This is a genomic window from Nonomuraea sp. NPDC049646 (assembly GCF_044465525.1).
GTDB lineage: Bacteria > Actinomycetota > Actinomycetes > Streptosporangiales > Streptosporangiaceae > Nonomuraea.
In genome coordinates this window covers 111,023-168,544 of record NZ_JBITLU010000022.1, presented here as the reverse complement: position 1 = coordinate 168,544, position 57,522 = coordinate 111,023, and the positions used below count along the sequence as shown (strand labels likewise).

Genomic DNA, 57,522 nt, shown 5'->3' with positions numbered 1-57,522 from the left:
TTGATGCCCCCCGCCCCGATGCCCGCCGCGAAGACCGCGGCCATCTCCCAAGGTGTCATGGCGGGTGACTCTAGTGCGTGGCCCTGGTGCGCTCGCTGGTCAGGTGGGGGTCAGCGGGTGAGGGTGCCCGCCCGGACCAACCAGTCGACCGCCTCGGCGACCGCCTCCAGCGAGGTGTGCCGCGGGCGGTGGCCGAGCAGCCGCCCGGCCTTCTCCATGCTGCAGTGGGGGCTGTGCGCGATGTGGTCATAGGTGACGCGGGCGTGGTGCTCCTGCACGGTCTCCCGCCACTGCTCCCACGGCAGGTACGACAGCCGCGCCTCCCGGCCGGACCAGCCCGCCACCGCCTCGGCGTAGCCGCGCAGCGTCAGCGCCGTCACGGCCACCGAGTGGAAGCTCTCGCCCCTGGCGGCGGCCGGGTTGTTCATGGCGTCCACGAACAGCCGGGCGACGTCGTCGGCGTGGACGTGCTGCACGGTCTCCATGCCCAGGTTGGGCAGCCGCACCTCCTCGCCGTCGGCCAGCGCCTGGAAGACGGCCGGGTCGAGGTTGCCGGCCGGGTTGACCGGGATCCAGCCGGGGCCGGTGATGTGGCCGGGATGGACGATCGTGGCCGGGAAGCCCTCCCGCGCGGCCAGGTCGAGCAGGTACGCCTCGATCGCGGCCTTCTGCCGGCCGTACTCGCCGATCGGGCGTTTCGGGCGGTCTTCGGTCGTCGGGACGCGGGTGCTCGGGCCGTGCACCCAGATCGTGCCGCAGTGCAGGAACTGCCGGACCCGGCCGGCCAGCGCCCCGGCCAGGTGGCGGGCGCTGGCCTCGGTGAAGCAGATGAGGTCGACGACGACGTCGGGCTCCAGCTCGGCGATCCGCCGTCCGAACGTGCCCGCGGCCTCCTCGGCCTCCCGGTCGGCGGCCACGGCGGCGACCCGCTCCCACGCGCCGTGCGGCGTGTACGGCTCCCGCCTGCCCCGGCTCACCGCGACCACGTCGTGGCCCGCGTCCACCAGGCGCGGGACCAGATAGGTGCCGATGTGCCCACTCGCCCCGATCACCACTACGCGCATGCACCCACCCTAGACCGGCTGGTTCCGGCCGCCCGGGCGCCGGGCCCGGGGGGCGAGTCAGGCGGGACGCCCGATCGCCAGGTCCAGGGCGTGGGCCGCGTCCTGGCCCGGCGACGGGCGCCAGGCCACGTGCTGGTCGGGGCGGACCAGGGCCAGCGTGCCGGCCGGGTCCGGCAGGTGCACCTCCCGCAGCGGCACGCCCAGCTCGGCCGCCCGCTCCGTCAGCACCTTGGCCTCCGGCGACGACAGGTCGCCCACCAGGCTGAACCCCGGCCCGAGCCGGTCGTAGAGCGACTCGCCGGGAGCGAGCCACCGGTGCGGCAGCCGCTCGCCACACCCCCCGGCCACCACCGGCGACCCCGCGTACGTGTACCCCAGCACCAGGTCCAGGCTGTGGAACTCGCTGTCCTTGGTCCGCCGCACCGCCTCCGCGACGGCCGGGCGCACCCGCTCGAACTCCGCGTCCGGGCCCATCAGGGCGGGATCGGCCAGTTCGGGCGCGAGCGTGGCCATGTTGGCGGCGGCGGCCTCGATCGTGGCCGCCGCGACCGGCCGGCGTTCGGCCTCGTAGCTGGCCAGCAGGGTCGCGGGGGCCCATCCGTTCAGTACGGCGGCCAGCTTCCAGCCGAGGTTGACCGCGTCCCCGATGCCGGTGTTGAAGCCGTGGCCGCCGTAGGGCGGGTTCTGGTGCGCGGCGTCGCCCGCCAGGAACACCCGCTCGCCGGCGTACCGGTCGGCCAGCAGCATGCGCGCGGTCCACGGGTCGGTGGCCAGGATCTCGACCTCGACGTCGGCCCCGACCAGGTTGCGGACCAGGCGCACCGGATCGGTGCCCTCCGCCGGGACGCCCTGGGCGATGCACCACCACAGGTCCTCCAGGTCGAGCCGGCCGAGCATGCCGGGCTGGGCCGGGTTCAGCACCCAGTAGTGCACGGCGGGGCCGTGGGGCACCCGGCCGGCCAGGCCGGGCGCGCGGAAGACGACGTTGAAGTTGGGCCTGGCGTCCTGGCGGCCCTCGTAGCGGGCGCCGATGGCCGGGCGCGTCACGCTGCGGGCGCCGTCGCAGCCGACGACGTAGGCGGCGCGCACCTGGCGGGTGCCGCCGTCCGCGGCGGCCAGGTCGGCGGTGACGCCGTCGGCGTCCTCGCGCAGGCCGGTCACCCGCCAGCCGGTGAGCAGCGCGTCGCCGACGGCCTCGCGCAGCACCTCCTCGACGATCGGCTGCGGCACCTGCTGGCCCGGCTCGGCGGCCAGGTCGGAGCCGGTCAGGTCGAGGCCGAAGCAGCCGCCGATCCTGGTGATCTCGCGGCCGAGCAGGCCGGTCGTGAACACCGCCTCGTCCGACCAGGAGACCGCGAGCGGCGCGCGGGCGCGCACCGTCTCGGCCAGCCCCCACCTGCGCAGCAGCTCCATCGACCGCGCCGACGTGGTCTTGGCGCGCGGACGCAGCCACGACACGCTCTCGCGCGGCTCGACGACCATGCTGCGCACCCCGTGGTGGGCCAGCTCCACGGCCGTCGCCAGCCCGACGGGCCCGCCTCCGGCGATCAGTACCGGTATGTCGGTCTGGCGCACGCTTGCTCCCATTCGTCATGGTGATCAGCGGCATACTCCAAGCGCCGCGCGTCCCACGTCAAGCTCGGGCCGAAACCGCCGGCCGGATCACCGATCGGGAACGATCTAGAGGACGGCCGCCGGACTTGTTACGGTCGTTCCATGACTGAGTCCTCGGCGGTGCCGCTGCACATGCGGCGGGTGGAGTTCGACCCGACCCCCGAACTGGGCGAGGTGCGCGACCAGGAACGGATCAAGCGCATCGACACCCTCCTCGGCCTGGAGGCATGGGTGGTGACCCGGTACGCCGACGTCCGCGAGGTCCTGGGCGACGCCGACCGGTTCAGGCTCGCCAGGCAGGGCTCGGCCCGCATGCCGGGAGCGCCCGAGCTGACCGAGGAACAGCTCGCCGAGCTGCGCGCGGGCAACCTGCTCGGCCAGGACCCGCCCGAGCACACCCGGCTGCGCAGGATGCTGACGCCCGAGTTCACGATCCGCCGGATGAAGCGGCTGGAGCCCCGCATCAGGGACATCGTGCACGAGCACCTCGACGCCATGGAGGCCGCGGGCTCCCCGGCCGACCTGGTGTCGTCGTTCGCGCTGCCGATCCCGTCGCTGGTGATCTGCGAGCTGCTGGGCGTGCCGTACGAGGACCGCGCCGACTTCCAGCGGCGTTCCGGGCGCATGCTGGACCTGTCGCTGCCGGTCGAGGAGCGGGTGGCGGCCAGCTTCGAGTCGCGGGCGTACATGCGCGACCTGGTCACCCGCATGCGCACCGACCCGGGCGAGGACCTGCTCGGCATGCTCATCCGCGAGCACGGCGACGACCTGACCACCAGCGAGCTCGTCGGCATCGGCAACCTGCTGCTGCTGGCCGGGCACGAGACCACCTCCAACATGCTCTCGCTCGGCACGCTGGCCCTGCTGCGCAACCCCGGGCAGCTCGAACTCCTGCGCAAGGAGCCCGAGCGCATCGACGCGACGGTGGAGGAGCTGCTGCGCTGGCTCAGCATCGTCCACTCCGGCACGGTCAAGATCACGTCCAGGGAGGTCGAGCTGGCCGGGCGGACCATCGGCGCGGGCGAGATGATCCTGTGCTCGCTGCCCGCCGCCAACCGCGACCCCGCCTTCATCGCCGACCCCGACACCCTCGACATCACCCGCGGCGCCCCCGGCCACGTCGCCTTCGGCCACGGCGTCCACCACTGCCTGGGCGCGCCGCTCGCCCGCATGGAGATGAAGATCGCCTTCCCCGCGCTCTTCGAGCGCTTCCCCGGCCTGCGCCCGACGGAGTCCACGCCGGAGTTCCGCTCCTTCAACGTCGTCTACGGCCTGACCGAGCTGGAGGTCGCCTGGTAGCGGCGTACACGCGGATTTTGTCGGCGGCGGCGGATAACGTGCGGGTGTCATGCCAACCGAAGCCAGGCCACACGAGCTGATCGGCAGGGACCACCCCGCCGCGCTGCTGCGCGCCGAGGTCGCGCGGGTGGTCGACAGCCACGGCGGCCTGGTCCTGGTCACCGGCGAGGCCGGCATCGGCAAGACCACGCTCGTCACCAGCGCCGCCGCCGAGGCCAGGCGCAGGGGAGCGCTCGTGGTCGGCGGCGCCTGCTGGGACTCCGGCAGCGCCCCCGGCTACTGGCCCTGGGTCCAGGTCATCCGCGCCCTGCGCCGCTCGGCCGCCCCCCACGAGTGGGCCGAGGCCGAGCAGTCGGCCGGCGGCAGCCTGGCCGCCCTGCTCGGCGAGGCGGCGGCGCTCGCCCAGCCGCACCTGGAGGTCACCGCCGACCCCGACCCCGCCTCCGCGTTCCAGATCTACGACGCGGTCACCACCGCCCTGGTGTCGCTCTCCCAGCACCACCCGCTCGTGATCGTCATCGACGACCTCCACGCGGCCGACCCCGCCTCGCTGCGGCTGCTTGAATTCGCGGCCCGTCAGACCTGGTTCGAGCGCCTGCTCCTGGTCGGCACCTACCGCGACGCCGAGGTCGAGCCGGTCGACCACCCGCTGCGCGACCTGCTGTCGCCGCTCGTCGCCAAGGCCACCACCATCACGCTCACCGGCCTCGACCAGGCCGGGGTGGGCGCCCTCATGGCCCGCACCGCCGGGCTCGACCCGCCCGCCGACCTGGTGGCCGAGGTCCACGTGCGCACGGGCGGAAACCCGTTCTTCGTCGAGCAGACGGCCCGGCTGTGGCGCAGCGGCGGCTCGGCCACGGCCGTGGCGCCCGGGGTCCGCGACGCGCTGCTGCGCCGGCTGTCCCTGCTGCCGCGTCCGGTGTCGGAGCTGCTGCCCGCCGCGGCCGTGCTCGGGCGCGAGTTCCACCGCCAGGTGCTGGCCGCCACCGTGGCCGCCCCCGTCGCGCACGTCGACCGTCTCCTCGATCTCGCCGTGATCGCCAGGCTGGTGGTGACCAAGGGCGGCGGCCGGTTCGCCTTCGCCCACGACCTCGTCCGCGAGACCCTCTACGACGCCGTCGCCGACGTGCGCGACCTGCACGCCGCCGTGGTGCGCGCCCTCGACGGCGCCCCCGACCTGGCCAGCCGCATGCTGCCGAGCGACCTGGCCCGGCACGCCTACCTCGCCGGCGACCGCGTCGACCCCGAGCGCGCGATCGACCTGCTCCAGGCCGCCGCCCGCGCCGCCCGCAGCCGGCTGGCCGGCGAGGAGGAGCTCGGCCACCTGCGTCGCGCCCACGAGCTGAGCGCCGCCGCCGCGCCCCGCCGGCGCGTGCTGGTCTGCCTCGACCTCGGCCGGGAGCTGCACCACCGCGGCGAGCGCGACGCGGGCCGCCGGCTGTTCGAGGAGGCCGCCGCCGTCGCCGCCGAGCTCGGCGACCCCGAGCTGACCGCCCGCGTCGCGCTGGTCTTCCGCTCCCACCACGGCCACGACGACTCCCTCGACCGGCTGCGCCGGGCCCACGCCGCGCTCGTCGGCGAGCCGGCCCCCGACGACCGCCTGGCCCTCGACCTGGTCTTCCACCTCACCGCCCGGGCCCGCAGGGGAGGCGACGACGACGTCCTGGCCTTCAGCCTGTGGGCCCACCACGACATCATCTGGGGCCCCGGCACGGCGGGCGAGCGCGTGGCCCTGACCGGCGAGCTGCTCGACGTCGCCCGGCGCACCTCCGACCGCGAGCTCGAACACCTCGCCGGCGCCCTGCGCTGGGTGGCCATGATCGAGGAGGGCGACCCCCGCTACCTCGACCGGTTCCACGACTACGCGGCCAGGGGCCGCAGCACCGACGACGCCCACCTCAACCTCACCACGTCCGTCGACGCCAGCATCGTGGCCGCGCTCGCCGGCCGCTTCGCCGAGGCCGAGTCGCTGATGACGGGGCTGTCCCTCGACGGCAAGGACCACGACTTCGACGTCATGCTCGACCACCACCGCTGGGCGATCCGCTGGCTCCAGGGCAGGGTGGAGGAGCAGGAAGACGTCCTGCGCAGGCTCAGGGCCGGCCGCCACCCCGACCGCGGCCTGCTGGAGGCGCTGACCGCCCTGCAGGCCGGCGACGTCGGCACCGCGCTGCGCCACCACGCGGCCGGCGCGCGGGTGGGGCGCATGGCCGAGCCGCTGTGGCTGCGTTTCCAGGCGGAGCTGGCCGCCGCCACCCACGACCGGGAGCTGGCCGCCGGGGCGCGGGCCGCGCTGCTGCCGTACCGGGGCAGGTGGGCGGTGTCCTACTACGGCTGGGACATCAGCGGCCCCTACGACCTGTGGATCGCCCTGCTCGACCTGGCCGAGGGGCGGTGGGCGGAGGCGGCCGAGGGGTTCGCGCGGGCGTACCGGTCGGCCGACCGGATGCGGGCCCGCCCGTGGTCGGTGCTGGCCCGTGCCCGCCTGGCCGAGGCCCTCCTGGCCGGCGGCGACACCGACGGGGCCCGTCCCGTGCTGGCGGAGGTCCGGCGCGAGGCGGCCGAGCTCGGCATGCACCACGTCCTCGACACCCTCCCGCCGCCGGGGAGCGCCGCCGCCGAGCCCGCGCCCCCGCAGGCCCCGGCCCGCGCCGACGGCCCCGAGCCGGCCACGGGCGACTTCCGCAAGGACGGCGAGGTCTGGGCCCTCAGGTTCGCCGGGCGGCTGGCCCACATGCCCGACGCCAAGGGCCTGCGCGACCTGCACCACCTGCTCGGCCACCCCGGCGCCGACATCCCCGCCGTCGCTCTGCTGGCCCCGGAGGGCGGCGACGTCGTGCTGGCCGCCCGCGCGATGGGCGGCGACGCCGTCCTCGACGAGGAGGCCAAGGCCGACTACCGCCGCCGCCTGTCCGTCCTCGACGACGAGATCGACCGGGCCGCCGCCCGCGGCGACGACGACCGGGCGGCCGAGTACGACCGCGAGAGGGCGGCCCTGCTGGAGGAGCTCCGCACGGCCGCCGGGCTGGGCGGCCGCTCCCGCCGTCTGGGCGACGAAGCCGAACGGGCCCGCAAGACAGTGACCGCCCGAATCCGCGACACCCTCCGCAAGCTCACCCAGACCCACCCCGAACTCGCCACCCACCTCCGCGCCACCATCTCCACCGGCGCCACCTGCCGCTACCAGCCCACCACGCCCATCACCTGGCGCCTGTAACCGGGCATTCGCAACCGCATCGAGACCTCGGGCCATCGAACCTCTCCCGCGTCAGGCGGATCTCATCCCGCAGACCGCCCCAGCAGAGGAGACGCCTGATGCCGCCGGCCTCCGGAACCACGATCGGACGACGTCCACGGCGGCGTGCCCTCGCCCTGCTCGCACTCACCGCCGCGACCGGATGCCTGCCATTCCCGACCACGCCGAGCCTCGGCGGCCTGACCGGCGTCACGGTCAACGCCGAGGGCAGGCTGACCCTGGTCCTGGCCTGGTGCGGACGGCCGCCGGACGGTGTGGCCGTCTATCACCGGAGCGACGAGAGCCTCGTGGACCAGGCACGCCTCACCGCACCGCCGCTGCCCGGATCCATGGCCTACCTGGACCTGGAGAAGATCTCCCCGGGATGGTCGGTGGCCGAGGGCGACCTGGAGTTCCCGCGGGAGCGGAAGTACATGGCGGCCGGCTACGACGCCAAGAGGAACGCCCGCATGTACGGCGTGGTCTTCACCGGTGAGAGCGGCGAGAAGGTCCGCCCTGGCCAGGTCATCGTCACGGAGTACCGCGAGCCGGAGAAGGACGGCCACGACGTCCTGCTCTCCACCGCCGAGTTCACCGCCCGGGTCCCGCACTACTGCTAGCCCTGGGAGGGCCCGGCGCAGCGCGGATCGGGCGCGCAGGGCAGGGGATGCCTGCTCTGCGCGCCCGATCCGTGCGATGGCGGTTATTTGCGGTTGTAGAGGCGCATGGTCAGGGTGCCGAAGACGGCGATGAGCAGGACGGACGCGATCAGGACCCAGGTCAGCTCGCCCACGTCCGGGGTGCCCGCCATCAGGGAACGGACGGCGGCCACCAGCCGGGTGATCGGGTTGACGTTGACGAAGATCTGCAGCCAGCCGGGCATCGTGGCCGGGTCGACGTACACGTTGCTGAGGAAGGTCAGCGGGAACAGGACGAGCATGCTCATGCCCATCACCGACTTCTCGCTCCGCATGAGCAGGCCGAACATCGTCCACACCCACGAGAAGGCGAAGGAGAAGCCGAGCAGCAGCACGATCCCGGCCAGCACGCCCGTGACGCCCCCCTGCGGACGGAACCCCAGCGCCAGGCCGACGGCGAGGATGACCGTCGAGGCCAGGGTGTAGCGCAGGACGTCGCCGAGCAGGTAGCCCACCATGGTCGAGGGACGCCAGATCGGCAGGGTGCGGAAGCGGTCGAACACCCCCTTCTCGATGTCCTTGTTGACCTCCACCCCGGTGTACATGGTGATCATCACGACGCTGCTCACCATGATGCCGGGCAGCAGGAACTGCAGGTAGTCGGTTGGGGAGCCGGCCAGGGCGCCGCCGAACAGGTACGTGAACATCAGCGTCATCATGAGCGGGAACGCGGTCACGTCGAAGAGCTGCTCGGGCACGTGCTTGATCTTCAGGATGGCCCGCCAGCCGAACGTGACCGACGCCGACCACGCGCTCGGCCGGGGCGGCTTCACCCCGGGGGCCAGGACGGTGCCGAGCACGTCGGCGGCGGGGGAGTAGGTCGTGGCGGTCTCGGTGGTGGCGGTCATGCTGCGGCCTCCTGCGCGGTCGCGGACTCGGTGGTGCCGGTGGCGGGGTGGTCGGTGAGGGCGAGGAAGACCTCGTCCAGGCTGGGCTGGCCGAGGGAGAAGTCGTCGACGACGATCCCGGCCTCGGCCAGGCGGCCGAGCGCGCGCGAGGCCTGCTCGGCGGCGGCGGCCTCGCGGCCGTGGCCGGTGATGCGGGCGGTGAGCGACACGGGGTCGGCGTCCAGGTAGACGGGCGCGTCGAGGATCTGCGACAGCAGCCGCTCGGCTTCGGGACGGGTGGCCGGGTCGCGCAGCCGCACGTGGACCGAGCCGGCGCCGACGGACGACTTGAGCTCACCCGGCGTGCCCTCGGCGATGACCCTGCCGTGGTCGATGACCGCGATGCGGCCGGCCAGGCGGTCGGCCTCCTCCAGGTACTGGGTGGTGAGCAGCACGGTGGTGCCGTGGGCGACGACGATGCGGACGATGTCCCAGACCTGGTTGCGGCTGCGCGGGTCGAGGCCGGTCGTCGGCTCGTCGAGGAAGAGCAGGTCGGGCGTGTTGAGGATGCTGGCGGCGATGTCGATGCGCCGCCGCATGCCGCCCGAGTACGTCTTGACCTGCCGTCCCGCGGCCTCCGTCAGCCCGAACGCCTCCAGCAGCTGCGCCGCCCGCTCCCGGGCGGCCGGCTTGCGGTGGCCGAGCAGGCGGCCGAGCAGGATCAGGTTCTCGGCGCCGGTCATGTCCTCGTCGACGGAGGCGTACTGGCCGGTCAGGCTGACGCGGCTGCGCACGGCGTCGGCCTCGCGCACCACGTCGTGCCCGAACACGGTGGCCTCGCCGCCGTCCGGCCGCAGCAGGGTGGCCAGCATGCGGACGGCGGTGGTCTTGCCCGCGCCGTTGGGGCCGAGCACGCCGTAGACGGTGCCGGCCGGCACCTCCAGGTCGAGGCCGTCCACGGCGCGGTTGTCGCCGAAGACCTTGACCAGGCCGGAGGTCTGTATCGCCAGGTCTCGCATGGGTGTTCCTCTCATGAGCAGTACGGCTGGGCGCGCCGGGCGTCGCGCAACGCCCGGCCCCACCAGGTGAGCTGGTCGAGCATGGTCGCGACCGCACGCGCGCGGTCGTCGGTGTCGTACGGTTCGCCGCTTCCGGCCACGTCGTCCCCGAGCAGGTCGAGGCCCACCCAGTCGCGCATCGTCACGACGTGCAGGGCGGAGAAGACGGTACGGAGCTGCTCGACCGCGTACAGGCCGGAAGATCCCGAGCCGTAGGCGACGAAACCGGCCGGCTTGGCCTGCCATTCGTCGTAGGCGTAGTCGATGGCCTGCTTGAGCGAGGCCGGGAAGCTGCGGTTGTACTCGGGGGTGACGACGGCGAAGGCGTCGGCCTCGCCGACGGCCGCGGTGAAGCGGCGCATCGAGGGGGTCTCGCGCTCCGGGTAGCGGCCGGGGAAGGCGTAGTCGGCCAGGTCGAGGAGGCTGACCGCCAGGTCGGGACGGTCGCGGGCGCGCCCGGCGAACCACTTCGCCACCGTCTCGCCCATCCGCCCGACGCGGGTGCTCGCGATGATCACCGCGAGGCGGAGCGGTGCGGCGCTCCCGCCGGCGGTGTCGTCCCTGCCCGTCATCGTCCACCTCCCTCGGGCCCGTTCCGGGCTCTCACCAAGGAGGCGCGAGACGGCCGCCAGACGGCCGCTAGACGGGATCTAGCGGGCCGTCAGGCGGCCGGTCTGAGCACGTAGCCGACGCCGCGCAGGGTGTGGATCATCGGACGGCGGTCGGCGTCGATCTTGCGGCGCAGGTAGGAGATGTACAGCTCGACGATGTTGCCCTGGCCGGCGAAGTCGTAGGCCCATACCCGGTCGAGGATGTGCGCCTTGCTGAGCGCGCGTCCCGGATGGCGCATGAGCAGCCGCAGCAGCTCGAACTCGGTCGGGGTGAGCCTGACCTGCTGGCCGGCCCGCCGTACCTCGCGGGTCTCCTGGTCCAGGGTGAGGTCGCCGACGGACAGGGCGGCGGACAGTGCGCCGGCCGAGCGGCGCAGCAGGCCGTGCAGCCTGATCACGACCTCGTCCACGCCGAACGGCCGCATCACGTAGTCGTCGGCGCCCGCGCGCAGGCCGAGCGAGGGGTCGGGCAGGGCGTCCGGCGCGGTCAGGAACAGGACCGGCACGCCGGGCAGCGCGGCCCGCAGCCGGGGCAGGAAGCGGCCGCCGCCGCCCCTGACGTCCAGGACGATCGCCCCCGGACGGAACCCGCGCACGGCCCTGACCGCCTCGCCGCCGCCGAGGCTGCGCACGTCCCAGCGGCGCATCGCGCGGGAGAGGGACTGGCCGAGCGGGCGCTCGTCCACGACGAGGACGGCGTACGAGTCGCGCGCGGATCCGGGCGTGACGGTCGAACCGGTCGGGTGCATGCCGGAGACGATGCCGGTCGTGCATGAGGTTTGTCTGAGGACGGCTTGTGACGCGCATGAGGATGCCGACGCGTTGTCCCTGGAACAAGCGGAAGGGCCCGGCCGCCGGCCGAGCCCTTCCCATCCCTTGAAGCGCGATCACCGTTCCTGCCGCTACCCGGAATGTGCGGCTTATCACTCTGAAGAGTCGGTTCTTTCACTAGACCTTGACTGTGGTCGAGGTTTTAGGCTGCCTTTCATGAGCGGAATTCTGGTGACCGGCGCGACCGGCAACGTGGGCAGGCATGTGATCTCCTCCCTGGCGGAGGCCGGGCACGAGGTGCGGGCACTGGTCCGAGACCCGGCCCGGGCGGTGCTCCCGGAGGGCGTCGAGGCCGTACGCGGCGACCTGGCCGACCCCGGCAGCCTTGAGACCGCCCTGCGCGGCGGCGACCGGGTGTACCTGATGTGGCCCGGCATCCCCGTGGATCCCCGGGTGGTGACCACGGTGGCCGGGCGCGCCGGGCAGGTCGTGTACCTGTCGGCGGACGTGCCCGACCTGGCGGACGGCGAGCCCGCCACGAGCTACCACCAGGAGATCGAACGGCTGATCAGGGCGTCCGGGACGCGGTGGACGTTCGTCCGGGCCATCGACTTCGCCACGAACACGCTGGCCTGGGCCGCCCAGATCCGGCAAGGCGTGGTCCGGCTCCCGTACGGAAAGGCCGCCAGATCGCTGATCCACGAGCGGGACATCGCGGACGTCGTCGCCCACGTGCTCACCACCCCCGGCCACGACGGCGCCAAGTACCTGATCACCGGCCCCGAGTCGATCACCCAGGAGGAGCTGGCGCGGACCGTCGGCGAGGAGATCGGCCGCGAGGTGCGCTGGGAGGACCTGCCGCCGGAGGTCGCCCGCGAGCAGCTGACGGCCGCCTGGGGGGATCCGGCGTTCGTCGAGGCCCGGCTCAGGGCGTGGGAGTCGTTCACGCACACCCCGGAACGCGTGACCGGCACGGTACGGGAGCTGCTGGGCCGGCCCGCGCGCACGTTCCGCTCATGGGCCCGCGACCACGCGCCCGACTTCCGCACGCCCTGAGGCCCGCGCCCACGGTGGCGCACGCCGGCGCGCCTAGAGGCGTGGGCGGCCCGAGACGCAAGGCGCGCCTACGCGGTCAGGCTCACCGCCGCGATCGTCTCGCCCATGTCGTCGAGCAGGTCGGCGACCACCGGCCCGGCCTGCAACCGCCAGGCGAGCGCCTGCAGGCCGTGGCCCGGCACCGGCACCTCCCGCCCGCCCAGCCTGACGGTCTCCACCTCGGCCGACAGCCGCAGCAGCCCGTAGGCCACCCACCGCTTCGGCCGGGGGAACCAGCGACCCGCGTTGGTGTCGAGACGCCCGTTCTCGTCGGTCAGCCCGTGCTCCTTGAACACCGAGACGCCCTGCCGGTGGGCCAGCAGGTCGTCGCTGCGCGCGGCGGACATGCTGTCGCCGGCGCGCAGCGCCCAACGACCGCGGCGGAACGACAGCAGCCAGACGTCCACCCAGGACAGGCCGAAGCCGTCCAGGCGGGCGAAGGCGGTCGCCGCGATCCGGTCGCCGACGTACAGGGAGGCAGGGGTGAAGCGGAAGCGTCCGCTCAGGTTGCCGGGAAGGGACCTCGGCAGCCCGTGATCGATGAGTCGCAGGCTCTCGACGGCGGGGTTGTACCCAAAATCATGAGTACGTTCCACAGGCTCACCATACACACGGACGCCCCGGATGAAAGGCACGCTTTGTTCCCAGTTGGTGAATGATGATGCTCATGGACCGAATTGAAGCTTCTGACCGTCGCCGGGCCCTGGTGCTCGGGGGCGGCGGCGTGGCGGGCATCGCCTGGGCGACCGGCGTGCTGGCCGGGCTGGCCGACGAGGGCGTGGACGTACGGGACGCCGACCTGATCGTGGGCACCTCGGCCGGCTCGGCGGTCGGCGCCCAGGCTCGCAGCCGGCTCACCGTCGAGGAGCTGTTCCAGCGGCAGGTCGATCCCGCGCTGCAGGCCAGGGAGATCCCCGCGGTGTTCGACGCGGCCTCCTTCGCGGCCGCCCTCCAGGGCATCCTGGCCGGCGCCCACGACCGGGACGAGCTGCACCGGCGCATCGGCGCCTGGGCGCTGGAGGCCCCCACGGTCGGCGAGGCCGAACGGCGTGCGGCGGTGGCCTCCCGCCTGCCCGAGACCGACTGGCCGCAGCGCCCGCTCGTGCTGGTCGCGCTCGACGCGGCGACCGGTGAGACCCGCCTGTTCGACCGGGCGTCCGGGGTTGACCTGGTGGACGCGGTGACGGCCAGTTGCGCCGTGCCCGGGGTCTGGCCGCCGGTCACCATCGAGGGCCGCCGCTACGTCGACGGCGGCGTGCGGTCCAGCGACAACGCCGACCTGGCGGCGGGCTTCGAACGCGTGCTGGTGGTCTCGCCCCAGCCGCCCGGCGCTCCCGCCTCACCCTGGACGTCGCTCGAACAGGAGGTGGCCCTGCTGCGCAAGGAGGGCTCCGCGGTCGAGGTCGTCAGCCCGGACGAGGGCGCCGTCGCGGCCATGGGCGCCAACCCGCTCGACCCCGCCGTACGGTCACCGGCGGCCCACGCCGGCCGCGAGCAGGGCCGGCGGGTGGCCGCCGTCGTCCACAGCCTGTGGACCTAGCCGGCCGCGGCGCGCTCGGCGAGCGGGCGGCGGCGCAGCGCCGGGTCGGTCAGTGACGCCGGACGCCACGCGCCGTCCGGCTGGTACATGTCACGCCCCGGCGGGACGATCTCGTCGATCCGGTCGAGCGCGGCGTCGTCGAGCGTGAGCGCGGCGCCCTTCAGCAGGTCGTCGAGCTGCGCCATCGTCCGCGGCCCGGTGATCACCGAGGTGACCGCCGGGTGCGCGGCGGCGAAGGCCACGGCGAGCTGGGGGAGCGTGCAGCCGAGGTCGTCCGCGAGCTCGACCAGCTTCTCGACGGCGTCGAGCTTGGCGGCGTTCTCCGGGATCGACGGGTCGAAGCGGTGGGGGGTCAGCGCGGCCCGGCCGGTGGTCAGGTCGATGTCGCCGTTCTTGCGGTAGCGGCCGCTCAGGAAGCCCGACGCGAGCGGGCTCCAGGTCAGGACGCCCATGCCGTACCGGCGGCAGACGGGCAGCAGGTCCTTCTCGACGCCGCGGGCGAACAGCGAGTACGGCGGCTGCTCCGTCCTGAACCGGTGCAGCGCCCGCCGCTCCGAGACCTGGTGAGCCTCGACGATCTCCGCCGCCGGGAACGTCGAGCAGCCGAACGCGCGGATCTTGCCCTGCCGCACGAGGTCGGTCAGCGCCGACAGCGTCTCCTCGATGTCGGTCGTGTGGTCGGGCCGGTGGATCTGGTAGAGATCGATCCAGTCGGTGCCGAGCCGCCGGAGGCTCTGCTCGACCTCCTTCATGATCCACAAGCGCGAGTTCCCGGACCTGTTCGGCCCCTCGCCCATCCGGAAGTGCACCTTGGTGGCCAGCACGACGTCGTCGCGGCGGCCCTTCAGCGCCTTGCCGACGATCTCCTCGGACTCGCCCGCGGAGTACATGTCCGCCGTGTCCACGAAGTTGACGCCCTGGTCGAGGGCGGCGTGGACGATGCGGGCGCAGTCGTCGTGGTCGGGGTTGCCGACGGCGCCGAACATCATCGTCCCGAGGCAGTGGACGCTCACCTCGATGCCGGTGCCGCCGAGTACGCGGTAGCGCATTGTCATAGTCCGCGACTTTAGGTCCTGGAGTCCACTCCACCTCAAGGGCTCGACGGCAGGTGTGACAGGGGCGGCCAGGGGCACCGGAGGCGCATGGGGATGGTGACGGTGTCGTCCTGGCGCGAGCTGGACGACGCGATCAGCGCGGCCGGCCACACCGAAGGCCCGGCCCACGCGCACTCGACGCTGGTCTTCCGTGGCCTGGCGAAGAGCACGTACTCGCACGTGCACAGCCTGGCGCGGCTGGCGGGCGACTACGCCACCCTAGAAACCCACTTGATACGAAATTTCAGAAAATATGCGCACAGGGCCGCCCCTGGCCCTTCTGTCTGGGACTGGCTGGCTCTCGGCCAGCACCACGGCCTGCCCACCCGCCTCCTGGACTGGACGTTCTCCCCACTGGTCGCGCTGCACTTCGCCACCGCGTCCTGGCCCGGCGACGACGCCGTGCTGCTGGCCGTCGACTGCGCGGGCGCGCACCGCCTGCTGCCCAGGCCGCTGCGCGAGGTGCTCGACGGCGAGGGCGCGCTGCTGTTCAGCACCGAGATGCTCGCCGAACGCGCCGCCGGTCTGGCCGGCTTCGACGCGCTCGGCCGCGACCGGCCGTTCGTCGCCTTCTTCGAGCCGCCGTCGCTGGACGAGCGCATGGTCAACCAGTCGTCGGTGCTGTCGGCGATGTCGGGGGCGACGTACCAGCTCGACGACTGGCTGGCCGAGCATCCCGGGCTGTGGCGCGGCTGGTCGATCCCGGCCGGGGTCAAGGTCGAGATCCGGCGGCGGCTCGACCAGGCCGGGATCACCGAGCGGGTGCTGCTGCCCGGCCTCGACGGACTGGCCGAGTGGCTGCGCCGCTACTACTCGCCGGGCAGCGTCGACGTGCCGGCCGGTGGCTCCAGCATGTCCGGGCCCGAGCGCCTCGGCCAGCAGGAGGGCCGCATGAACGACTGACCGCCGGGCCCGCCGCTCACCCGGGCAGCGTGCCGCGCACGGCGTCCTGGCCGGGCAGCGTGCCGCGCACGGCCTCCTCGGTGCGGCCGATCACGGTGCGCCCGTCGTCGGCGGTGATGATCGGCCGCTGGATCAGGATCGGGTGCGCCGACAGCGCGGCGATCCAGCGCTCGCGGGCGTCCAGGTCGCGCGGCCAGGCGTCGAGGCCCAGCTCGGCCGCGACAGGCTCGCCCGTACGGGTGATGTCCCACGGCTCCAGCCCGAGCCGCGCCAGGACGGCGCGCAGCTCGTCCGGCGACGGCGGGTCCTCCAGGTAGCGGCGGACCTTGTAGTCGGCCGACTCGGCGTCGAGGATCGACAGGGCCGAACGGCACTTGGAGCAGCCGGGGTTGATCCAGATTTCCATGACGCCGAGGCTCTCACGCCCGGACGCCCGGCGCGGGTCAGCCGGCCGACGAGTCGAGCCGGGCCTGCAGGCCGTCGAGCACCCGGTCGAGGCCGTAGCGGAAGTCCTCCTCCCGGACGCGCTCCGGGTCGTCGAACCCCTTGGCCTCGTACTCCGCCCGCATCCACGGGTGGTCCTCGAAGGCCTGCTCGGTGATCGGCCGGACGGCGTCGATCCACTCCTGCTCGGTACGGCCGCTGCGGGCCAGCGTCGACAGGTAGGCCGCCTCGCTGATGGCCACGCCGACCACGTACGCCAGCACGGTGTTGACCGCCCGGTCGGCCTCGCCGGGGACGAACCCGGCCGAGTGCGCCAGCGCCAGCAGGTCCTCCGAGCGCCGCATCACGTTGGGCCCCAGGTTGGTGAGCCCGACCTGGCCGAGCACGGACCCCATCCACGGGTGGCGCAGGATCACCGACCGCAGGCTGTGGGCCGACCCGGCGAGCCCGTCGCGCCAGCCGCCCGCCTCCTCGACCGACGGCACCCGCAGCTCGCCGTAGACCTCGTCGACGACCAGCTCGATCAGCTCGTCCTTGTTGGCGACGTGGCGGTAGAGGGAGGTCGCGCCCGCGTCGAGCCGGGTGCCGAGGCTGCGCATGCTCAGCGCCTCCAGCCCCTCCTCGTCGAGCAGCGCGACGGCCTCGGACACGATCCGGCCGAGGCTGAGCGCGGGCCGCTCCCGCTGCCGGCGCTGACGGACCCAGACCGAGGGGACAGGAGGCTGCGATGCTGGCATGACCCGACCCTAGCGCACGCTGTACGCATCAGCGAACACCTGCTTGCGTACATCTCTTTCGTATGCGTACAGTGTGCGCATTCCGAGAGCGACGTACGCAAGTCGAAGGGGAGAGACCCATGAACCGCCGCTGGTGGATCCTGGTGGTGTTGTGCCTCAGCGCATTGGTGCTGGTCGTGGACAACATGGTGCTGACGGTGGCGGTCCCGCCCCTGGCGGCCGACCTGGGCGCCGACGCCCAGGACCTGCAATGGATCCTCGACTCCTACATCCTGGTCTTCGCCGGCCTGCTGCTGACCGCGGGCAGCCTGTCCGACCGCTACGGCCGGCGCCGGGTGATGATCATCGGTCTGGCCCTCTTCGGCGCCGCGTCCCTGCTGGCCGCCTACGCCGCCGATCCGGCGCAGCTCGTGGCGGCCCGCGCCGCGATGGGCGTCGGCGGCGCACTGATCATGCCGAGCACGCTGTCGATCCTGATCACCGTGTTCGACGAGGCCGAGCGCCGCAAGGCGATGGCCGTCTGGAGCGCGGTGGCCATGATCGGCATGATCGGCGGCCCGGTCCTGGGCGGCGCGCTGATCGCCTGGTTCTGGTGGGGCGCGGTGTTCCTGATCAACGTGCCGGTCGCGCTGCTGGCCATCGTCGCCTCACTGCTGCTCATGCCCGAGTCGAAGGGCCCCTGGACGAAGCCCGACCCGCTGGGCGTGATCCTGTCGGCGACCGGCATGTCCGCCCTGGTGTGGACGATCATCGAGCTGCCGCACGGCGTGTCCTGGCCGGCCCTGGCCCTCACCGTGCTCTCCCTGGCCGGCTTCGTGATCTGGGAGCTGCGCACGCCGCATCCGATGGTCCCGCTCGCCCTGTTCCGCGACCGCACGTTCAGCGGCGGCAGCTTCTCCCTGACCCTCGTCCAGATCGGCAACGGCGGGCTGCTGCTGGTGCTCACCCAGTACCTGCAGTACGTGCTCGGCTACACGCCCACCGCGGCCGGGCTGGCGTTCCTGCCGATGGCGGTCGCCTCGCTGCTGTTCAACGGTCTGGGCGCGAGCCTCGGCGCCCGGCTCGGCAACCGTCCCATGATCGTCACCGGGCTGCTCGTCTGCGCCGCCGGGTTCGGCCTGCTCGCCACGGTCTCCGCCGGCAGCGGCATCCTCCTCACCGGCACGGCCCTGTTCGTGATGGGCGCGGGCGGCGGTCTGGCGATGCCCGCGGCCATCGCCGCGCTGATGGGCACCATCCCGCCCGAGCACGCCGGCGTCGGCTCGGCGCTCAACGACACCATCCAGCAGGCGGGCGCGGCGCTCGGCGTGGCCGTCCTCGGCAGCGTCCTGGCCGGGGCCTACACGCGGGGGATGCCGGCGGGCGCGCCCGAGGCGGCCCGGCGCTCGATCGGCGACGCGCTCGCGCTCGGCGACGCCGGTCTGGCCCAGGCGGCCCGCGAGGCGTTCACCTCGGCCATGTCGGCCGCCTTCGGGATCAGCGCGGCCGGGGTGGTCGCCGCCGCCGTCCTGGCGCTGGTCGTGATGCGCGGCGAACGCGAGCCGGCCCAGGAACCGTCCCTCACCGCGACCCACTGAAAGGAAGATCCTCATGAACGACGCCCCCGTCACGCTTCCCGTCACCCGCTCCGCGGGCTGCCCCTTCGACCCGCCCGCGGGCCTGGCGGAGCTGCGCGAGCAGGCGCCCGTCACCCCGCTGGCCTTCCCCGACGGCCACCGCGGCTGGCTGGTGACCGGCCACGCCGAGGTCAGGGCGGTGCTGGCGGACCGGCGGTTCAGCTCCCGCTACGAGTTCCTGCACCACCCGACGGCCGCGATGGGCCCGCTGCCGGCCGCCCCGCCCGGCGACCTCACCGGCCTCGACGCCCCCGAGCACACCCGCTACCGCAGGCTGCTCACCGGCAGGTTCACCGTCCGCAGGATGAACCTGCTCACCGAACGCGTACGCCAGATCACCGCCGACCACCTGGACGCCATGGAACGCCTCGGCCCGCCCGCCGACCTGGTACGCGTCTTCGCCCAGCCCATCCCCGCGCTGATGATCTGCGAGCTGCTGGGCGTCCCGTACGCCGACCGCGACAACTTCCAGCACCACGCCGCCGCGCTGACCGGGGTGGACACCGACGAGCAGGAGCAGTTCGCCGCCTACGGCGAGCTCCAGCGGTACATCGACGGCCTGGTCCAGGCCAAGCGCGACGAACCCGCCGACGACCTGCTCGGCGACCTGACCGCCACCGACCTCACCGACGAGGAGCTGGCCGGCGTCGGCACCTTCCTGCTGGCCGCCGGGCTCGACACCACCGCCAACATGCTCGCGCTCGGCACGTACGCGCTGCTCAGCGACCCCGCCCAGCTCGACGTGCTGCGGGCGGAGCCGGAGCGGGCGCCCCGGGCCGTGGAGGAGCTGCTGCGCCACCTCACCATCGCCCACACCGTCGTACGGGCCGCGCTGGAGGACGTCGAGCTGGCCGGCTGGCTGATCAGGGCCGGCGAGTCGGTCGTCGTGTCCCTGTCGGCCGCCAACCGCGACCCCCGCAGGTACGCCGACCCCGACCGCCTGGACCTGCGCCGCGACGCGACCGGCCACCTGTCCTTCGGCCACGGCATCCACCAGTGTCTCGGCCAGCAGCTCGCCCGGGTGGAGCTGCGCACGGCACTGCCCGCGCTCGTCACCCGCTTCCCCGGCCTGCGCCTGGCCGTCGCGCCCGAGGAGGTGCCGGTGCGCGCCGGCACCGACGTCCACGGGGTGCTCAGTCTCCCGGTGCGGTGGTGACCGCACGGACTATCATCGTGATCATCCTGGCCGGGTACCACTGCGCGTCACCGAGGCGAAAGGACCGCCATGTCCGGGGAGACCAGCAGGCGAGAGCAGACCGAGGTCGTCGTCATCGGAGCCGGTCCGGCCGGGCTGACCCTGGCGAGCCTGCTCCGCCAGGCCGGCGTCGGGTGCGTGGTGCTCGAACGGCAGAGCCGCCCCTACGTCGAGCAGCGCCAGCGCGCGGGCATCCTCGACCACCACGGCGCCCGCGTCTTCGAGGAGTGGGGCCTGGCCGACGCCGTCCTGGCGGGCATGCCGCAGGAGACCAGGTTCGAGTTCCGCGTCGACGGCGAGCGGCGCTTCCTCGACGTCCCCGCGATCACCGAGGGCAGGACGGGCCGGCTCGTGCCGCAGCAGGTGCTCGTCGGCAGGCTGCTGGCACGGCTCCTTGAATCCGGCGGCGACCTGCGGTTCGAGGCGGCCGAGGTGACCCCGCGCGGCGTGGACGGGCCCGCGCCGGCGGTCACCTACCGCGACGCGGGCGGCGTCACCCACGAGATCGCCTGCTCCTACGTCGCCGGCTGCGACGGCCATCACGGCGTCAGCCGGGCCGGCGTGCCCGCGCACGCCCTCACCACCTACTCCCACGACTACGGCATCGGCTGGCTGACGGTGCTCGCCGACGTCCCGCCGCCGGGCTACCCGCTCATGGCGATCACGGCCCACGGGTTCGCCGCCCACTTCCCGCGCGGCCCGCGGGCCAGCCGCTTCTACCTCCAGTGCACCCCCGACGCCACCGCCGCCGACTGGCCCGACGAGCGGATCTGGGCCCAGTTGCGGCTGCGCCTGGCCGACGACGGCCTGCCCGACGGCCCGATCGGGGAGAAGGCGTTCGTCGAGATGCGCAGCCACGTCGTCGACCCGATGCGCTACGGCCGGCTCTTCCTGGTCGGCGACGCGGCCCACATCATCACGCCCATGGGCGGCAAGGGCATGAACCTGGCGGTGGCCGACGCCGACGTGCTGGCCCGCGCGCTGCGCGCCGCCCTGCGCGAGGGCGACGAGGAGCCGCTGGCCGCCTACTCCGCCACCTGCCTGGAACGGGTGTGGCGGCACCAGGAGTTCTCCCGCTGGATGACGGAGATGACCCACGAGGCCGGCGACGAGACGCTGGCCGGGCCGTTCCGCCGCCGGCTGGCCAGGGCGCGGCTCGACCGGCTGTTCACCTCGGGCCCGGCGGCCCGCGCCTTCGGCGACATGATGGCGGGCGGCTGAAGTTGACTTGAACCGCGGTTCAAGTACGACGATCGTCCCCATGAGGATTCATCACCTGAACTGCGGATCCGTACGGACGATCGAAGCCACCTACGACGGCCCGCCCGCCACCCCCGCCGTGAACCACTGCCTGCTGGTGGAGACCCCGGCCGACGGGCTCGTGCTGGTCGAGACCGGGCTCGGGCTCGGCGACGTGCGCGACCCGGCCGGCACGCTGGGCGCCGACTGGGTGGCCATGGCCGAGCCCGCACTGGACGAGGAGGAGACCGCCGTACGCCAGGTCGCCCGGCTCGGCTACCGCCCGGACGACGTGCGCCACGTCATCGTCACCCACCTCGACGTCGACCACTGCGGCGGGCTGCCCGACTTCCCCGGCGCGCGGGTGCACCTGCTGGCCGCCGAGCTGGAGGCGGCGCTGGCCGAGGCCCCGAGCTACCGCTACCGCCCGGCCCACTGGGCGCACGGCCCCGACTGGGTCACCTACACCCCGGAGGCGAACGACGACTGGTTCGGCTTCGCCTCGATCAAGCTCGACGGCCTGCCCGAGGACATCAGGCTGGTCCCCCTCGGCGGGCACACCGCCGGGCACACCGGCGTCGCCGTCCGCGACGGGGACCGCTGGCTCCTGCACTGCGGCGACGCCTACTACTACCACCGCGAGCTCCGGCAGGACCCGCATCCGCACCCGCTGATGGACGTCGTGCAGACCCGCTCCGAGGTCCATCACGACCTGCGGCTCGGCACCCAGGCCCGGCTGCGGGAGCTGGTGCGGGACCACGGCGACCAGGTGAGCGTCTTCTCGGCCCACGACCCGTGGGAGCTGGCCGCCGCGGTGGCCGGTTGATCAGACGCGGTCGGCCGCGATGAGCAGGTACTGGAAGCTGCCGTTCTTGTAGGCGTCGAGGAAGGACTGCTCGATGCCCGTGGCCAGGTGGGTGCGGGCGCGCAGCTCCCAGTACGGGATCGTGGCCGCCGTCAGGTCGACGACGCTGACCGGGACCAGCCGGTTGGCCGCCATCTGCTCGAAGTACGTGCTGCGGGGGTGGATGTCGCAGATGTAGTGGGCGTTGATCTGGCTGACCGCCCGGGACGGCAGGCCGTAGGCGTCGTTGTAGCAGCCGGTGACGCAGACGTACCGGCCGCCCCGGCGCAGCAGCCGGGCGTGCTCGGCGAACAGCAGGGACAGCTCGACGTACATGGTGCTCTCGTTGTTCCAGCTCGCCTGGAACGATCCAGTCTCGAAGCCGGTCTCCAGCATGTTGCGGAAGTGGAAGCGCACCTTGTCGTCGACGCCGCGCTTCTTGGCCTGGTCGTTGGCGAAGGCGACCTGCGACTCGGAGATGGACACGCCGTCGACCTCGCAGCCGTACCGCATGTTGACCAGGAGGCTGCTGCCGCCGCGGCCGGAGCCGGCGTCGAGCACCCGGTGGTGGGGTTCGAGCGGGCCGAGATGGCTGATCAGCAGGTCGGCCTGGGCGGTCTCCAGGCGGTGGAGCTCCTTGACGATGCGGTCCTCGCGGGTGTCCTCGGGGCCGTCGAGTACCGTCCAGTTCACCTCGCCGATGCCGTAGTGGTGGTGGTACAGGCCGTCGACGTCGCCCAGGCGCAGGTTGACCGGGTTCTTCTCGGCGTTCCAGTAGCTGGCGACGGAGTGCTGGTAGTGGCTCGTGAGGACGGGGGACTGGGTGTTGACGGTCACCTGGGAAGAGCTCCTTTCCGGCCGGGGGCGGCCGGTCGTCATGAGTGGTAGCGGCTGCTGCTGCCGTGCCATTCGAGGCAACCGGCCATCCAGCCCTGGGCGCCGCGCAGGAATCGCTGCAGTTCCACGGACGGAACGGCGGCGAGCTCGCGCTGGCTGGTCTCGAAGCCTTTGACGAAGTCGTTGTGCAGCGCGACGGCGCGTTCGGTGGCCTCGCGCGCGGAGCACTTCTCCTCACCCGCGATGAGCAGGACGACGTTGGAGTCGGGCAGCTCGTCGGCCGCCTCCCGCGCGACCGAGTGGAGGTCGTTGACGATGACGCTGGCCGTGCCGGCCTGCATGAGCGCGGTGTGGAAGCGCCGGTCGTAGAACAGGTTGGCGGGCAGCTCGTAGGCGGCGACGACGTCGATGAGGGTCATGGAGGTGTAGAAGCTGTCGTGCTGCCGGGCCGCGAGGTAGCGCCAGACGGGCGGCGGGGTCTCCAGGTAGCGCCAGGCGGCGTAGGCGGTCCAGCTCACGTACATCTGGAAGGTGGTGTTGCAGGCCCGCATGACCTGCGACGGGGTGCCGTGGCGGGACAGGTGGCCGGTGGCCGAGCGCAGGGCGACCAGCACGGGGTCGGCCTCGATCGCCGCTTCGAGCTGCTCGGTGTACACGCCGGCGGGCGGGGGCGGGTCCATGGCCGACATGACGAGCGCCAGGCGCGGCGGCAGCTCCGTCGGGCTCGCGCCGAGGTCGGTCTCGTCGGCGTAGTAGTCGTCGGCCGCCCACCAGGCGGTGTTCAGCTGCGCCGCGATCAGCAGCAGGTCGGGGTCGTCGCTGTCGGGGTGGGCGAGCATCGCCAGCCGGCCGAACCCGGTGGCGGCGAACTCGTCCATCCGCCCGGCGTGCAGGCCCACCTTCTCGGCCCACGCCACGAGCCGCCGGTCGACCTCCGCGCCGAGCGCCGGGTCGTCGCGGACCGTCTCGGGGCAGTAGAGCGGCGGGTAGGAGCCGTCGCCCCACTCCCGCTCGACGTAGGGGACGGGCGCCGGGAGCTGCCGCGGCGCGGGGACCGGCGCGGGGATCGATGCGGGGGGTGGAAGGTGGAGCGCGGAGGTTCCGAGGCCGGTGGGGCCGGTCGGGAGCCGCGGGACCGCGGCGTGCTGGGGCATGGCGCGCCTTCCCTGAGGAGGAGCAGGACATTACCGAAAGTAGTTATTCAGCTACTAAAAGTAGAGTAGCCAATCGGTAATGAGAGCCTTACCCTCCGGGAGGCGCACTCTGCCGGTCAGGGCCTTGCGTGCAGGCTTTCGAAGTCTTCGAGGCTCTTGCGGTAGAAGGCCAGGTCGTCCTCCAGCTTCGCCCGGGTCAGGCGCTGCGGCTCGCTCTCGCGCACGGTCCTGCCCAGGTCGCTCCAGAAGGCGTCGGGCGGCAGCTCGGCGGCCCCCGGCGGGAAGAACTTCAGCGCCTCGGCCAAGGCGTCGGCGGCGAAGCGCCAGCCGGTCGCCACGGCGTCGTACTGCTCGGGGGAGGCCGGGCCGGCGGCGTAGAACAGGCCCTCCTCCAGGGCGCGGCTCGCGTACGTGGTGGCGATCAGCACCCACTGGCCGGGGTCGAGCAGCTCCGACAGGCCGGTGCCGAACGTCGCGCCGGTCTCCCTGGCCCCGCGCTCGGCCTCGACGGGGACCTCGACCTCCACGTCGCCGAGCCGCACCCGCAGGCTCTCGGCGTCCTGGGTGACGGTGGCGCCGCGCGAGGCGCCCGGCGTGCCGGAGTGGGCCACCAGGTCGATGTAGACGTACGCCTCGACGAGCGAGCGGCCCAGACCCTGCTCAGGCATACTCACCCGCCAGCGACTGGTAGGTGTCGCGGACGACCAGCAGCCGGTCGAGCTGGAACCTGCCGGGCTCGGCCGCCCGCACCCCCTGCCCGCGTTCGGACCAGAACCCGTCGTCGGGAACCGCGTCCGCGCCCGCCGGCACGAACTTGACGACCTCCTCCACCGCCGCGGCGGCGATCCTCAGCGTGCGCAGGGCCTCGGCCCGGTCGGCCACCGGCACGTCGCTCGCCGTCAGGTCGGCCACCCACAACCACTCGCCCGCGTCGAGCAGCTCCGACGGCTCGGGGCCGCCGAACGTCGGGAACCCGGCGGGCATCACCGGACGCTCCGGCAGCCCGAACACGAACTCGCGCGGCGTGCCGCACTCCTCGCACGAGCCGAAGTAGCGGTTGACCAGCTCGCCCTCGACGTCGACCAGCCCGTTGCGCCAGGTCGTGTCGGTGGACCCGCAGGCGCAGGGGTTGAGGTCGAGGTAGAGATGCGCCTCGTCCCTCGTCCGCGCCACCGCGAAAGTCATAGCCGTCCTCTCCTCGGGGTTCTCATGATGCCCGACGTCCCGCCTGTCACACCGCCACCGCCTCGGGATCCGGCGTCACCGGCGGGGTGTCGTTCAGCCGGAGGCCGCACACGCACGGGCCGTCGTCCGGGCACACGCACTCCGCCTCGGGCCGGTGCCAGCCGGTCGCGTTCGCCAGCACGCGGATCCGGTCCAGCAGGGCGGGCAGGTCGCGGGGGCGGCGGCCGTCCGCCAGGGTGGCCAGCTCGGTGGCCACCTGCGGCGGGAGCAGCCGCAGGATCTCCGGGCGGGCCTCGGTGACCAGGTCGAACAGCACGCCGAGGCGGCCCGGACGCTGCCTGGTGTTGGCCACGCGGGCCTGGCGCACGGCCTCGTGCAGCTCGGCCAGCTCCTGGCTGTCGGCGGGCGGCAGGCCCAGCGCGCGGGCGACGGCGGCGGCGGCCGTCCCTGCGGCGGCCCGCTCGTTCGCGCCGACCGTGCGGGCCGGGTCCACGTCGAAGGTCAGCACGCCGGGGTCGGGCTCGCCGGATCCGGGCCGCCGGACGTCCACGGTGATGGGCGCCCGGCCGGGCAGCACGATGTCGAGCAGGCCGGGGCCGTGGATCACGGCGCGCCCGCCCATGAGGGCGGCGGCCCGTGCGACGGCTCCGGCGGCGGCCGTCTCGGGGAGCGTCGCGTGGCCGCGGATCGCCGTGACGTGCGCGGGCGTGAGGTCGCCCGAGCGGGACAGCTCCGCCAGCCTGGACGGCGCGCCCTGGTGGTCGCCGGTCAGCCCCAGCCGCCGGGCCTCCTCCTGGAGCGCCGCCCGTTCGGCGCGCGAGCGGGTCGGGCCCGCCTCGGCGACCGCCCGCGCCAGCCCGCGCAGCCGGGCCAGCGCCGCCGCCTCGGCCGGTCCGGGCCGCCCGCCCTCGGCGGGACGGTTCTGCGCCGGACGGCCGGTGGCCGGGTCGCCCGCGAGCGTGGCGGCATGGGCCGCGACGTGCTCGGCCACGGCCGTCGCGGCCCGGGAGCCGGCGTCGGCGGGCACCCGCAGCGTCAGGTGGCCGGGAGCGCTCGACTCGACGGTCACCCCGGTCGCGCCGGGCGCGGCCTCGGCCAGCGTCAGCGTGAACTCGCCGCCGGGGGCGGTCACCGTGAACGTGTCCGCCGGCCCCGCGTGCGGGGTCGCGCCGTTGACGGCGCCCGGCGTGATGGCGGGCACGCCGGCGATCTCGGCCAGCTTGCCCAGGCCGGGCGGCGAGGTGTCCAGGCCGGTTGCTGAGCCGCCGCTGAGCAGGCGGGCGATCCGGCTCTGCGGCTCGGCGGCGACCGGCGCGCGCGGCCCGGTGCCCCACGGCGGGGCCGGCGGGGTGTGGCCGCGCCGGCGGATGTCCTCGGCGACGGCGTCGATCGCCGCCGCCAGGCGCTCGCGCCGGGCCGGGTCGGTGGTGGCGTGCCACTTGTCGGACAGGTGGGCGTGCTCGTCCATGCGGGGGAGCAGGCACAGGTCGGTGCCCTCGGTCTGCTCGCCCTGCGGCGACGTCCTGAGCACGCCCTGCGGCATGCCGGCGGCCGCCGCGGTCGCCGTCTGGACGACGTGCGAGAGGTCGTGGACCAGGACCGACGACACCAGGTCCGGGTGCACGCGCCCCCAGATCCGCAGCAGGTGCGGCTCCTCGGCGGTGCCCGCGCGCGGCACGGTGACCGCGTTCAGGCCCTCGCCCGGCTCCCCGACCTCCACGCGGACGTGCTGGTCAGGCGCGCCGGGCACCTGGACGGTCAGGACGTCGCCCCCGGTCCAGCCCACGTGGGCGGCGGCGCCGCCGAGGTCGACGGCGGACAGGGGCTGGCCGCGCAGCTCGTCCAGGCTCAGGTCGGGAACCCCTTCGGGGCGGGCCGACCTGCTGAACGGCGTGTTCTCGATCGCGGGGGACGGCATCCCGGCGGCCGGCGTCACGCCCTGCGCCACGCTGCCGCCCACCGGGTTCGTGTGCTCGGCGGCAGCGGCGGGGGCGGGGGCGGGGGCGGGCCAGGCGGGCGGCGGGGCGGGCGCGGGGAGGGCGTCGAGGGCGGCGAGCGCGGCCTGGACCTGCTCGGTGAATGTGCCCTCCGTGCTCGGGTTCATGTAGACGTCGCGCAGGTTCAGCCCGGCGCCGGCGGCCGCGTCCAGCAGGTCGGGCGCCAGGCCCGCGAACGCGTCGGCGTAGCCGCCGTCGGCCGTCTCGCTGTACACGGAGCCGTCCGGCAGGACGCGGTAGCGGTGCAGGCCGTCGGCCTCCCGGACCGCCACCCTGGCCACCTCGCCGCGGTCGCGGGCGGCCAGGCGGGCCTCCTGGAGGGTCTGGATCGGGTTCTGGTTGTCGGAGGCGGGCACGAAGGTGAACGTCGCGGGCGGCGGGCCGCCGGGGCGCGGCGGCCCGAGCCGTACGCCCGCCGCCATGCGCTCGCGCAGCTCCTCGATCTCCTCCCCGAACATGACCACGTCCACCTCGCCGGTCGATGCGCCCGGCAGGTGCACGGGGTCGCCGACCGGGTGCTCGTTGCCGTCGCGCAGCCGCGCCATGTACTGGAAGTCGAGGTCGTAGTCCACCCGCAGACGTACGGTGTAGAGCTTGCCCTTCTCGAACATGCTGCGCTCGCGGCGCGCCCCGTGGTGGTCGCTGACGTTCTCGGACGTCTGCTCGCCGCCCTTGACGCCGCCGTTCACCCCGGTCGACTTGTCCGACCCCTTGACGCCCCAGCCCACCGGGGTCGTGTGCCCGCGGGAGACGGTCACGTTCTGGGCGTCGGCCTGCCGGTCGACCTGCCCCTTCTCCCCGTCGTACGGCCCGGCCACGATCGTCAGGTCGGACGTGCGGGCGTGGACGGTGACCGTCGCGCCCTGGTCCTTGAACTTCTGCCTGGACACCGGGACGAGCGGCTCGCCGGCGGGGTCCGTCATCCGTTCGAACGCGGTCAGCAGCGCCGACGGCGCCAGCCGCCTGATCAGCTCGGGACGGCGTTCCTGGACCGCCGCCGCGCCCAGCATCTTGGTGAGCTGGGCGGTGACGACCTCGTACAGGCTGGGCTTGGCCGGGTCCTCCCGCAACGCCTGCGTGAAGAAGCCGGGGTGCAGCTCGGCCTGCCGGGGGTCGGTGTTCCTGACGACCGGCCCCGGATCCTCGGCGACAGGCCTGGTCATGCCGGTCGGGACGCGCCGCACCAGCGTGGCGTTGTAGACGACCGGCGGCGTGGCGCGCGGCCTGCGCCGGAGCCTGTCGGCGGTCTTCTTGGCGCCGGCCGGGATCCTGCCTCCCCGTACGGGACGGCGCTCCACCTCGATGACGACCCGCATCTGCTGCTCCACCTGGGTCAGCCCGTTGAACAGGCCGATCCGCTGCAACCGCGTGTTCTGGTGGTTGGTGGAGCCGGAGTACCCGCGTCCGCGGTCGGTGGACAGGCCGCCGCCCTGGCCGCCGGCCGGATCGCCGGTGCTCGAATCCAGGCCGGCCGAATAGGACCCGTTGTACGACTCCGAATGCGTCTGGTCGGTGTACCGGTAGTGCTGGACGATCAGACCGGCCTGCGACGTCTGGCTGAGGAGCCTGGCCGTGCGCGGGTCGCCGACGGGTTCCAGGCGTACCCTGACCGTCACCTCCTCGGCCTGCGTCACCTGCGCGCCCTGCTGGACGTGGTAGCTGCGTTCGAAGCCCCGCGACGACCACATGTCGGTGACGTGGATCACCGCGGCGTCCTCGGAGAAGTCGACGTTCAGCTCTTCGCCGAGGGTGGTGCTCTCCTCCAGCGCCCCGGGCACGGCGTCCTGCACGGCGCTCCGGACCGCGTCGATCACGTCGACCGGGTTGCCGTTCTCGTCCGTCAGGGTCAGCGACTCGGTCGCGCTCGCGCCCACCGACTGGTCGTACGGCGGTGCGAGCACCACGTCCCTGGAGCGTTCGAGCTGCTGGGCGGCGTCGTCCAGGGCCTGGTCGAGCTTCTCCTGCGGGCTTCCCGGGGCGGGGGAGCCGAGCCCGGCGACCTCCTTGAGCTTGGTCAGCAGGGCCTGCGGGGTATGGCGCTCGGTGTACTCGTTGGTGACCCCCGACTGCGCCATGTCCTTGACGTAGCGCTGCACCAGCGGGACCGCGATGCTCCGGTCGAGGGCCAGGCTGCCGTTGAGGAACCGCTCGACCGCGTCGCCGACCAGGTGGAGCGGCAGGTCGAGGTCGCCTTCCCCGTACATCAGCAGCGCGTCGTCCTCGGCGACGGCGAACAGCGCGGTGCCGGAGACGGTCTGCGTCCTGGGCCCGCTGACGGGGATGCGCTCGCCGGTCGGCACCCCGTGCTCGGCGCTCTCGGAGCCGGTGAGGGTGAGATCGACGGTGCTGCGCAGCATGTAGTGGCGGCCATACTTGATCACCAGTTCCTCGCTGCCCCAGATGTCCAGGAGCGAGGTGGACTCGGACGTGCCGCCGGACCGGGAGGGCAGCGAGAGCGAGCCGCCGTCGCTGGTCGTGCCGCCGTCGTCGAGGTCGGAGGCGCTCGTCGACATCCCCGCGGACAAACCGGACGAGCCGCCCCACGAGATCCCCGCGCTGCCGAGCCCGAATTTGATCTTGCCGGTGACGGGGTCGAAGAGGCCCAGCACCTCGGTCTCGCCGATCTCGCCGGACACCGACAGCGACGAGCGCGTGGGGCCGCCGTTCGGCCGGATCGCGCCGTCCGTGGTGAACGGTCGGTTCAGCAGCTTCGGATGGGCGACCAGGTTGCGCACGTTCAGGAACGTCATGAGGTGCTGGAGGGCCACGGAGTCGGCGGTCGTGCCGCGTGGCAGCACCTGGCGGGCCGCGTCCAGGGGACGGCCCACGTCCACGTGCAGCACCTGTGCGATGGACCTGAGCTTCGGGGTCATCCGCCCGATCGGCGTGGGCGGCGTCTCCTTCGTCGACGGGAGCAGGTCGGCGGCGAAGACGAGCCGGGCCGAGCCCTCGGTGGTCGCGATCGTCGTCGTCGTGCCGTTGTGCAGCAGGTCGGCGGTCATGCGGTGGCCCAGCTTCAAGATCGCGACCGGGCCGCTGCTCTCCTCCAGGGTCACGATGTTGGTCGTGCCGCCGGCGCTGGAGCCCGCCGTACGGGTGCGGTTGCCGCCGCCGTTGACGCCGACCTCGTGCGTGAGGCCGTCCTGACCCTTGTTCGGGCCGTCGCTCTCGCTGACCGACGCGCCGCCGCTGTACGTCCTGGACCTGCTGATGCCGCGGGCCGAGGTGTCGGAGCCGATGTCGAGGTTGACCACCGTCTGGGTGTCGGTGTGCCCGACGTAGGTCACGTCGTCGAAGTCCTGCTGCAGCGACAGGTGCAGCATGTAGTGCTCGGGGGCGGCGTTGAGACCGTGCAGCGTCAGGTCGAGGACGATGCCGTCCTGAGCCAGGGAGTCGTAGGCGGCGCGGATCCGCTGCTCCGACAGTTGCTCCATGAGCTCCTGCCGGTTGAGGATCTGGCTGGCGCGGGCGAGATCGTTGGTGGCGTACTCCGGCACGCCGTTCACGACCTTGGGGATGACCCCCCGCTTGGCCAGCTCCTCCAGGACCTTCTCCCGGAATTCCGCCAGCCCCTCGATCTCCTCCACCAGCGCCGGGCCCGCGCCGCGCATCTTCCCCGGCCCCTCGCCCAGCCATACGGGCAGCTCCGGCTTGCGGCCGGGCGGCGGGGCGGGGTTGGGGTCGCCGCGCAGGACCGGCACGCCGTTGGCGTCGGTGACCGGCTGTCCGTTCTTGCGGACCAGCGCGGCGCTGTCCACGGGCAGGCCGAAATCGAAGGCGGCCTTCTCGCGCATGTCGGCCAGCGCCGTGCTGCGCACCGGCGTCAACGTGACGGGCGGCTCGCCGAACCGCTCCACGGTGAACGTGGTGACCACCACGAGCCGGTAGCTCTGCATGGGGTGGGTCATGCGGCGCACGCTGGGGTGGATCGCCTGCTTGTTGGCCGTGGCCGAGTACGACCGCGACGCCCCTCTCGCCCCGTTGGCCTTGGGGCCGATCTTGGGCTGGTACCCGCCGAGATCCACGGCCGCCAGCCCGGGGGCGTTGAACCCGGCCGAGGCGCTGCCTTCGAGCGAGGCGCCCGAGGACGCGCTCGCGGGTGTCGCGACGAAGTCGACCAGCACCTCCTCCTCCCACTCCTCGGAGGTCGAGCCGCCGACCGGCTCGGAGAGCTCCACCACGACCCGGCTCTCGGCGCGTACCCGGACCTGCGGCTCGCCGTTCTTGGTGAAGACGCGCTCCAGCCCCTCGTTGACCGCGGTCCGCAGGCTGTGGGGCAGGTTGTGGGTGACGAACCCGCGCAGCGCGTCGCGGGCCGAGGTGCCGATCTCGGCGTAGTCGCCGCCGAGCACGTCCGCGAGCATGTCGACGGCGCCTTCCAGGTCGCTCATGCTCTGGACGACGACGTTGGGCATCTCCTTGCGGCGCTTGGCCCTGTCGATCCACTCCAGCCTGCGCGGCGGCTGGTCGGTGGCGGAGTGCGAGAACCACAACCGCTGGCTCGAAGAGTCACCGGGAGCGCCGGAGTCGACCGTGACGGTGCCCCGCCAGTTCTCCTCCTGGCCGGTGCGGATCTCGGCCGTCCAGGTGGCGGCGGCGTCGAACAGCAGCGACTCGCTCCGGTTGTCGGTGACCGAGCCCGTCTGGGCGAACATGCCGGCTCCGCCGCCGTTCGACCAGTTGCGCCCGATCGAGGCGCCGATGCCGACGCCCAACAGCTCGGTCATCATCCGCGTCGCGGTGTCCTCGGGCAGGAACTGGGCCAGGACGCTGGTGTCGAAGCCCATCGACAGCCCGCCGCTGCCCGCCTGGGTGACCGAGGCCGTACGGCCGGCCTGGTGGAACAGGCCCACCATCATCTCCGACCCCTTGATGGCCGGATCGAGCACCTCGACCAGGTCGGCGAGCGTCAGCTTGATGCGCACCTCGGCCGCCTTGCCGTGCTGCCCCACCTGCACGACGAGGCCGTCGGCGGAGACGGCCTTGTGGAAGTCCGCCCGGATCGCCCTCTCCAGCTCGTGCGTCGTGAACCTGTGGCCGATGCCGTTGTCGGCCAGCAGGTCGTTGACGGCGGTGGTGAGGGCGGACACGTGGGCCAGCCGGCCCGTCGGCTGGGCCGCGGCCAGGTTGATCTCCTGGGGCAACGCGGCGGCCAGCGCGTCCAGGTACGCGGCGTGCTGCCGCAGGACCTGGTTGGCCAGCCGCTCGGCGACGGGCCGCATGCCGACCGGCCCGGCGGGCGCGCTCGGGTTCTCGATCTCGTTCAACGCCGTGAGCAGCTGCTCGTACGTCTTCCGGGTCCGGGTCGCCTCGCGCAGCGCGACCTCGTACGCGTCGGCGATCCTGGTGTGCCGTTCCCGGGTGGCGCGATGGGTGCGGCTCTCCGCCCGCGCCTTGCGCGCTCGCTCCGCGTGGCCCTGGTCGTGCTGCCTGTCGGCCTTCCGCGCCTCCTGCCGCGACTTGCGGATCGCCTCCTTGGCCTCCTCGGCGCTCTTCCGCTTGGCGTCGATCTGCTCCTGCATCGCCGCCTCGGCCCGCTTGAGCGCGTCGATGACGGCCGGCAGCTCCTCGCGCGCCGGGCGGCCCTGCGGCAGCGGCGGCGCGTGCGTGGGCCGGGACCCCGGCTTGGGGGCCCACGGCGGCAGCGGCGGGGTGTGGCCGCGATCGCTGAGCTGGCGGGACACGCCGTCGATGTCGAGGGCGAGCAGCCGCTGCTCCTGCGGCGTCGGCGCGGCCTGCCACTGCTCGGCCAGGAACGCCAGCTCGTTGAGCTGGGCCTGGGCGCACATGTCCTGCGTGGGCTCGCTGGTCGCCGGCTTGCGGCGCAGGAAGCCGCGCCGCTCGGGGGCGGTGTCCTCCTGGAGCTTCTGCAGGGTGTCGGTGATCTCGTGCAGCCAGACCCGGGAGACCTGGCTCGGGTTCATGCCGGGGGCGAAGTGCACGACGTGGGCGTTCTGGGCGTCCTCGCCGGTCGAGAGCTCGGTCTCGCCCATGAGCCCCTCGGTCATCTCGCCGATGACCGGGCGGAAGTGGTGGGTGCCGTTGTTCCTGGTCCGGACGACGAGCGTGCCGTCGGCCGACCAGGTGATGTCCTCGACGTCCTGGTTGAGGAAGTGGGACGTCCGCAGCGCGTCGGCGCCCGCCTCGACCTCGTCGGGCTGCAACGAGGTGCCCGGCCGGGCGTCGGGGACGTGCCGGGTGCCCGGGACGGGCCTGGACGTGACCGTGCCCGGCCTGCTCGTGGCGGGCTGCCGGGTCTCGCCCGTCTCCTGGGCCAGCAGCACCAGCGCGGTGGCCTCGGCCTGCAGCTCGTCGGCGTCGGTGACCTCGTCGGCGCGGGTGTCCAGGGCGGCGCGCACGCGTCTCATGGTGGCGGCGCGGATCACCCGTACGGTGCCGTCGGGGTAGGGGATGAGGAGGTCGCCGTTCGGGCCGACGACCGCGCCGGGGAAGTCCACGGCGAGCGAGTTCATCAGCGCGTTACGGGCCCGGACGGTCGCCAGGACGGGCGTGGGCGGCGGCGCGTCGTCGGGGGCGGCGGCCGACGTGGTGGCGGGGGTGTCGTCGTTCTGCGGGGCGGCCGCCTGCTGCTGGTCGCCCTGCTGCGCGGTCGGCCCCTGCCGGTTGTCCTGCTGCGGGTTCTGCTGGGTGTCGGGCTGGGCGTCCTGCTGGGCCGCCGGGGCGGGCTGGGCGTCCTGCCGGGGGGCCGGTCGCCGCTGGTCGTCCTGCCGGGTGTCCTGGGAGTCGTCCTGGGACCGGGAGTCGTCCTGGGAGTCGTCCTGGGTCTGAGGGGCGGCGGTCTGCGGGGCCGGGGCGGAGCTGCTCTTCGCCTTCGGGTCCGGGGTCTGCGGCGTCGTGTCGGTGTTCGCCGCGGCGTCGTCGGCGGTGTCGTCGGTCGAGTCCTCGTTCGTCTCGGCCCGGGGCTCGCGGTCGGTGTTCTGGCGGTCGTCCCGCGAGGTGGAGCCGCGGCGCGGGCCGGCGTCGGAGTCGGGGGCGGAGGTGGCCGGCGTGCCGCGCCTGACGTCGTCGTTCTGGCTGGAGGAGGGCGCCGCCCCGGTGGACACGACGGGCCCGCCGCCCGACGGGGCCGGCCCGCCGGCCGGCGGGTTCCCGACCCCGGCGCTGGGGTCGCCGCCACCCGCGCGGGCCGCGTCGGTACGGGCCGCGCTGTCGTAGGCCGAGGCCAGGGCGGTGACCGGGTTGGCCAGCGTGGTGTACACCTCGGGGTTGAACGGGCTGATCGACCCGGTACGCCCCGCGCCGCCCATGAAGCCGCCCAGGATGGAGTCGGTCGTGAACGGGTTGTCCCACTGGCCGTACACCAGGCCGTTGGCGAAGAAGCTGCCGACCGGGGAGGCGATCGTGTTGGTCAGGCCGGTGGTCATCGCGCGGCCGGGGAAGCCGGGCATGTGCCGGGTGAGGCGGGAGATGGGCCCGGACAGCGCGGTGCCGGCGAGCGCGCCGCCGCCGGCGCCGATGATCGCCGCCTGGGACTTCTTCCAGTCCCATTCCTTCCTGGTGCCCATCTGGATCTGCTGGTACTGGGCGGCGGCGTCGATGAAGAACTCCTCACCGATCTCCTCGACCAGCTCCTTGCCGATCGCGGAGCCGAGCAGCCGGGCGATGAGGCCGCGCCCGGTGGCGCCGCTGAGCGCGGTCACCCGGGCCAGCTTGCCGGCGCCCACCTCCCTGGCGCCGATCATGGCGAGCCGGACCAGGATCCGGCTGATCGCCGCGCGGCCCGCGGCCGCGTACGGCCCGATGATCGCCGTCGAGGCGCCGGCGCTGAAGAAGGCGACGAAGAGCGCGATGGCGATGGCGACGACCGTGACCCAGAACGCCACGTTGACGGACAGCTTGGAGTACTGGGTCTCGACCGCGAAGTTCTCCGACTGGCCCAGGTAGTCCTGCGACTTGCCGGCCGTGCCCGCCATGCCGGCCCCGTGGCCGTACAGGTACTTGGCGCGGGAGACGAAGTCGGCGCTGGCGGGCGAGGACCAGCCGGTCGCCACGGTGCGCACGGCCGAGCCGGCGCGCGGCGCGGTGGCGATCGCCCCGGCGGCGAGCGCGTGGTAGGCATGGGCGAGCTTGGACATCCCGCTCTCGCTCGCCTCCGGCCACTTCTGACCGGCCGACAACATCGGGATCAACCAGTTGGTCACCCAGTCGGGCAGCACCTCGGTCTCCCAGACCGGCTCCACGTCCCGGTCGATGCGGACCGGGGGCTGGACGGTGGGCACACCCGACGAACCGTGGGAAGTCGGCCCCTGGGGACCGGTGGCGCTGTGCGTCACGCGTCAGACCTCTCGCGCTTTGAGGTCTTGCTCGATGGCGGCGTCCACGCCGAGGGTGTTGTCGATGCTCGCGCGCAGCCTGGCGCTCGCGTCGATCATCTGCTTGGACAGCTCGACGCACTGGTTGAGCATGCGGTTGGGGCCGTCGTCGCGGAAATGGGAGTCCTTGAACGCCTGGCCCTCGGCGCCGTTGCCCCAGGGGGCGGCGGCCAGCGCCTCGACGACCGCGGCGACCAGCCGCGCGGACTCCTTCTCCCAGTCCTCGGCCACGGTGGTCCACTGGGAGATGCCCGAGTCCACGACGGGCTTGATGATCTGGGTGCCGTCCCAGGGCCTCATCGGGCGCCTCCCATGCGGTCGGCGAGCCGGGCCATGACGGTTTCGAGGTCGCCGCTCAGATGCGCCTCGAAGTCCTCGCGCGGGATCACCGGCTCGAAGATCTCGGTGACGCGCTCCTGGGCGCGCTCGGCGGCCAGCCGGGTGGTCTCGGCGATGGTGTCGGCGAGCTGCCGGGCGTCGGGGCGGCGGTAGATGCGGGGGTCGAGGTCGAGCCGGATCAGCTCGCCGCGCGAGCCGACGGTCACCGACACCAGGCCGTCCCGCGAGGTCTCGGTCACCTGGACGGCCTTGGCCTGCTGGTGCAGCTCCATGCCCACGTCCTGGATCTGGCGGAACATGTCGCGCAGCTCGTCGCCGTATGCCCGCATCCCCGCCACGTCAGGAGAATCCATGACACCCCCGCCCCCATGCCGCGTGTTTCTTACGTCACATGCACCTTTCAGGTCAGTTTCTGTCACATGAACAACAGGAGACAAGAGTCAATCTTCAAAAAGGCCCATCCTGTGGACCTATCGCCACAATTTCCTCACGGAGCTCCGTGATCTCCGTCCGCGGGGCCCAGGCCCGGTACACCCCCCGCTCGACGCGCTCCAGCCCCAGCGCGAGCGCGGCGGGCGCGGAGCCGCCCAGGTATTCGAGCAGGAGCAGGCCGTCCCGCTCGTCGTGCACCTGGAACCGCTCGCCCCGCCAGGTGCACTCCGTGGTGACGAACTGCAGGGACGCGCACTCGGTGACCGGCACCGTGCGGACGTGGCAGCCGGGCTCGACCTCCTCGAAGCCGTCGGCCGGGCCGGTGGTGCGCAGGCGCACCCACAGCTCAAGGGGGTGCGGCTCGGGGCTGGCCACGTAGTCGGCGCCCCGCCAGTGGGCGCGGTAGAAGTGCCGGCTCATGCCGCCGCCTTCCGGCCGATGAGCAGCCATCGCCGCAGGTCGCCGTGGTAGAGGGCGCGCCGGTGCTCGGTGCCCTGATGGGTGAGCTCCCAGATCTCCGCGCCGTGCGGCAGGCCGACGCCGTACACCTTGTACTCGCGGATCACCTGGTCGACGTTGGGCACCAGGCCCATGCCCACGAACGGCGGCTCCTCGACCACCCAGCCGGCGACCGCGTCCCGGCCCTCCTCGTCGAGCCCGCCGTACGGGGTGCGGTAGAGGTCGAGACCGACGGGATGCCAGCGCAGGATGTTCAGCGAGCCGCTCTCGGTCAGCATGTCGCGCTGCCCCAGCGCGTCGGCCAGCACCGTGGGCGTGGCGATGTGCGAGACGTCGAGGGCGTGGTGGCAGTAGCCCGAGACGCGCGGCTCGGCCGTCGCCAGCAGGACGCCGATGTCGGCGGGGGACAGCAGCTTCTGCACCACCGGCACCCCCGACCCGGGTGCGAGCCGCAGGTCCTGGACGAGCGTGGGCACCGCCAGCCTGGCCAGCGTCCCCGGCTCCAGCAGGAACGAGGCCGCGAGGCCCGGGTTGATCGCCAGCCCCCATCGCGGGTCCGGCCAGCCGGCCGCCAGCTCGGCGGGCGAGACGATCCGGCAGTGCGTGGCCAGGCCGCCGGTCGCGGTCACCATCGCCTCGACCGAGGTGAAGGCAAGCACCCACGTACGGCCGGAGTCCGTGGCCGTCGCCCAGGCGGGCGGCTCGGTCCCGGCCGCCGCGGCGGCGGTGATGGGCAACGCCAGGTCGGCGTCGCGGAGCAGGCCCAGGCACAGGGCGGTCCGCCCGTCCTGGTGGGCCGCCCACAACTGTTCCTCGAACGGCGTGGCCGGCAGATGATCAGTGGACGTCATCCGCCCAGTGTGCCCGCTACAGCTCCAGGCGTACGCCGTAGGTGGTCAGCCAGACGTTCAGATCGAGCGCCAGCTCCAGGCCGTACCTGCTCATCGTGGTCGTCACCTTCTCGGCCGGCGCGAAGGCGGCCTCGCGGACGGCGTCGGCGTCGAGCAGTTGCAGCACCGGGGCGTCCTGGTCGGCGGCCAGCTCGCGCAGCGCGTCCCGGAGCGCCTGCTCGTAGCCGACGTCCTGGGTCACCGGGTACGGGGCCTTGACCCGGCGCACGATCGGCTCGGGCAGCAGGTCGGCCCCGGCCGCCCGCAGCAGGCTCTTCTCCCTGCCGTCGAACGTCTTCATCGACCAGGGCGTGTTGAACACGTACTCGACCAGCCGGTGGTCGCAGAACGGCACGCGCACCTCCAGCCCGACGGCCATGCTCATCCGGTCCTTGCGGTCGAGCAGGAAGGGCAGGAAGCGGGTCAGGTGCAGGTAGCAGATCTCGCGCATGCGCCGCTCGCGGGCGTCCTGCCCGGCCACGTGGGGCACCTCGGCCAGCGCCGTACGGTAGCCGTCGGCGGTGTAGGCGTCCAGGTCGAGCTGCCGGATCAGCGACTTGTCGAGCATGTCGGTCGGCTGCTGCTCGCGCATCACCATCGCCAGCCACGGGAAGGTGTCGGCCTCGACCGTCTGCGGCAGGTGGAACCAGGCGTACCCGCCGAAGATCTCGTCGGCGGACTCGCCGGACAGCGCCACGGTCGAATGCTCGCGGATGGCGCGGAACAGCATGTAGAGGGAGGAGTTCATGTCGCCCAGGAAGCTCGGCGCGTCCCAGGCGCGCACGACCGAGGCCCGCAGCCCGGGGTCGGCCAGCTCCGCCGGCCCGAGGACGATGTCGGTGTGCTCGGAGCCGACGTGCTCGGCCAGCATCCGCACGAACGGCCGGTCGGGGTCGCCGCGGTACTCGTCGGCCCGGAAGTGCTCGGCGTAACCGGCGTAGTCCACGGCGAAGGAGCGGATCGGGCCGTGCGTCCTGGCCAGCGCGGTGACGACGCTGGAGTCGAGGCCACCGGAGAGCAGCGTGCAGAGCGGCACGTCGGAGATGAGCTGCCGGCCGACGATGTCGTCGAGCAGCTCGCGGACCGTGCGCACGGTCGTGTCGAGGTCGTCGGTGTGCTCGCGGCCCTCCAGCGACCAGTACCGGCGCAGCCGCGCGCCCTGCCGGCCCACGCGCAGGAGGTGGCCGGGCGGCAGCTCGCACAGGCCCTTGTAGACCGACCGCTGCCGGACGGTGGCCATGCTGAGGAGCTGGCGCAGGCCGTCGAGGTCGACCACGGGCGGGGCCAGCGGGTTGGCCAGGATCGCCTTGGGCTCGGAGCCGAACAGCACGCCGTTGGGCAGGGGGTAGTAGTACAGCGGCTTGATGCCCATGCGGTCGCGGATCAGCACGAGCTCCTGCGTGCGCTCGTCCCAGACGGCGAAGGCGTACATGCCGTTGATCCGGTCGGCGACGCCCTCTCCCCATTCCAGGTAGCCGCGCAGCACGACCTCGGTGTCGGTCCTGGTGCGGAAGCGGTGGCCCTTGGCGGCCAGCTCCTCGCGCAGCTCGCGGAAGTTGTAGACCTCGCCGCTGTAGGTGATGACGGCCAGGCCCTCGGCCTCGATCGGCATGTGGCCGCCCTCGACGTCGATGACGGCGAGCCTGCGGTTGCCGAGCGCGGCGTGCGGTTCGAGGTGCAGGCCCTGGTCGTCGGGGCCCCGGCAGCTCATGGTCGCGGTCATGGCGAGGGCGGTGGCCTCTTCGCCGGTCAGGTCGCGGTCGAAGTCCACCCATCCGGCGATGCCGCACATGCGAGGGTCCTCTCAGACGCAGTCCTGGTAGTGCTCCCCGGCGTCGGTCTGACAACTTGCCTGACGCTCTCGCAACATAACCGCGCGGAGCTGATCGGTCCATACCCGATCAATTGCCCCCGAAAGCGGTCTGGGCCCGCACCCCCGAAGAGGTGCGGGCCCAGACGCGGGCTGCGTGAGGTCAGGCGGGAACGATGTTCTCGGCCTGCGGGCCCTTCTGGCCCTGCACGACGTCGAAGGCCACCTTCTGGCCCTCGGTCAGCTCACGGTAGCCACCGTTGGAGACGATGTTGGAGTAGTGGGCGAAGACGTCGGCGCCGCCGCCGTCCTGCGCGATGAAGCCGAAGCCCTTTTCCGAGTTGAACCACTTCACGGTACCGGTAGCCATAACGATCTCCTTCAGATGACGTGCAGAGACGGGATCCGCACCGTGCGGATCCCCGTGTCGCCGCGATGAGCCCATCCCGGAGATGACCGGAAAACAAAAACGCACCTGAAAGTCCAGCTAGGTCAGGTGCGCACAAAGTCTTTTATGGGTACCACAACTGCAACGGGATTAAAGCTAGCACACGATCTGCTCCGGAGGCAAACGCGGGGCGGTTCACCGCGGGTCGCGGCGCAGCGGATGGCCGGGCGGCACCTCCACCAGGACGATGCGATGCCCGTCGGGGTCGGCGATCCACATCTCGACCAGGCCCCACGGCTCCAGCCGCGGCTCACGCAGCACCGTGACGCCCGCCTGCCGCAGGCGCTCCTCCTCGCGCCCGACGTCGCGCACCTGCAACCAGATCGACAGCGTGCCGCCGGTCGCGGGGCCGTCGGAACGCCCGGCGACCTCAAGGAAACCCTGGCCGAGGAAGAACACCACGCCGGGATCGTCGTCGGGGCCGAACTCGCGGTAGACCGCCAGGCCGAGGGTGTCGGCGTAGAAGCGGCGGGTCCGGGCGGGGTCGGTCGGCCGCAGGAGCACGCGGCTGCTCAGCACGTCCACGAGGTCATCGTAGGCCGCGGCGGGCGCGGCGGCCCGGAAACCGCCGGGAACACGTCGTGGCCCCGGAACCCGTCATGGGGTTCCGGGGCCACGCATCCTGACGTGTCTGGCGGGACTCGGCTCACGCGGGCCCGTCAGGCGTTCGGGGGCTGGTCGCCGAGCCGGCGCTGGAGGTCGGCGATCTGCCGTTCCAGGTCCGCGACCTGCCCGGACCTGGGGTCCGCGGGCGGGCTGAACTGGCCGTAGCGCACCGACCTGGTCGGGTCGCCGCCGGGCTGGTCGTAGGAGGGCTGCTGGTGAGGGGGCTGCTGGAAGTGGGCGTCCGGGGCCGAGCCGTACGGGCTCGCGGCGTGGCCGTTCGCGCCGTACCCGCCGGGGCCGTAGCCGTCGCCGCCGTGGCCGTACGGGCTCTGGGCCGGCTGCACCGGCTGCATCGGCGGCGAGAGCTGGGCCTGGGCCGCCGGGAGCTGCTGCCACGGGGGCGGCGGCACCGCGCCGTACCCGGGCTGGGGCGAGATGACGGCCGGCTGGGGCCGCCGGCGTCCGCGCAGGACCTTGACCACGACCGCGACGAGCACCAGGAGCAGCAGCACGCCGGCGCCGATCAGCACCCACATGAGGATCGGCTTGGGCGTCTCGTCCTTGCCCGCGGAGATCGCCTGCTGGGAGTCGCTGATGTACTTGGCCACGTACGGGTGGTTCGGGAACAGCGCCTGGACCTCGCGGAACTTCGGCAGCGCGTCGGAGTAGTAGTGCCGGAAGAAGTCGTTGAGCGCCTCGTTGTACCGGGTCGTCGTGACGGCCTGGGCGGGCTTGACGTTCTTCTCGCCGAGCTTCTCCTTGATGATGCCGACCGGCAGGACGAAGCTCTCGCTCTCCGACGCCTCGCCGCCCTCGCTCACCGTGCCCGCGATCAGCATGCCGACGACCTTGCCGTCCTTGCTGAACACCGGCCCGCCGGAGTTGCCGTGGTAGGACGGCGCCTGCGTCTGGATGTACGGCACGCCGGTCTGCGTGGTGCGCTTGGCGTTGTACGGGCCCTCGGTCAGGGCCGGCTCCAGCTTCGACTCCAGGCTGAAGAACGGCGTGTTGGTGACCAGGCCGGGGAAGCCGCTGATGTAGAGCGTGTCACCGGTGCGCACGTCGGCGTCGTCGCCGAGCGGCACGGTCGGCAGGTTCTGCTGGCCGTTCACCTTGAGCAGCGCGAAGTCCTTGCCCGGGTAGCTCTCGCCCACCGAGACGAGCTCGGCCGGGACCGCCTTGGCCGTCTTGTCCACGCCGCCGCCGGGCAGGCTCTGCATGACCGACAGGCTCTGCTTGAGGTTGCTGAGCTGCATGTGGGTCGAGTTGAAGGTGACGTAGATCTGCTGGGCGAGCTTGAGGATCTCCTCGTCGTTCTTCAGGTCGCCCAGGCCGCTGATGATCTCCTTGGCGTCCTGCTTGTTGAACTTGGCCAGCGCCTGCTGGGCGAAGAGCTGGCTGAGCTCGGTCTCGCCGACCTGGACGCAGTGCGCCCCGGTGACCATGTAGCCGTCGGGGGTGACCCACCAGCCGGTGCACATGCCGCCGACCTCGGCCTCGACCGTGCGCATCGGCGTGGTCGAGGACACGTAGGTGTCCACGTTGGCGGCGATCTGCTGGAAGACCCACTTGCCGATGCTGCGCTCGTCCGAGGAGATCTTGCCGGACTGGACGGCGGCGACGGCCTCCTGGACGATCTGGTTGTAGGCCGCCTCGTTGATCGTGTTGGACGGGACGGACACCGTCGCCGTGTAGGTGAAGCTGGTCAGCTGCACCGCGGGCTGCGTGCGCGCCGCCAGCCAGGTGCCGACCGGGATGTCGGGCCGCTCGTCGGGGGCGCCGTCGGCGGCCGCCGGCAGCGCGGGCAGCATGACCGCCGCGACGACCGCCGCACCCGCGGCGACCCTCATCAGCCTTTTCCTGAAATATCCGCTCACAGGCGGTAATGATGAGTCAGCCCTCTTGTTCCTGGCTTGGAGCCGACTGGGAGCCCCCTCCAAGCCCTGCCAGGACCGGCGCCGGAGGGGGCCGGCGCGTCAGGACGCCGAGGGGCCGGTGACCACGGTGAGGTCGGCGTCGAAGTCGCGGTCGAGGGGGAAGACCGGCCGGGCCAGCCGCTCGTACGGCAGGCGCTGCAGGTCCTGGTCGACCCCGCCCGGCGTGAGCGCGAGCAGCCAGTCGCCCGCCGCGTCGAACAGCTCGGGCTCCAGGTAGCCGATCTTGACCGTCACCACGTCGAGGTCGTCCACCCGGACGCCCAGCCGGGCGTAGGAGGCCAGCTCGCGGTACTGCATGCGCCGGGAGGTGACGAACACGCTCAGACCGCCCACCCGCACGCTGACGCACCGCCCGCCGTCGGGGTCGTCGGCGACCGCCTCCAGCACGCCCTCGATCGGCAGCGGCCCCGGCTCGCGGGCGTCGATCCGGCCGCCGACGCGCAGGCTGACCGGCGAGCCCGGCGCGAGGCCGGCGACCTGGGCCACGGCCTCGGGACCGACCAGCGAGGCGTACACCGCGCGGACCGAGCCGCCGGCGATCTCGGGACGGGCCAGCATGCGTTCGAGGGCGAAGGTGACGTCGTCCGCGCCGCCCGCGCCGGGGTTGTCGCCCGAGTCGCTGATGAAGAACGGGCGCCGGGCCGGGTCCTTGACCGCGATCAGCGCCTGGTCGAGGCATTCGTCCATGGAACCGGTGGGCGCGACGAAGGTGAAGGCGTCGCGCGCCGCCCAGAACTCCTCGCCCAGCTCGCGGGCGGCCGCGGCGGTGGCGGCGGCGTCGGTGCCGGTGGCGACGACCGCGCCGCGGCAGCGGGGCTCGTCGGCCCAGGCGAAGCCGATCCAGACGGCCGCGTCGATGACGCCGTCCCTGGCCTCGATCTCGGGGACGCGGGCGTAGAGGCCCTTGGCCGGCTCGACGCGCGTGCTGGTCATCTCGCCGGGCAGCAGGATCGGCACGTGCACGAGCGCCTTGTGCGGACGCTGCCCGCGGCGCAGCGCCGCCACCAGGTTGCGCGCGGCGCGCTCGCGGGTCTCCCACACGTCGACGTGCGGGGCGGTGCGGTAGCAGGTGAGCAGGTCGCAGCCGGCGAAGAAGCGGTGGGAGACGTTGCCGTGCAGGTCCATGGCCGCCGAGACGAACGGCTGCCCGCCGGTCACCGAGCGGACCACCGTGATCAGGTCGCCCTCGGCGTCCTCCAGCCCGACCACGCTCATCGCGCCGTGGATGTCGAGCAGGACGCCGTCCACCGGGCCGGCGGCGGCCAGCCCGGCGGCGATCTCGGCCGCCCAGGCGTCGTAGGTCTCCCTGGCCACGGCCCCGCCGGGCAGGGCGCGGGCGTGCACGAGCGGGATCCACTCGACGTCGGCCGCCCACGGCTCGGCGAGCCAGCCGTACCGCGCCAGCAGGGCGTCACCGCGGGTGACCTCGAAGTCGGCGGCGGTGCTCAGGTGCGGGGAGAAGGTGCTGGACTCGATGTGCACGCCGCCGACGGCGACGCGGAGGGGACGGGACACGGGCGGGGGACTCCTTGCCTAGGAAGGGCGGACGTCGGCCGAGGCGCGCACGAGGTGCCCGAGGCCGATCAGGGCGGCGTCCGGGCCGGCGGCGCTGGCCTCGATGGACAGTGACTGGGTCATGGACGGCAGGCAGCGCTTGTAGAGCATGCTCCGGGCGGCGGCCACGTAGACGTCGAGGCTGGACAGCGCGCCGCCGATGACGACGGCGTCGGGGTTGAGGAAGTTGACCAGGCCGGACAGGGCGACCCCGAGCAGCTCGCCGGCGTGGCGCACCAGGGTCACGACGGACGGCTCGGCGTCGACGGTGGCGGCGACGACGTCGCGCGGCGTGCTGACCCGCAGGCCGCGGTCCTTGAGCTGGCGGACCAGGGCGGCGCCGCTGGCCACCGTCTCCAGGCAGCCGCGGCTGCCGCAGGAGCACTCGCGCTCGCCGCTGTCGGCCACCCGCACGTGGGTGACGTCGCCGCTGAGGCCGCGCCCGCCGCGGTAGATCTGGCCGCCGCTGACCAGGCAGCCGCCGATGCCGGTGCCGGCCTTGACGTAGATCATGTCGCCGGGGTCGCGGCCCCGGCTGACGTACTCGCCGATGGCGGCGGCCTTGGCGTCGTTGTCGACGACCGCGGGCACGCCGAAGCGCTCCCTCAGGTGGGTCTGGGCGTCGAAGCCGCTCCAGCCGGGCATCCGGGCCGGGCCGATCAGCCGGCCGTGCGGGTACTCGACCGGGCCGGGCAGCGCGACGCCGATGCCGAGCAGCGTCTGGCCGGGGGCCTTGGCCGTGCTGAGCTGCTCGTACGCCCGCCAGATGGCGTCGAAGACCCGGCCGGGCCCTTCCGCTATGTCGGTGGCGATCTCCCGTACGGCCATCAGCCGGCCGTCGGGCGCGCACAGCCCCACGCGCGCGTGCTGGGCGCCCAGCTCCGACACCGCGAAGGCGCCCGGGACGTCGCGCAGCCGCAGGATGCGCGGCCGCCGCCCGCCGGTGGAGCGGCCGACGCCCTCCTCCAGGATGGCGCCCTCCTCCAGCAGCCGCCGGACCACGCTTGAGACCGTGGACGGAGCCACCTGGAGGGTCTCCACCAGATCGGCGCGCGACGTCGCCGCTCCGCTGGCCAAGAGGCTGAGCGCCTGCTCGCGCAGGTTGGCGGGACTCGATGGCTCCGGCATGCCGCTCCTCTTTCAGGCCGGTTCCCCGGCAGGCCCGTCGTCGCAACAGAGCCCCATCATGAGGCACCGGCGACTTCGACTCTAAACCGAAAGAAGTCAGCGAACAAAGCTAATTAGTTCCGTTGACTTCATGCGGGACCATCTATACATTCTCCGCATCGAACGCACCAGGCCCCCCGGTAAGCGCAGGGCGCCGTGCGACGTCAACCGAGGAGATCCCATGGGGAGCAGATTCCACCGGCGCGGGCTCCGCGGCACCGGCGCCCTGGCGGGCGTGCTGGCCCTCGGGCTGGCGCTGACCGCGTGCAGCGGGTCCGCCGGCGGCGCGCAGAAGGGCGCCCAGAGCGGGGGCCAGAGCAAGGACGGCGTGACCGTCGCCCTCAGGACCCCGAACTGGATCCTGCCGATCTCGGCACCCGGCTTCACCCAGGGCGAGAACGTCATCTTCGGCTCCGCCCAGTACCGTCACCTGTACGAGTACCTGCTGGACGGCTCGGCGAAGTACAACATCGACCCCGGGCGCTCGATGGCCGAACCGCCCGAGGTGAGCGACGGCGGCAAGACGCTGACGATCACGCTGAAGGACAACACGTGGTCCGACGGCAAGCCCGTCACCACCCGTGACATCCAGTTCTGGTGGAACCTCGTCACCGCGAACAAGGACAAGTGGGCGTCCTACCGGGAGGGCGGCTTCCCGGACAACATCGCCGAGTTCAAGGTGAAGGACGACAAGACCTTCTCCCTGACGACCACGAAGACGTACAACACCGGGTGGTTCGTCGGCAACCAGCTCAACCGCATCGTGCCGCTGCCCCAGCACGTCTGGGACAAGGACTCGGCCACCGGCAAGGTGGGCGACCTCGACACCACCCCCGAGGGCGCCAGGAAGGTCTTCGACTTCCTCACCGCCGCGTCGAAGGACCCCAAGACGTACGCGACCAACGAGCTGTGGCAGGTCAACAGCGGCCCGTGGAAGCTGGAGAAGTACGTGCCGAACGGCGAGGTCGTCCTCACCGCCCGCGCGAACTACTCAGGCAGCGACAAGCCGAAGCTCAAGTCGGTCACGCTGCGCCCCTTCACCAGCGACGACGCCGAGTTCAACGTGCTGCGCGCCGGCCAGATCGACTACGGCTACGTGCCGCCGGCCAACCTGTCGCAGCAGAAGTACCTGGAGTCGAAGGGCTACCAGATCGCCCCCTGGTACGGCTGGTCCATCACCTACCTCCAGCTCAACTTCAACAACCCCGACTCGGGCCCCCTGTTCAAGCAGCTCTACCTGCGTCAGGCCCTCCAGTCGCTCATCGACCAGCCGACCATCAGCAAGGCCATCTGGTCCGGCATGGCGGCCCCGACCTGCGGCCCCGTCCCGGCCAAGCCCGGCACGAACGGCTCCAGCGAAGGCTGCGCCTACCCCTTCGACCCGGCCAAGGCCAAGCAGCTCCTGGAGAGCCACGGCTGGCAGGTGACCCCCGACGGGCAGACGACCTGCCAGAAGCCGGGCACCGGGGCCGACCAGTGCGGCGAGGGCGTCAAGTCCGGCGCGAAGCTGGCCTTCACCGTCACCAGCCAGACCGGCTTCGCCGCGACGACCAAGATGTTCGCCGAGATCAAGTCGCAGATGTCCAAGCTGGGCATCCAGCTCACCATCAAGGAAGTGCCGGACTCGGTCGCGGTCACCCCGGCGTGCAAGCCGTCGGACTCCAACTGCTCGTGGGACATGTCGTTCTTCGGCTCGCAGGGCAGCTGGTACTACCCGGCCTTCCCCAGCGGCGAGCGGCTGTTCGCCACCGACGCCCCGGTCAACCTGGGCAGCTACAGCGACCCCGAGGCCGACAAGCTCATCGAGGCCACCCAGTTCGCCGACGACGAGGCGACGCTCAAGGCGTACAACGACCGGCTGGCCCAGGACCTGCCGGTGCTGTGGATGCCGAACCCCGTCTACCAGATCTCTGCGTACCGCGCCGGGCTCCAGGGCGTCACGCAGGACCCGATGAACAACATGTTCTTCCAGGACTGGTCCTGGAAGAGCTGAGACCGTCCCCGACTCCGGCGGCCCGTGCGGGGGTCGCCGGGGTCCCTGGAACAAGGAGGGGCCCCGCGTGGCCCGGTATCTGATCACCCGCTTGGGCCAGGCCCTGATCATCGTCGTGCTGGTCACGATGATCACGTTCGTCATCCTGCATCTCCTGCCGGGCGGCGCGGCGCGGGCCACCCTGGGCAAGGACGCGACGCTGGCCCAGCTCGCGGCGTTCGACCACGAAATGGGCTACGACCGCCCCTGGATCCAGCAGTACGTCATGTACATCGGCCGCCTCCTGCGCGGCGACCTCGGCTACTCCTTCCAGCTCAACCAGTCGGTGGCCGAGGCCATCGGCCAGCGGCTGCCCAAGACCATGGTGTTGTCGTTGTTCTCGACGATGCTGGCCGTCGTCGTCGCCATCCCGCTCGGCGTCGTCCAGGCGATGCGGCGCAACCGGTGGCCCGACTACACGATCACCACCCTGTCGCTGCTGGCCTACGCCACGCCGATCTTCTTCATGGGTCTCATGATGATCATTCTCTTCTCGCAGGTCTGGCCGATCCTGCCGCCGGAGGCCTCGCAGGGGTTCACCCTCGGCGAGGTGCTGGCCGACCCGGCCGGGCTCGTCCTGCCCACCGTCACGCTCGCCGTCGTGACCGTCGCCGTCTACTCGCGGTACGTGCGCTCCTCGATGGTCGACAACCTCAACGAGAACTACGTGCGCACCGCCCGCAGCAAGGGCCTGTCGGAGGCGCGCGTCGTCGCCCGGCACACGCTGCGCAACGGCCTGTTCCCGGTCATCACCCTGCTCGGGATGTACCTGCCCGCGCTGTTCAGCGGCGCCCTGGTCGTCGAGGCCCTGTTCAACTACCCCGGCATGGGCCAGCTGTTCTGGCAGGCGGCGCTGAAGCGGGACTTCCCGATCCTGTTCGGCGTCACGCTGATCATCGCGATCGCGACCGTGCTCGGCGCCCTGCTCGCCGACCTGCTGTACGCCGCCGTCGATCCGCGCGTCCGGCTCAGGACGGCGGCCCGCTCATGACCGCGCCCGCCGCGGCGACCGGCACGCCGGTCCCCGCCGAACAAGAGGCGCCCGTACGCGGCCAGTGGCGGCAGGCGCTGACCGTGTTCGCCGAGAACCGCCTCGCCCTGCTGGGCCTGATCATCTTCATCGTGCTGGGCGGCCTGTGCTTCCTCGGCCCGCTGTTCTACCGGACCGACCAGGTGCACACCGACCTCGCCTCGGTCTACCTGCCCCCCGGCACCCCGGGTCACCCGCTGGGCACCGACGGCGTCGGCTACGACCAGCTCGGCCGCCTGCTGCTCGGCGGGCAGACGTCCATCGTGGTCGGGCTGGCCGCCGGCGTGCTGGCCACGGTCGTGGGCACGATCTGGGGCGCCATCGCCGGCTTCACCAGCGGCTGGGTGGACGCCGCCATGATGCGGGTGGTCGACGCGATGATGTCGATCCCCTCGCTGTTCCTGTTCATGCTGATGGCGACCATCGTCACGCCGACCGTGCCGATGCTCATCCTCATCATCGGCGCCTTCGCCTGGCTGGGCCCGGCCCGGCTGGTCCGCGGCGAGGCGCTGACCCTGCGCTCGCGCGAGTACGTCCAGGCCATGCGGTCGATGGGCGGCACCGGCGGCCGGGCCGTACGGCGGCACATCATCCCCAACGCCATCGGCACCGTGATCGTCAACGCCACCTTCCAGGTCGCCGACGCCATCCTGTACGTCGCCTACCTGTCCTTCCTCGGCCTCGGCGTGCCGCCACCCGCGGCGAACTGGGGCGGGATGCTCTCCGACGGCCTGGCCAACACCTACAGCGGCTACTGGTGGCTGCTGTACCCGCCCGGGATCGCCATCATCCTCATCGTCCTCGCCTTCAACTTCATCGGCGACGGGCTGAGGGACGTCTTCGAGGTCCGCCTCCGGCGGCGCTAGGAGGAACGGAACATGAGCCCTTTGCTGCGCCTGCGCGACGTCAGCACCGACATCCCGCTGCGTCAGGGCGTCGTGCACGCCCTCGACCACGTCAACCTGGAGGTGCGGCAGGGCGAGACGCTCGGCATCGTCGGCGAGTCGGGCAGCGGCAAGACCATGACCGCCCTGTCGATCATGGGCCTGCTGCCGTCCGGCGGCCGCGTCGTCGGCGGCGAGATCCTGTTCGAGGGCCGCGACCTGCTGTCCCTGCCGCCCGCCGAGATGCGCAGGATCCGCGGCGTCGAGATGGGCATGGTGTTCCAGGACCCGCTCACCTCGCTCAACCCCACCATGCGCATCGGCGCCCAGGTCGCCGAGCCGCTCCGGGTCCACCAGGGCGTCGGCAAGGCCGAGGCGCGCGAGCGGGCCGTGGAGATCCTGCGCCGGGTCGGCATGCCGCGTCCCGACAAGATCGCCGACGCCTACCCCCACCAGCTCTCCGGCGGCATGCGCCAGCGCGTGGTCATCGCCATGGCCCTGGTCTGCTCGCCCCGGCTGCTCATCGCCGACGAGCCGACCACCGCCCTCGACGTCACCACCCAGCGCCAGATCCTGGAACTCATCGACGACCTGCGCGAGGAGTTCCAGATGGCGGTCGTCCTGGTCACCCACGACCTGGGCGTGATCGCCAGCCGCGCCGACCGGGTCGCCGTCATGTACGCCGGCCGCGTGGTGGAGTCCGCGACCACCGCCGAGCTGTTCCGGCAGCCGCGCCACCGCTACACCGAGGCCCTCATGGAGTCGCTGCCCGGCGCGGCCGAGCACGACGACGGCGCGCTCTACAGCATCCCCGGCCTGCCGCCGGACCTGTCCCGGCCGATGACCGGCTGCCGGTTCGCGCCCCGCTGCCGCTTCGCGACCGAGGAGTGCCGCACCACCGACGTGACCCTGACCGGCGGCGAGCACCAGCACGCCTGCCTGCACCCGGTGCTCCAGCCGCGGGCGCGCGCCGAGGCCGCCGGGCCGCGCCCCGACCGGGCCCGGCCGCAGGCCGAGGCCGCGCCGATCCTGTCCGTCCGCGACCTGGTCAAGAACTACGACGGCACGGGCTCCCTGGGCCGTAAGGCGCCGCAGGTCAGCGCCGTGGCGGGGGTCGGCTTCGACGTGCGCCCGGGCGAGACGTTCGGGCTCGTGGGCGAGTCGGGCTGCGGCAAGTCGACCGTGGGCCGGCTGATCGTCGGCCTGGAGGAGCCCACCTCCGGCCAGATCGTGGTGGACGGCGCCGACATCGCCACGCTCGACCGGCGCGCCCGCCGCGCCATGCACCGGCGGGTCCAGCTCATGTTCCAGGACAGCTACGCGGCGATGAACCCGCGCATGCGCATCGACTCCATCCTGGCCGAACCCCTGGAGATCCAGCAGGCCGGCGACCGGGCCGGCCGTCGCTCCCGCATCGGCACCCTGCTGGACCAGGTGGGCCTGCCGCGACGGGTGCTCGACCGGTACCCGCACGAGTTCTCCGGCGGCCAGCTCCAGCGCATCGGGCTGGCCAGGTCGCTGGCCCTGGAGCCGCGGCTGATCGTGTGCGACGAGCCGGTGAGCGCGCTCGACGTCTCCATCCAGGCCCAGGTGCTCAACCTCATGCGCGACCTCCAGCGCGAGCTGGGCCTGTCGTACGTGTTCATCAGCCACGACCTGTCCGTCGTGGACTACATGTCGGACCGGATCGGCGTCATGTACCTGGGCAAGCTCGTCGAGGTCGGGCCGGCCCGCGACGTCGTCAGGAAGGCCCGGCACCCGTACACGCAGGCGCTGATCGAGGCCGTGCCCTCGGCCGAGCCGGGCGTGGCGCCGCGCACCAGCGTCGCCATCAAGGGCGAGCTGCCCAGCGCGCAGAACCCGCCCTCGGGGTGCCGGTTCAGGACGCGCTGCCCGCTCGCCCAGGAGATCTGCGAGACCGAGCCGCCGCTGGCCGGCGGCGAGCACCGGGTGGCCTGCCACTTCCCGCTGCGCGCGGCGGAGTGAGGCGGGCCGGCCGTCGATCGTCAGCGGAGGGGATGGGCGCCCGGGTGCTCGTCCCACCACTGGCGGAAGGTGGGGTTGTCGTCGATGTGGTCCTCGAAGGCGGCGGCGAGCCCGCGGTAGATGGCCGCCGCCGCGTCCGCGCCGATCAGGTCCCTGCGCCAGGCCATGACCAGGTGCCCGACCTGCGGCTCGCCCGCCAGCGGCCGTACGGCGGTGCCCTCCGGCACCGGCCAGGTCGGGTCCACCAGGCGCACGCCCAGCCCGGCGGCGACCAGCGGGCGGCCGGCGCCGCTGGGGGCGTCGTAGCGCACGTCCGGCTCGAAGCCGGCGGCCCGGCAGGAGGCGCGCAGGGCGGCCAGCGAGCCGTCGTCGGCGCCGGGCGGGCTGATCCAGCGCTCGTTCCTGAGGTCGGACAGGTGCACCTCGGGCTGCTCGGCCAGCGGGTGCCCGGCGGACATGGCCACGAAGATGGGATACCTGGGCACCAGCGTGCGGGTGACCACCGGCGGCGTGAGGGTGACGTCGAACCCCTCGATCATGCCCATGAGCGCGGCGTCGAGCTGGCCGTGGGTGAGCGCGTCGGCGAGCTGCACGCTGGACGGCTCGATGCGCAGGGAGATCGACCGGCCGGGTAACGCCTCGCCGACCCGGTCCACCACGCTGGCCACGCACGCCAGGTGGCTGCACCCGAGCCGCAGCCCGGTGACGGCCGGGTTCGCGTCGTGCAGGTCGCCGAAGAGCGAGTCGATCTCCGACAGGACGATCCGGGCGCGGGCGATGACCTGACGTCCGAGCTGGGTGGGCTCGACGCCGTTCCGGCTGCGGGTGAACAGCTCGCCGCCCACCATCTCCTCGATCCTGCGGAGCTGGGTGGTGATCGCCGGTTGGGACAGCCCGAGGCGGGCGGCGGCTTTGGTCACGCTGCCGGCCTCGGCGATCGTACAGACCATTCGGAGATGCCGGAGATCCAGGTCCATAGCTCAGGATTATGTGACATGTGATGGCTCTTGGCGACGCCTTCGGAACGCCCATAGGCAACACTTATGCGGCGTCGTATGACCACGCCCTCCGGACGGCCCGCACACTCGTACCCGACCTCGCATCCATGCGGATACCCCCCGGAGGTTCTTGTGCGCAAGGTCCTGCACGGCTGGCGGATGATCGTCCCCCTGGCCGCATTAGCCCTACTCACGCCGTTCGCCGCGACACCGGCGAGCGCGGCGGCCGAACCGCCCCCGGCCGCCCGCCTCGCGGTCCCGGCCGACGACGCCCCGCACGTCGCCAAGTCCCGGCTCGACACCCGTGACCGGGCGCCCCGGCCCGCGGCCAAGGACGCCCTGCGCCGCGACTACGACGAACCCGCCACCCAGCCGGAGCACGCCAGGCCGTCGGCGCGCAAGAGCGTCGCCGCGGCCGCCGCCTGCAACGTCTCCGACTTCACCAGCCGCACCGGCAGCGCCCTGGTCCAGCAGATCAAGTCCAGCGCCACCGACTGCGTCAACACCCTGTTCAACCTGAGCGGCACGGACGCCTACAACGCCTTCCGCGAGGCGCAGATGACGACCGTCGCCTACGCCCTGCGCGACAACTCGGCGAACTACCCGGGCGACAACAGCACCGGCACCGCCCAGCTCGTCCTCTACCTGCGGGCCGGCTACTACGTCCACTGGTACAACTCCGGCGACGTCGGCTCGTACGGCCAGGCCCTCACCACCGCGATCCGCTCCGGCCTGGACGCCTTCTTCGCCAGCTCCCGGTCCTCGACCGTCAGCGACGCCAACGGCGAGGTGCTGGCCGAGGCCGTCACCCTCATCGACAGCGCCGAGCAGAACGACCGCTACCTGTACGTCGTCAAGCGCCTGCTCGACGGCTACAACAGCTCCTACGACGCGTCGTGGTGGATGCTCAACGCGGTCAACAACGTCTACACCGTGCTGTTCCGCGGCCACCAGGTGCCCGCGTTCGTCACCGCCGTGCAGGCCGACCGCAGCGTCCTGGACTCGCTGAACTCCTTCGCCGCCAACCACCTGAACCTGCTCGGCACCGACCGCGCCTACCTCGCCTCCAACGCCGGGCGCGAGCTGGGCCGCTTCCTGCAGCACACGACGTTGCAGGCGGTCGTCCGGCCGCTGGCCAAGAACCTGCTCGGCCGCAGCTCCATGACCGGCGCCACCGCGCCGCTGTGGGTGGGCGTGGCCGAGATGACCGACTCCTACGACAAGGCCAACTGCTCCTACTACGGCACCTGCGACCTGGCGAACCGCCTGACGGCCGCCGTGCTGCCGATCACCCACACCTGCAGCGCCAGCATCAGGATCCGGGCCCAGGAGGTCACCTCCAGCCAGCTCGCCGCCACCTGCGCCAGCCTGGCCAACCAGGACGCCTTCTTCCACAACCTGGTCAAGGACAACGGCCCGGTCGCCGGCGACAACAACACCACGCTGGAGGTGGTGGTCTTCGACTCCAGCACCGACTACCAGACCTACGCCGGCGCGATGTTCGGCATCGACACCAACAACGGCGGCATGTACCTGGAGGGCGACCCCGCCGCCGCGGGCAACCAGCCCAGGTTCATCGCCTACGAGGCCGAGTGGCTGCGCCCCGACTTCCAGATCTGGAACCTCAACCACGAGTACACCCACTACCTCGACGGCCGGTTCGACATGTACGGCGACTTCAACGCCGGGGTGAGCACGCCGACCATCTGGTGGATCGAGGGCTTCGCCGAGTACGTCTCCTACTCCTACCGCAAGGTCGTCTACGACGCGGCGATCACCGAGGCGGGCAAGCGCACGTACGCGCTGAGCACGCTGTGGAACACCACCTACGACCATGACACCACCCGCATCTACCGGTGGGGCTACCTGGCCGTCCGCTACATGTTCGACAAGCACCCGGCCGACATCGCGACGCTGCTCGGCTCGTACCGGACCGGCGCGTGGAGCACCGCCAGGTCGTTCCTCACCGGCACGATCGGCAGCCGCTACGACTCCGACTGGAACACCTGGCTCGCCGCCTGCGCGGCCGGGGCGTGCTCCGGGGGCGGCACCGGCAACCAGGCGCCCACCGCGAACTTCACCTCCACGGCCAGCGGGCTGACGGCCGCCTTCACCGACACCTCCACCGACTCCGACGGCACCATCGCCGCCCGCCGCTGGGACTTCGGCGACGGCGCCACCTCCACCGCGGCCAACCCGTCGCACGCCTACGCGGCGCAGGGCACGTACACCGTCACGCTGACCGTCACCGACGACGGCGGCGCCACCGCGACGACGTCGAAGCAGGTCACGGTGTCGACCGGCGGCGGCTCGACGCCTGAGTGCACCGCCTCCGACACCCGCACGCTCGACAGGAACTGCAAGCGCAGCAACCTGTCGGCCACCCAGGGCAACTACGCCTACCTCTACATCTACCTGCCCCCGGGCACGGCCAGGCTGACCATCACCGCCTCCGGCGGCACCGGGAACGCCGACCTCTACTACAACGCCGCCACCTGGGCCACCACCTCGGCCTACACCCAGCGCTCCACCGCGTCGGGCAACGCCGAGACCCTGGTGATCAACAACCCGCCCGCCGGTTACAACTACATCAGCCTCCACGCCGCGCAGACCTTCTCGGGCGCGAGCGTCAAGACCGAGTACTAGACCGCCCGGGCGCCGGGGCCGGCGAACCCTCTCCCGCCGGTCCCGGCCCGGGCCCTCTCACCTCACTGGAGTGATCCGTGACTCTCCGTAACGTGCTGACCGCGGGGCTCCTGCTCGGCGTGGCGGCCTGCGGCGGCGGCGGCAAGGCCGCCGCGCCCGCGGCGGCCGGGGGCGGGACCCTGACGATCCTGTCCAACCAGGACTTCTCCCACCTGGACCCGGCCCGCAACTGGACGATGCCCCAGATGGACTTCGGCATCCGGCTGCTCTACCGCACCCTCACCACCTTCAAGGCGGGCAGCCACGAGATCGTCCCGGATCTGGCCACCGACCTGGGCACCGCCTCCGAGGGCGGCAAGGTGTGGACCTTCACCCTCAAGGACGGCGTCAAGTACGAGGACGGCACCCCCGTCACCGCGAAGGACATCAAGTACAACGTGGAGCGTTCCTTCGCCCCCGAGCTGCCCGGCGGCCCCAACTACGCCCAGCTCTACCTGGCCGGCGCCGACGGCTACAAGGGCCCGCTGAAGGGCAGGCACCTGGACTCGATCGAGACCCCCGACGACCGGACCATCGTCTTCCGCCTCAAGCGGCCGGTCGCCGAGTTCTCCTCCACGGTGACGCTGCCGACGTTCGCGCCGGTGCCGGCCGCCAAGGAGGCCGGCGCGCAGTACGACAACCGGCCCTTCTCCTCCGGGCCGTACAAGATCGAGCGCTACGACCGGGGCAAGGAGATGGTCCTGGTGCGCAACCCGCACTGGTCGGCGGCCACCGACCCGGTGCGCAAGGCCGCGCCCGACCGCATCGTGGTCAAGCAGGGCCTGCGGCAGGGCGTGATCGACGACCGGCTCATCGAGAGCAGGGGCGAGGACGCCACCTCGATCGCCTACACCGACGTCAGCGCCGCCAGCCTGGCCAAGATCCTGCCCCGGCCGGACGTGAAGTCCCGGCTGGTCAACGCCATGTCCGGGTGCACCGACATGATCGGCTTCAACACCTCCAAGCCGCCCTTCGACGACCCGAAGGCCCGGCAGGCGGTGCACTTCGCCCTGGACAAGCAGGCGCTCCAGACCGCCGCCGGCGGCCCGGCCATGACCTCGATCGCCACCTCCTACCTGCCGCCGGCCCTGTCGGGCGGCACGCCGCAGGACGTGTTCCACCTCCCGCCGACCGGGGACGTCGAGAAGGCCAAGGCCCTGCTGGGCGGCAGGACGCTGAACGTCCGGATGACGATCTCGACCGGCGACAAGGCGCTCGGCGAGGCCGTGCAGGCGTCGCTGAAGCGGGCGGGCGTCGAGGTCGTGCTCACGCCCGTCGATCCGTCGGTCTACTACGACACCGTCGGCGACACCGCCAAGACGCCCGACCTGTTCACCTACGGCTGGTGCCCCGACTACCCGTCCGGGGCGACGTTCCTGCCGCTGCTGTTCGACGGGCGCACGATCGTCGAGAAGGGCAACTCCGGCAACGTCTGGCAGTTCCGCGACGAGGCGGTGCAGAAGCGCATCGACGAGATCCAGGCCATGAGCGACCCGAAGGCCGCCGAAGCCGCCTGGGTCGAGCTCGACCGGCAGGTCATGCAGTCCTCGCCGGCGGTGCCGTACGCGTGGGACCGCAAGCCGATCCTGGTCGGCAAGGACGTCTCCGGCGCGGTTGGCCATCCCGTCTGGTCCGGGCAGCTCGACTTCGCCGTCCTGGGGGTGAGGCAGAAGTGAGGAACGGCTACCCCGGATACCGGCGGAGCCGGACATGACGGCGACGGTCGTCGCGGCGAGCCCGCCCGCCCGGCTGGTCAGGAAGCGCCTGCTGGGCGGCGCCGCCACCCGTTTCGCGCTGGCCGTGGTGACGGTCCTGGTGCTGGTCGCGCTCGCCGCGCCGCTGCTCACCAAGCTGAACGGCTGGCCGCCGGACGCCTTCGACCCATCCGCGATCGACCAGGAGCTGGCCGGCGTGCCCAAGGGGGCGCTGGGCGGCGTCAGCGGCGAGCACTGGCTCGGCGTCGAGCCCGTCAACGGCCGCGACGTGTTCAGCCGCATCGTCTACGGCGCCCGCGTCTCGCTCATGGTCTCCACCCTGGCCACGCTGGTGTCGGTGCTGCTCGGCACCGTGCTCGGGCTGCTGGCCGGCTACCTCGGCGGCTGGGCGGACGCGGTGATCAGCCGGACCATGGACCTGCTCATGTCGTTCCCGAGCCTGATCTTCATGATCGCCCTCATCTCGGTCATGCCCGACGGCGACCGGATGGTCCTGCTGGTGTGTGTGATGGGCGGGTTCGGCTGGCCGTACATCGGGCGGATCGTGCGGGGGCAGGCGATCTCCGTCAAGCACCGCGAGTACGTGGACGCCGCCCGGGTCGGCGGCGCGCTGAACGGCGTCATCGTCTTCCGCGAGATCATGCCCAACATCACCGCGCCGATCCTCGTGTACGCGACGCTCGCGGTGCCCGCCAACATCGGCACCGAGGCGGCGCTGTCCTTCCTCGGCGTCGGGGTGCGCCCGCCGACCGCGTCCTGGGGGCAGATGATCCAGGAGGCGATGCTCTGGTACGAGGTCGACCCGATGTACCTGCTCGTCCCCGGCACCTGCCTGTTCCTGACCGTGCTCGCCTTCACCCTCCTCGGTGACGCCCTGCGCGACGCCATCGACCCCAAGGGGGCGGCACAGTGACGTCGTACCTGGCCAGACGGGCCCTGGCGGTGGCCGGCGTGCTGCTGGTGATCTGCGCGGTGACCTTCGTGATCTTCTACGTGCTGCCGTCCGACCCGGCGGTCCAGGCGTGCGGCAAGACCTGCACGCCCGAGCGGGTCGCCGAGGTGCGCGCGCAGATGGGGCTGGACCGGCCGTTGTGGGAGCAGTTCGGCGGCTACGTCGCGGGCATCGTCGCCGGGCGTCCCGGCTGCCACGTGCCCTGCCT

45 protein-coding genes (2 of these 45 only partly in view) are annotated in these 57,522 nt (G+C 72.6%); 18 read left to right on the top strand and 27 right to left on the bottom strand.

Going from position 1 to position 57,522, the window contains the following annotated elements:
* The 3 genes in view from ACIBQ8_RS44545 to ACIBQ8_RS44535 are tightly spaced (at most 57 nt apart) and all read right to left on the bottom strand, a layout consistent with a single transcriptional unit that may run on beyond the window.
* Positions 1–59: the start of a sulfite exporter TauE/SafE family protein gene (locus tag ACIBQ8_RS44545; RefSeq protein ID WP_397195161.1), read on the bottom strand. 691 nt of this gene lie to the left of the window's left edge; the window shows 59 of its 750 coding nt (coding positions 1–59); its start codon is at positions 57–59; its stop codon lies off the left edge, out of view.
* Positions 60–110: 51 nt separating this feature from the next.
* Complete coding sequence (locus tag ACIBQ8_RS44540; RefSeq protein ID WP_397195160.1) at positions 111–1,064, bottom strand: NAD-dependent epimerase/dehydratase family protein; 954 nt, start codon at positions 1,062–1,064, stop codon at positions 111–113.
* Between the two features lie 57 nt (positions 1,065–1,121).
* Positions 1,122–2,639 (bottom strand): FAD-dependent monooxygenase, encoded by a 1,518-nt coding sequence (locus ACIBQ8_RS44535; RefSeq protein ID WP_397195159.1) that lies wholly within the window; start codon positions 2,637–2,639, stop codon positions 1,122–1,124.
* Positions 2,640–2,780: 141 nt separating this feature from the next.
* On the opposite strand from ACIBQ8_RS44535, the gene ACIBQ8_RS44530 reads away from it, so the two are divergent.
* From ACIBQ8_RS44530 to ACIBQ8_RS44520, 3 genes are all read left to right on the top strand, one after another.
* The gene (locus ACIBQ8_RS44530) at positions 2,781–3,977 is read left to right on the top strand and encodes a cytochrome P450 (RefSeq protein ID WP_397195158.1); all 1,197 of its coding nucleotides are present in this window, start codon (positions 2,781–2,783) and stop codon (positions 3,975–3,977) included.
* Between the two features lie 49 nt (positions 3,978–4,026).
* Entirely contained in the window at positions 4,027–7,194 is a 3,168-nt protein-coding gene (locus tag ACIBQ8_RS44525) for an ATP-binding protein (protein ID WP_397195157.1), read from the top strand.
* A gap of 98 nt (positions 7,195–7,292) precedes the next feature.
* Positions 7,293–7,832 (top strand): hypothetical protein, encoded by a 540-nt coding sequence (locus ACIBQ8_RS44520; RefSeq protein ID WP_397179152.1) that lies wholly within the window; start codon positions 7,293–7,295, stop codon positions 7,830–7,832.
* Positions 7,833–7,915: 83 nt separating this feature from the next.
* Here ACIBQ8_RS44520 and ACIBQ8_RS44515 read toward each other — a convergent pair whose 3' ends face one another.
* From ACIBQ8_RS44515 to ACIBQ8_RS44500, 4 genes are all read right to left on the bottom strand, one after another.
* Positions 7,916–8,758, bottom strand: a complete 843-nt coding sequence (locus ACIBQ8_RS44515) for an ABC transporter permease (protein ID WP_397179153.1) — start codon at positions 8,756–8,758, stop codon at positions 7,916–7,918.
* Positions 8,755–9,756 carry an ATP-binding cassette domain-containing protein gene (locus ACIBQ8_RS44510; RefSeq protein ID WP_397179154.1) on the bottom strand — a complete coding sequence of 334 codons (1,002 nt, stop codon included), beginning with the start codon at positions 9,754–9,756 and terminating at the stop codon, positions 8,755–8,757. Before ACIBQ8_RS44510 ends, ACIBQ8_RS44515 begins: the two co-directional genes overlap by 4 nt.
* Before the next feature lie 11 nt (positions 9,757–9,767).
* Positions 9,768–10,367 carry an NADPH-dependent FMN reductase gene (locus ACIBQ8_RS44505; protein ID WP_397179155.1) on the bottom strand — a complete coding sequence of 200 codons (600 nt, stop codon included), beginning with the start codon at positions 10,365–10,367 and terminating at the stop codon, positions 9,768–9,770.
* A gap of 89 nt (positions 10,368–10,456) precedes the next feature.
* Positions 10,457–11,155, bottom strand: a complete 699-nt coding sequence (locus ACIBQ8_RS44500; RefSeq protein WP_397179156.1) for a response regulator transcription factor — start codon at positions 11,153–11,155, stop codon at positions 10,457–10,459.
* A gap of 238 nt (positions 11,156–11,393) precedes the next feature.
* Here ACIBQ8_RS44500 and ACIBQ8_RS44495 point away from each other — a divergent pair, with 238 nt between their 5' ends.
* Positions 11,394–12,233 carry an NmrA family NAD(P)-binding protein gene (locus ACIBQ8_RS44495; RefSeq protein ID WP_397195156.1) on the top strand — a complete coding sequence of 280 codons (840 nt, stop codon included), beginning with the start codon at positions 11,394–11,396 and terminating at the stop codon, positions 12,231–12,233.
* A gap of 68 nt (positions 12,234–12,301) precedes the next feature.
* On the opposite strand, the gene ACIBQ8_RS44490 is transcribed toward ACIBQ8_RS44495, so the two are convergent.
* Positions 12,302–12,868 carry a hypothetical protein gene (locus ACIBQ8_RS44490; RefSeq protein WP_397195155.1) on the bottom strand — a complete coding sequence of 189 codons (567 nt, stop codon included), beginning with the start codon at positions 12,866–12,868 and terminating at the stop codon, positions 12,302–12,304.
* 71 nt (positions 12,869–12,939) lie between these two features.
* Here ACIBQ8_RS44490 and ACIBQ8_RS44485 point away from each other — a divergent pair, with 71 nt between their 5' ends.
* On the top strand, positions 12,940–13,812 hold the full coding sequence (locus ACIBQ8_RS44485) for a patatin-like phospholipase family protein (RefSeq protein ID WP_397179159.1): 873 nt from the start codon (positions 12,940–12,942) through the stop codon (positions 13,810–13,812).
* Here the strand turns inward: ACIBQ8_RS44485 and ACIBQ8_RS44480 are convergent.
* Positions 13,809–14,867, bottom strand: a complete 1,059-nt coding sequence (locus tag ACIBQ8_RS44480; RefSeq protein ID WP_397179160.1) for an aldo/keto reductase — start codon at positions 14,865–14,867, stop codon at positions 13,809–13,811. The two genes, ACIBQ8_RS44485 and ACIBQ8_RS44480, sit on opposite strands and share 4 nt — an antisense overlap.
* A gap of 87 nt (positions 14,868–14,954) precedes the next feature.
* Here ACIBQ8_RS44480 and ACIBQ8_RS44475 point away from each other — a divergent pair, with 87 nt between their 5' ends.
* Positions 14,955–15,809 (top strand): FRG domain-containing protein, encoded by an 855-nt coding sequence (locus tag ACIBQ8_RS44475; protein ID WP_397179161.1) that lies wholly within the window; start codon positions 14,955–14,957, stop codon positions 15,807–15,809.
* A gap of 16 nt (positions 15,810–15,825) precedes the next feature.
* Here ACIBQ8_RS44475 and ACIBQ8_RS44470 read toward each other — a convergent pair whose 3' ends face one another.
* A complete protein-coding gene (locus ACIBQ8_RS44470) occupies positions 15,826–16,215 on the bottom strand; it encodes an arsenate reductase family protein (protein ID WP_397195154.1) in 390 nt (129 codons plus the stop codon).
* Between the two features lie 37 nt (positions 16,216–16,252).
* Entirely contained in the window at positions 16,253–16,990 is a 738-nt protein-coding gene (locus ACIBQ8_RS44465; protein WP_397179163.1) for a TetR/AcrR family transcriptional regulator, read from the bottom strand.
* Between the two features lie 119 nt (positions 16,991–17,109).
* On the opposite strand from ACIBQ8_RS44465, the gene ACIBQ8_RS44460 reads away from it, so the two are divergent.
* From ACIBQ8_RS44460 to ACIBQ8_RS44445, 4 genes are all read left to right on the top strand, one after another.
* The gene (locus ACIBQ8_RS44460) at positions 17,110–18,567 is read left to right on the top strand and encodes an MFS transporter (RefSeq protein WP_397195153.1); all 1,458 of its coding nucleotides are present in this window, start codon (positions 17,110–17,112) and stop codon (positions 18,565–18,567) included.
* Between the two features lie 13 nt (positions 18,568–18,580).
* A complete protein-coding gene (locus ACIBQ8_RS44455) occupies positions 18,581–19,762 on the top strand; it encodes a cytochrome P450 (protein ID WP_397195152.1) in 1,182 nt (393 codons plus the stop codon).
* Positions 19,763–19,831: 69 nt separating this feature from the next.
* Positions 19,832–21,022 carry a 4-hydroxybenzoate 3-monooxygenase gene (locus ACIBQ8_RS44450; RefSeq protein ID WP_397179166.1) on the top strand — a complete coding sequence of 397 codons (1,191 nt, stop codon included), beginning with the start codon at positions 19,832–19,834 and terminating at the stop codon, positions 21,020–21,022.
* A gap of 40 nt (positions 21,023–21,062) precedes the next feature.
* Positions 21,063–21,866, top strand: coding sequence for an MBL fold metallo-hydrolase (locus ACIBQ8_RS44445; RefSeq protein WP_397195151.1), 804 nt, complete (start codon positions 21,063–21,065; stop codon positions 21,864–21,866).
* Here the strand turns inward: ACIBQ8_RS44445 and ACIBQ8_RS44440 are convergent, their stop codons facing one another.
* The 15 genes from ACIBQ8_RS44440 to ACIBQ8_RS44370 all read right to left on the bottom strand — a co-directional run bounded on the left by ACIBQ8_RS44440 (position 21,867) and on the right by ACIBQ8_RS44370 (position 44,993).
* A complete protein-coding gene (locus tag ACIBQ8_RS44440; RefSeq protein WP_397155697.1) occupies positions 21,867–22,763 on the bottom strand; it encodes a geranyl diphosphate 2-C-methyltransferase in 897 nt (298 codons plus the stop codon).
* Complete coding sequence (locus ACIBQ8_RS44435) at positions 22,760–23,875, bottom strand: family 2 encapsulin nanocompartment cargo protein terpene cyclase (protein ID WP_397195150.1); 1,116 nt, start codon at positions 23,873–23,875, stop codon at positions 22,760–22,762. Before ACIBQ8_RS44435 ends, ACIBQ8_RS44440 begins: the two co-directional genes overlap by 4 nt.
* A gap of 116 nt (positions 23,876–23,991) precedes the next feature.
* Positions 23,992–24,543, bottom strand: a complete 552-nt coding sequence (locus ACIBQ8_RS44430) for a hypothetical protein (RefSeq protein ID WP_397179169.1) — start codon at positions 24,541–24,543, stop codon at positions 23,992–23,994.
* A complete protein-coding gene (locus tag ACIBQ8_RS44425; RefSeq protein ID WP_397179170.1) occupies positions 24,536–25,060 on the bottom strand; it encodes a hypothetical protein in 525 nt (174 codons plus the stop codon). The genes ACIBQ8_RS44430 and ACIBQ8_RS44425 overlap by 8 nt, the downstream gene beginning before the upstream one ends.
* A 46-nt stretch (positions 25,061–25,106) precedes the next feature.
* Positions 25,107–35,297, bottom strand: a complete 10,191-nt coding sequence (locus ACIBQ8_RS44420) for a hypothetical protein (protein ID WP_397195149.1) — start codon at positions 35,295–35,297, stop codon at positions 25,107–25,109.
* Positions 35,298–35,354: 57 nt separating this feature from the next.
* Positions 35,355–35,690, bottom strand: a complete 336-nt coding sequence (locus ACIBQ8_RS44415) for a hypothetical protein (RefSeq protein WP_397179172.1) — start codon at positions 35,688–35,690, stop codon at positions 35,355–35,357.
* On the bottom strand, positions 35,687–36,082 hold the full coding sequence (locus ACIBQ8_RS44410) for a YbaB/EbfC family nucleoid-associated protein (protein WP_397179173.1): 396 nt from the start codon (positions 36,080–36,082) through the stop codon (positions 35,687–35,689). Before ACIBQ8_RS44410 ends, ACIBQ8_RS44415 begins: the two co-directional genes overlap by 4 nt.
* A 94-nt stretch (positions 36,083–36,176) precedes the next feature.
* Complete coding sequence (locus ACIBQ8_RS44405) at positions 36,177–36,581, bottom strand: hypothetical protein (protein WP_397195148.1); 405 nt, start codon at positions 36,579–36,581, stop codon at positions 36,177–36,179.
* Positions 36,578–37,471, bottom strand: a complete 894-nt coding sequence (locus ACIBQ8_RS44400; RefSeq protein WP_397195147.1) for an SseB family protein — start codon at positions 37,469–37,471, stop codon at positions 36,578–36,580. Before ACIBQ8_RS44400 ends, ACIBQ8_RS44405 begins: the two co-directional genes overlap by 4 nt.
* Before the next feature lie 16 nt (positions 37,472–37,487).
* Complete coding sequence (asnB, locus tag ACIBQ8_RS44395) at positions 37,488–39,302, bottom strand: asparagine synthase (glutamine-hydrolyzing) (RefSeq protein WP_397179176.1); 1,815 nt, start codon at positions 39,300–39,302, stop codon at positions 37,488–37,490.
* A 181-nt stretch (positions 39,303–39,483) separates the two neighbouring features.
* A complete protein-coding gene (locus ACIBQ8_RS44390; RefSeq protein WP_055509312.1) occupies positions 39,484–39,690 on the bottom strand; it encodes a cold-shock protein in 207 nt (68 codons plus the stop codon).
* Between the two features lie 213 nt (positions 39,691–39,903).
* Positions 39,904–40,293, bottom strand: a complete 390-nt coding sequence (locus ACIBQ8_RS44385; RefSeq protein ID WP_352320544.1) for a VOC family protein — start codon at positions 40,291–40,293, stop codon at positions 39,904–39,906.
* A 134-nt stretch (positions 40,294–40,427) separates the two neighbouring features.
* On the bottom strand, positions 40,428–42,224 hold the full coding sequence (locus ACIBQ8_RS44380; RefSeq protein WP_397179177.1) for a trypsin-like peptidase domain-containing protein: 1,797 nt from the start codon (positions 42,222–42,224) through the stop codon (positions 40,428–40,430).
* Between the two features lie 126 nt (positions 42,225–42,350).
* Positions 42,351–43,826, bottom strand: a complete 1,476-nt coding sequence (locus ACIBQ8_RS44375; protein ID WP_397195146.1) for a M81 family metallopeptidase — start codon at positions 43,824–43,826, stop codon at positions 42,351–42,353.
* An 18-nt stretch (positions 43,827–43,844) separates the two neighbouring features.
* Positions 43,845–44,993 carry an ROK family protein gene (locus tag ACIBQ8_RS44370; protein WP_397179179.1) on the bottom strand — a complete coding sequence of 383 codons (1,149 nt, stop codon included), beginning with the start codon at positions 44,991–44,993 and terminating at the stop codon, positions 43,845–43,847.
* 220 nt (positions 44,994–45,213) lie between these two features.
* On the opposite strand from ACIBQ8_RS44370, the gene ACIBQ8_RS44365 reads away from it, so the two are divergent.
* The 4 genes from ACIBQ8_RS44365 to ACIBQ8_RS44350 all read left to right on the top strand — a co-directional run bounded on the left by ACIBQ8_RS44365 (position 45,214) and on the right by ACIBQ8_RS44350 (position 50,964).
* A complete protein-coding gene (locus ACIBQ8_RS44365; protein ID WP_397179180.1) occupies positions 45,214–47,025 on the top strand; it encodes a peptide ABC transporter substrate-binding protein in 1,812 nt (603 codons plus the stop codon).
* Between the two features lie 67 nt (positions 47,026–47,092).
* Entirely contained in the window at positions 47,093–48,055 is a 963-nt protein-coding gene (locus ACIBQ8_RS44360; RefSeq protein WP_397179181.1) for an ABC transporter permease, read from the top strand.
* Positions 48,052–48,960 (top strand): ABC transporter permease, encoded by a 909-nt coding sequence (locus ACIBQ8_RS44355; RefSeq protein ID WP_397179182.1) that lies wholly within the window; start codon positions 48,052–48,054, stop codon positions 48,958–48,960. Before ACIBQ8_RS44360 ends, ACIBQ8_RS44355 begins: the two co-directional genes overlap by 4 nt.
* A gap of 12 nt (positions 48,961–48,972) precedes the next feature.
* Positions 48,973–50,964: a dipeptide ABC transporter ATP-binding protein gene (locus ACIBQ8_RS44350; protein WP_397195145.1), complete on the top strand. Its 1,992-nt coding sequence runs from the start codon at positions 48,973–48,975 to the stop codon at positions 50,962–50,964.
* Between the two features lie 20 nt (positions 50,965–50,984).
* On the opposite strand, the gene ACIBQ8_RS44345 is transcribed toward ACIBQ8_RS44350, so the two are convergent.
* A complete protein-coding gene (locus tag ACIBQ8_RS44345; protein ID WP_397179184.1) occupies positions 50,985–51,941 on the bottom strand; it encodes a LysR family transcriptional regulator in 957 nt (318 codons plus the stop codon).
* Between the two features lie 153 nt (positions 51,942–52,094).
* On the opposite strand from ACIBQ8_RS44345, the gene ACIBQ8_RS44340 reads away from it, so the two are divergent.
* The 4 genes from ACIBQ8_RS44340 to ACIBQ8_RS44325 all read left to right on the top strand — a co-directional run.
* Positions 52,095–54,608: a collagenase gene (locus ACIBQ8_RS44340; RefSeq protein WP_397195144.1), complete on the top strand. Its 2,514-nt coding sequence runs from the start codon at positions 52,095–52,097 to the stop codon at positions 54,606–54,608.
* Positions 54,609–54,685: 77 nt separating this feature from the next.
* Positions 54,686–56,323 (top strand): ABC transporter substrate-binding protein, encoded by a 1,638-nt coding sequence (locus ACIBQ8_RS44335; RefSeq protein WP_397195143.1) that lies wholly within the window; start codon positions 54,686–54,688, stop codon positions 56,321–56,323.
* Between the two features lie 34 nt (positions 56,324–56,357).
* Positions 56,358–57,275, top strand: coding sequence for an ABC transporter permease (locus ACIBQ8_RS44330; protein ID WP_397179187.1), 918 nt, complete (start codon positions 56,358–56,360; stop codon positions 57,273–57,275).
* On the top strand, positions 57,272–57,522 hold the 5' portion of the coding sequence (locus ACIBQ8_RS44325) for an ABC transporter permease (RefSeq protein WP_358296429.1). It continues 715 nt past the right edge of the window; 251 of the gene's 966 nt are visible here — the first part of the coding sequence; its start codon is at positions 57,272–57,274; its stop codon lies beyond the right edge, outside the window. Before ACIBQ8_RS44330 ends, ACIBQ8_RS44325 begins: the two co-directional genes overlap by 4 nt.

What these genes read in the sequence shown, in the direction of transcription:
- ACIBQ8_RS44540 (WP_397195160.1), bottom strand. Translation starts at nt 1,064, where the DNA reads ATGCGCGTAGTGGTGATCGGGGCGAGTGGGCACATCGGCACCTATCTG.
- ACIBQ8_RS44530 (WP_397195158.1), top strand. Translation starts at nt 2,781, where the DNA reads ATGACTGAGTCCTCGGCGGTGCCGCTGCACATGCGGCGGGTGGAGTTC.
- ACIBQ8_RS44525 (WP_397195157.1), top strand. Translation starts at nt 4,027, where the DNA reads ATGCCAACCGAAGCCAGGCCACACGAGCTGATCGGCAGGGACCACCCC.
- ACIBQ8_RS44520 (WP_397179152.1), top strand. Translation starts at nt 7,293, where the DNA reads ATGCCGCCGGCCTCCGGAACCACGATCGGACGACGTCCACGGCGGCGT.
- ACIBQ8_RS44515 (WP_397179153.1), bottom strand. Translation starts at nt 8,758, where the DNA reads ATGACCGCCACCACCGAGACCGCCACGACCTACTCCCCCGCCGCCGAC.
- ACIBQ8_RS44510 (WP_397179154.1), bottom strand. Translation starts at nt 9,756, where the DNA reads ATGCGAGACCTGGCGATACAGACCTCCGGCCTGGTCAAGGTCTTCGGC.
- ACIBQ8_RS44505 (WP_397179155.1), bottom strand. Translation starts at nt 10,367, where the DNA reads ATGACGGGCAGGGACGACACCGCCGGCGGGAGCGCCGCACCGCTCCGC.
- ACIBQ8_RS44500 (WP_397179156.1), bottom strand. Translation starts at nt 11,155, where the DNA reads ATGCACCCGACCGGTTCGACCGTCACGCCCGGATCCGCGCGCGACTCG.
- ACIBQ8_RS44495 (WP_397195156.1), top strand. Translation starts at nt 11,394, where the DNA reads ATGAGCGGAATTCTGGTGACCGGCGCGACCGGCAACGTGGGCAGGCAT.
- ACIBQ8_RS44485 (WP_397179159.1), top strand. Translation starts at nt 12,940, where the DNA reads ATGGACCGAATTGAAGCTTCTGACCGTCGCCGGGCCCTGGTGCTCGGG.
- ACIBQ8_RS44480 (WP_397179160.1), bottom strand. Translation starts at nt 14,867, where the DNA reads ATGACAATGCGCTACCGCGTACTCGGCGGCACCGGCATCGAGGTGAGC.
- ACIBQ8_RS44475 (WP_397179161.1), top strand. Translation starts at nt 14,955, where the DNA reads ATGGGGATGGTGACGGTGTCGTCCTGGCGCGAGCTGGACGACGCGATC.
- ACIBQ8_RS44470 (WP_397195154.1), bottom strand. Translation starts at nt 16,215, where the DNA reads ATGGAAATCTGGATCAACCCCGGCTGCTCCAAGTGCCGTTCGGCCCTG.
- ACIBQ8_RS44465 (WP_397179163.1), bottom strand. Translation starts at nt 16,990, where the DNA reads ATGCCAGCATCGCAGCCTCCTGTCCCCTCGGTCTGGGTCCGTCAGCGC.
- ACIBQ8_RS44460 (WP_397195153.1), top strand. Translation starts at nt 17,110, where the DNA reads ATGAACCGCCGCTGGTGGATCCTGGTGGTGTTGTGCCTCAGCGCATTG.
- ACIBQ8_RS44455 (WP_397195152.1), top strand. Translation starts at nt 18,581, where the DNA reads ATGAACGACGCCCCCGTCACGCTTCCCGTCACCCGCTCCGCGGGCTGC.
- ACIBQ8_RS44450 (WP_397179166.1), top strand. Translation starts at nt 19,832, where the DNA reads ATGTCCGGGGAGACCAGCAGGCGAGAGCAGACCGAGGTCGTCGTCATC.
- ACIBQ8_RS44445 (WP_397195151.1), top strand. Translation starts at nt 21,063, where the DNA reads ATGAGGATTCATCACCTGAACTGCGGATCCGTACGGACGATCGAAGCC.
- ACIBQ8_RS44440 (WP_397155697.1), bottom strand. Translation starts at nt 22,763, where the DNA reads ATGACGACCGGCCGCCCCCGGCCGGAAAGGAGCTCTTCCCAGGTGACC.
- ACIBQ8_RS44435 (WP_397195150.1), bottom strand. Translation starts at nt 23,875, where the DNA reads ATGCCCCAGCACGCCGCGGTCCCGCGGCTCCCGACCGGCCCCACCGGC.
- ACIBQ8_RS44430 (WP_397179169.1), bottom strand. Translation starts at nt 24,543, where the DNA reads ATGCCTGAGCAGGGTCTGGGCCGCTCGCTCGTCGAGGCGTACGTCTAC.
- ACIBQ8_RS44425 (WP_397179170.1), bottom strand. Translation starts at nt 25,060, where the DNA reads ATGACTTTCGCGGTGGCGCGGACGAGGGACGAGGCGCATCTCTACCTC.
- ACIBQ8_RS44415 (WP_397179172.1), bottom strand. Translation starts at nt 35,690, where the DNA reads ATGAGGCCCTGGGACGGCACCCAGATCATCAAGCCCGTCGTGGACTCG.
- ACIBQ8_RS44410 (WP_397179173.1), bottom strand. Translation starts at nt 36,082, where the DNA reads ATGGATTCTCCTGACGTGGCGGGGATGCGGGCATACGGCGACGAGCTG.
- ACIBQ8_RS44405 (WP_397195148.1), bottom strand. Translation starts at nt 36,581, where the DNA reads ATGAGCCGGCACTTCTACCGCGCCCACTGGCGGGGCGCCGACTACGTG.
- ACIBQ8_RS44400 (WP_397195147.1), bottom strand. Translation starts at nt 37,471, where the DNA reads ATGACGTCCACTGATCATCTGCCGGCCACGCCGTTCGAGGAACAGTTG.
- asnB (WP_397179176.1), bottom strand. Translation starts at nt 39,302, where the DNA reads ATGTGCGGCATCGCCGGATGGGTGGACTTCGACCGCGACCTGACCGGC.
- ACIBQ8_RS44390 (WP_055509312.1), bottom strand. Translation starts at nt 39,690, where the DNA reads ATGGCTACCGGTACCGTGAAGTGGTTCAACTCGGAAAAGGGCTTCGGC.
- ACIBQ8_RS44380 (WP_397179177.1), bottom strand. Translation starts at nt 42,224, where the DNA reads ATGAGGGTCGCCGCGGGTGCGGCGGTCGTCGCGGCGGTCATGCTGCCC.
- ACIBQ8_RS44370 (WP_397179179.1), bottom strand. Translation starts at nt 44,993, where the DNA reads ATGCCGGAGCCATCGAGTCCCGCCAACCTGCGCGAGCAGGCGCTCAGC.
- ACIBQ8_RS44365 (WP_397179180.1), top strand. Translation starts at nt 45,214, where the DNA reads ATGGGGAGCAGATTCCACCGGCGCGGGCTCCGCGGCACCGGCGCCCTG.
- ACIBQ8_RS44355 (WP_397179182.1), top strand. Translation starts at nt 48,052, where the DNA reads ATGACCGCGCCCGCCGCGGCGACCGGCACGCCGGTCCCCGCCGAACAA.
- ACIBQ8_RS44350 (WP_397195145.1), top strand. Translation starts at nt 48,973, where the DNA reads ATGAGCCCTTTGCTGCGCCTGCGCGACGTCAGCACCGACATCCCGCTG.
- ACIBQ8_RS44345 (WP_397179184.1), bottom strand. Translation starts at nt 51,941, where the DNA reads ATGGACCTGGATCTCCGGCATCTCCGAATGGTCTGTACGATCGCCGAG.
- ACIBQ8_RS44330 (WP_397179187.1), top strand. Translation starts at nt 56,358, where the DNA reads ATGACGGCGACGGTCGTCGCGGCGAGCCCGCCCGCCCGGCTGGTCAGG.